Annotated in this window: 54 protein-coding genes and 1 pseudogene (2 of these 55 cut by a window edge); 23 read left to right on the top strand and 32 right to left on the bottom strand. The window is 71.5% G+C overall.

Annotated elements, in window-relative coordinates:
• Positions 1-262: the final stretch of a sigma-70 family RNA polymerase sigma factor gene (locus ABEA82_RS07465; protein ID WP_345660583.1), read on the top strand. Its footprint begins 758 nt before the window's first position; 262 of the gene's 1,020 nt are visible here — the last part of the coding sequence; its start codon lies off the left edge, out of view; it ends in the stop codon at positions 260-262.
• Here ABEA82_RS07465 and ABEA82_RS07470 read toward each other — a convergent pair.
• Positions 146-532 carry an STAS domain-containing protein gene (locus ABEA82_RS07470; RefSeq protein WP_345660584.1) on the bottom strand — a complete coding sequence of 129 codons (387 nt, stop codon included), beginning with the start codon at positions 530-532 and terminating at the stop codon, positions 146-148. The two genes, ABEA82_RS07465 and ABEA82_RS07470, sit on opposite strands and share 117 nt — an antisense overlap.
• Before the next feature lie 140 nt (positions 533-672).
• On the opposite strand from ABEA82_RS07470, the gene ABEA82_RS07475 reads away from it, so the two are divergent.
• Positions 673-1,593, top strand: coding sequence for an AEC family transporter (locus ABEA82_RS07475; RefSeq protein ID WP_345660585.1), 921 nt, complete (start codon positions 673-675; stop codon positions 1,591-1,593).
• Positions 1,594-1,704: 111 nt separating this feature from the next.
• On the opposite strand, the gene ABEA82_RS07480 is transcribed toward ABEA82_RS07475, so the two are convergent.
• The 8 genes from ABEA82_RS07480 to ABEA82_RS07515 all read right to left on the bottom strand — a co-directional run bounded on the left by ABEA82_RS07480 (position 1,705) and on the right by ABEA82_RS07515 (position 12,063).
• Complete coding sequence (locus ABEA82_RS07480; protein WP_345660995.1) at positions 1,705-2,982, bottom strand: thymidine phosphorylase; 1,278 nt, start codon at positions 2,980-2,982, stop codon at positions 1,705-1,707.
• Between the two features lie 83 nt (positions 2,983-3,065).
• A complete protein-coding gene (locus ABEA82_RS07485; protein WP_345660586.1) occupies positions 3,066-3,470 on the bottom strand; it encodes a cytidine deaminase in 405 nt (134 codons plus the stop codon).
• The gene (locus ABEA82_RS07490) at positions 3,467-4,741 is read right to left on the bottom strand and encodes an ABC transporter permease (protein WP_345660587.1); all 1,275 of its coding nucleotides are present in this window, start codon (positions 4,739-4,741) and stop codon (positions 3,467-3,469) included. Before ABEA82_RS07490 ends, ABEA82_RS07485 begins: the two co-directional genes overlap by 4 nt.
• On the bottom strand, positions 4,738-5,862 hold the full coding sequence (locus ABEA82_RS07495) for an ABC transporter permease (protein WP_345660589.1): 1,125 nt from the start codon (positions 5,860-5,862) through the stop codon (positions 4,738-4,740). The genes ABEA82_RS07490 and ABEA82_RS07495 overlap by 4 nt, the downstream gene beginning before the upstream one ends.
• On the bottom strand, positions 5,862-7,433 hold the full coding sequence (locus ABEA82_RS07500; RefSeq protein ID WP_345660590.1) for an ABC transporter ATP-binding protein: 1,572 nt from the start codon (positions 7,431-7,433) through the stop codon (positions 5,862-5,864). The genes ABEA82_RS07495 and ABEA82_RS07500 overlap by 1 nt, the downstream gene beginning before the upstream one ends.
• A gap of 209 nt (positions 7,434-7,642) precedes the next feature.
• Positions 7,643-8,689, bottom strand: a complete 1,047-nt coding sequence (locus ABEA82_RS07505) for a BMP family lipoprotein (RefSeq protein ID WP_345660591.1) — start codon at positions 8,687-8,689, stop codon at positions 7,643-7,645.
• 268 nt (positions 8,690-8,957) lie between these two features.
• Positions 8,958-10,004: a BMP family lipoprotein gene (locus ABEA82_RS07510; RefSeq protein WP_345660593.1), complete on the bottom strand. Its 1,047-nt coding sequence runs from the start codon at positions 10,002-10,004 to the stop codon at positions 8,958-8,960.
• 826 nt (positions 10,005-10,830) lie between these two features.
• The gene (locus tag ABEA82_RS07515) at positions 10,831-12,063 is read right to left on the bottom strand and encodes a M20 family metallopeptidase (RefSeq protein ID WP_345660996.1); all 1,233 of its coding nucleotides are present in this window, start codon (positions 12,061-12,063) and stop codon (positions 10,831-10,833) included.
• Positions 12,064-12,362: 299 nt separating this feature from the next.
• On the opposite strand from ABEA82_RS07515, the gene ABEA82_RS07520 reads away from it, so the two are divergent.
• Positions 12,363-13,055, top strand: a complete 693-nt coding sequence (locus tag ABEA82_RS07520) for a class I SAM-dependent DNA methyltransferase (protein WP_345660594.1) — start codon at positions 12,363-12,365, stop codon at positions 13,053-13,055.
• A gap of 422 nt (positions 13,056-13,477) precedes the next feature.
• On the opposite strand, the pseudogene ABEA82_RS07525 reads toward ABEA82_RS07520, so the two are convergent.
• The 4 genes and pseudogenes from ABEA82_RS07525 to ABEA82_RS07540 all read right to left on the bottom strand — a co-directional run.
• Positions 13,478-14,530: pseudogene (locus ABEA82_RS07525) on the bottom strand (hypothetical protein); the annotation flags it as partial.
• Between the two features lie 46 nt (positions 14,531-14,576).
• Complete coding sequence (locus ABEA82_RS07530; protein ID WP_345660595.1) at positions 14,577-15,515, bottom strand: N-acetylneuraminate synthase family protein; 939 nt, start codon at positions 15,513-15,515, stop codon at positions 14,577-14,579.
• Between the two features lie 13 nt (positions 15,516-15,528).
• A complete protein-coding gene (locus ABEA82_RS07535) occupies positions 15,529-16,842 on the bottom strand; it encodes a cytidylyltransferase domain-containing protein (RefSeq protein ID WP_345660596.1) in 1,314 nt (437 codons plus the stop codon).
• Between the two features lie 35 nt (positions 16,843-16,877).
• Positions 16,878-18,251, bottom strand: coding sequence for a DUF6716 putative glycosyltransferase (locus ABEA82_RS07540; protein ID WP_345660597.1), 1,374 nt, complete (start codon positions 18,249-18,251; stop codon positions 16,878-16,880).
• A gap of 198 nt (positions 18,252-18,449) precedes the next feature.
• On the opposite strand from ABEA82_RS07540, the gene ABEA82_RS07545 reads away from it, so the two are divergent.
• The 4 genes from ABEA82_RS07545 to ABEA82_RS07560 all read left to right on the top strand — a co-directional run bounded on the left by ABEA82_RS07545 (position 18,450) and on the right by ABEA82_RS07560 (position 23,087).
• Positions 18,450-19,436, top strand: coding sequence for a glycosyltransferase family 2 protein (locus tag ABEA82_RS07545; protein ID WP_003992533.1), 987 nt, complete (start codon positions 18,450-18,452; stop codon positions 19,434-19,436).
• A complete protein-coding gene (locus ABEA82_RS07550; protein ID WP_345660598.1) occupies positions 19,436-20,767 on the top strand; it encodes an alpha-2,8-polysialyltransferase family protein in 1,332 nt (443 codons plus the stop codon). Before ABEA82_RS07545 ends, ABEA82_RS07550 begins: the two co-directional genes overlap by 1 nt.
• Positions 20,768-20,947: 180 nt before the next feature.
• Positions 20,948-22,102, top strand: coding sequence for an acyltransferase family protein (locus tag ABEA82_RS07555; RefSeq protein ID WP_425588492.1), 1,155 nt, complete (start codon positions 20,948-20,950; stop codon positions 22,100-22,102).
• Positions 22,103-22,166: 64 nt separating this feature from the next.
• Positions 22,167-23,087 (top strand): class I SAM-dependent methyltransferase, encoded by a 921-nt coding sequence (locus ABEA82_RS07560; RefSeq protein WP_345660599.1) that lies wholly within the window; start codon positions 22,167-22,169, stop codon positions 23,085-23,087.
• Positions 23,088-23,097: 10 nt separating this feature from the next.
• On the opposite strand, the gene ABEA82_RS07565 is transcribed toward ABEA82_RS07560, so the two are convergent.
• On the bottom strand, positions 23,098-23,748 hold the full coding sequence (locus ABEA82_RS07565; RefSeq protein WP_345660600.1) for a TetR/AcrR family transcriptional regulator C-terminal domain-containing protein: 651 nt from the start codon (positions 23,746-23,748) through the stop codon (positions 23,098-23,100).
• Positions 23,749-23,821: 73 nt separating this feature from the next.
• On the opposite strand from ABEA82_RS07565, the gene ABEA82_RS07570 reads away from it, so the two are divergent.
• Complete coding sequence (locus tag ABEA82_RS07570) at positions 23,822-25,240, top strand: FAD-dependent oxidoreductase (RefSeq protein ID WP_345660601.1); 1,419 nt, start codon at positions 23,822-23,824, stop codon at positions 25,238-25,240.
• A 16-nt stretch (positions 25,241-25,256) separates the two neighbouring features.
• Here ABEA82_RS07570 and leuE read toward each other — a convergent pair whose 3' ends face one another.
• Together leuE and ABEA82_RS07580 are read right to left on the bottom strand one after the other, a co-directional pair.
• On the bottom strand, positions 25,257-25,907 hold the full coding sequence (gene leuE / locus ABEA82_RS07575; RefSeq protein WP_345660602.1) for a leucine efflux protein LeuE: 651 nt from the start codon (positions 25,905-25,907) through the stop codon (positions 25,257-25,259).
• Positions 25,908-25,989: 82 nt separating this feature from the next.
• The gene (locus ABEA82_RS07580; RefSeq protein WP_345660603.1) at positions 25,990-27,570 is read right to left on the bottom strand and encodes an acyl-CoA mutase large subunit family protein; all 1,581 of its coding nucleotides are present in this window, start codon (positions 27,568-27,570) and stop codon (positions 25,990-25,992) included.
• Between the two features lie 138 nt (positions 27,571-27,708).
• Here ABEA82_RS07580 and ABEA82_RS07585 point away from each other — a divergent pair, with 138 nt between their 5' ends.
• On the top strand, positions 27,709-28,560 hold the full coding sequence (locus ABEA82_RS07585; RefSeq protein WP_345660604.1) for a L,D-transpeptidase family protein: 852 nt from the start codon (positions 27,709-27,711) through the stop codon (positions 28,558-28,560).
• 203 nt (positions 28,561-28,763) lie between these two features.
• Here the strand turns inward: ABEA82_RS07585 and ABEA82_RS07590 are convergent, their stop codons facing one another.
• The 4 genes from ABEA82_RS07590 to ABEA82_RS07605 all read right to left on the bottom strand — a co-directional run bounded on the left by ABEA82_RS07590 (position 28,764) and on the right by ABEA82_RS07605 (position 32,372).
• Positions 28,764-29,810, bottom strand: coding sequence for a hypothetical protein (locus ABEA82_RS07590; protein ID WP_345660605.1), 1,047 nt, complete (start codon positions 29,808-29,810; stop codon positions 28,764-28,766).
• Positions 29,810-30,484: an RNA polymerase sigma factor gene (locus tag ABEA82_RS07595; RefSeq protein ID WP_345660606.1), complete on the bottom strand. Its 675-nt coding sequence runs from the start codon at positions 30,482-30,484 to the stop codon at positions 29,810-29,812. The genes ABEA82_RS07590 and ABEA82_RS07595 overlap by 1 nt, the downstream gene beginning before the upstream one ends.
• A 346-nt stretch (positions 30,485-30,830) precedes the next feature.
• On the bottom strand, positions 30,831-31,616 hold the full coding sequence (locus tag ABEA82_RS07600; RefSeq protein WP_345660607.1) for a hypothetical protein: 786 nt from the start codon (positions 31,614-31,616) through the stop codon (positions 30,831-30,833).
• Between the two features lie 138 nt (positions 31,617-31,754).
• Positions 31,755-32,372 carry an RNA polymerase sigma factor gene (locus tag ABEA82_RS07605; protein WP_345660608.1) on the bottom strand — a complete coding sequence of 206 codons (618 nt, stop codon included), beginning with the start codon at positions 32,370-32,372 and terminating at the stop codon, positions 31,755-31,757.
• Between the two features lie 231 nt (positions 32,373-32,603).
• On the opposite strand from ABEA82_RS07605, the gene ABEA82_RS07610 reads away from it, so the two are divergent.
• Positions 32,604-33,839: an N-acetylmuramoyl-L-alanine amidase gene (locus ABEA82_RS07610; protein WP_345660609.1), complete on the top strand. Its 1,236-nt coding sequence runs from the start codon at positions 32,604-32,606 to the stop codon at positions 33,837-33,839.
• A 2-nt stretch (positions 33,840-33,841) separates the two neighbouring features.
• Here the strand turns inward: ABEA82_RS07610 and ABEA82_RS07615 are convergent, their stop codons facing one another.
• The 4 genes from ABEA82_RS07615 to ABEA82_RS07630 all read right to left on the bottom strand — a co-directional run bounded on the left by ABEA82_RS07615 (position 33,842) and on the right by ABEA82_RS07630 (position 37,255).
• On the bottom strand, positions 33,842-34,237 hold the full coding sequence (locus ABEA82_RS07615; RefSeq protein ID WP_345660610.1) for a hypothetical protein: 396 nt from the start codon (positions 34,235-34,237) through the stop codon (positions 33,842-33,844).
• A gap of 156 nt (positions 34,238-34,393) precedes the next feature.
• Entirely contained in the window at positions 34,394-34,948 is a 555-nt protein-coding gene (locus tag ABEA82_RS07620) for a hypothetical protein (protein ID WP_345660611.1), read from the bottom strand.
• 108 nt (positions 34,949-35,056) lie between these two features.
• Positions 35,057-35,563, bottom strand: a complete 507-nt coding sequence (locus ABEA82_RS07625) for a hypothetical protein (RefSeq protein WP_345660612.1) — start codon at positions 35,561-35,563, stop codon at positions 35,057-35,059.
• A gap of 96 nt (positions 35,564-35,659) precedes the next feature.
• The gene (locus tag ABEA82_RS07630; RefSeq protein WP_345660998.1) at positions 35,660-37,255 is read right to left on the bottom strand and encodes a beta-N-acetylhexosaminidase; all 1,596 of its coding nucleotides are present in this window, start codon (positions 37,253-37,255) and stop codon (positions 35,660-35,662) included.
• Between the two features lie 290 nt (positions 37,256-37,545).
• Here ABEA82_RS07630 and ABEA82_RS07635 point away from each other — a divergent pair, with 290 nt between their 5' ends.
• The 9 genes from ABEA82_RS07635 to ABEA82_RS07675 all read left to right on the top strand — a co-directional run bounded on the left by ABEA82_RS07635 (position 37,546) and on the right by ABEA82_RS07675 (position 44,341).
• A complete protein-coding gene (locus ABEA82_RS07635; RefSeq protein ID WP_345660613.1) occupies positions 37,546-38,046 on the top strand; it encodes a 2-oxo-4-hydroxy-4-carboxy-5-ureidoimidazoline decarboxylase in 501 nt (166 codons plus the stop codon).
• 210 nt (positions 38,047-38,256) lie between these two features.
• Positions 38,257-38,637 carry a succinate dehydrogenase, cytochrome b556 subunit gene (sdhC, locus tag ABEA82_RS07640; RefSeq protein WP_078540725.1) on the top strand — a complete coding sequence of 127 codons (381 nt, stop codon included), beginning with the start codon at positions 38,257-38,259 and terminating at the stop codon, positions 38,635-38,637.
• Positions 38,638-38,642: 5 nt separating this feature from the next.
• The gene (locus tag ABEA82_RS07645) at positions 38,643-39,125 is read left to right on the top strand and encodes a succinate dehydrogenase hydrophobic membrane anchor subunit (protein ID WP_345660614.1); all 483 of its coding nucleotides are present in this window, start codon (positions 38,643-38,645) and stop codon (positions 39,123-39,125) included.
• 19 nt (positions 39,126-39,144) lie between these two features.
• Positions 39,145-40,899: a succinate dehydrogenase flavoprotein subunit gene (gene sdhA / locus ABEA82_RS07650; protein ID WP_345660615.1), complete on the top strand. Its 1,755-nt coding sequence runs from the start codon at positions 39,145-39,147 to the stop codon at positions 40,897-40,899.
• The gene (locus ABEA82_RS07655) at positions 40,899-41,678 is read left to right on the top strand and encodes a succinate dehydrogenase iron-sulfur subunit (protein WP_345660616.1); all 780 of its coding nucleotides are present in this window, start codon (positions 40,899-40,901) and stop codon (positions 41,676-41,678) included. Before sdhA ends, ABEA82_RS07655 begins: the two co-directional genes overlap by 1 nt.
• Positions 41,679-41,830: 152 nt before the next feature.
• A complete protein-coding gene (locus ABEA82_RS07660; RefSeq protein ID WP_345660617.1) occupies positions 41,831-42,451 on the top strand; it encodes a Uma2 family endonuclease in 621 nt (206 codons plus the stop codon).
• 202 nt (positions 42,452-42,653) lie between these two features.
• Positions 42,654-43,061: a hypothetical protein gene (locus tag ABEA82_RS07665; protein WP_345660618.1), complete on the top strand. Its 408-nt coding sequence runs from the start codon at positions 42,654-42,656 to the stop codon at positions 43,059-43,061.
• Positions 43,062-43,073: 12 nt separating this feature from the next.
• Positions 43,074-43,568 carry a thiol-disulfide oxidoreductase DCC family protein gene (locus ABEA82_RS07670; RefSeq protein WP_345660619.1) on the top strand — a complete coding sequence of 165 codons (495 nt, stop codon included), beginning with the start codon at positions 43,074-43,076 and terminating at the stop codon, positions 43,566-43,568.
• 32 nt (positions 43,569-43,600) lie between these two features.
• Positions 43,601-44,341 (top strand): TetR/AcrR family transcriptional regulator, encoded by a 741-nt coding sequence (locus tag ABEA82_RS07675; RefSeq protein ID WP_345660620.1) that lies wholly within the window; start codon positions 43,601-43,603, stop codon positions 44,339-44,341.
• A 55-nt stretch (positions 44,342-44,396) separates the two neighbouring features.
• Here ABEA82_RS07675 and ABEA82_RS07680 read toward each other — a convergent pair whose 3' ends face one another.
• Together ABEA82_RS07680 and ABEA82_RS07685 are read right to left on the bottom strand one after the other, a co-directional pair.
• Entirely contained in the window at positions 44,397-45,926 is a 1,530-nt protein-coding gene (locus ABEA82_RS07680; RefSeq protein WP_345660621.1) for a metallophosphoesterase, read from the bottom strand.
• Positions 45,927-45,949: 23 nt separating this feature from the next.
• Positions 45,950-46,189 carry an SCO4848 family membrane protein gene (locus ABEA82_RS07685; protein WP_094057676.1) on the bottom strand — a complete coding sequence of 80 codons (240 nt, stop codon included), beginning with the start codon at positions 46,187-46,189 and terminating at the stop codon, positions 45,950-45,952.
• A gap of 91 nt (positions 46,190-46,280) precedes the next feature.
• On the opposite strand from ABEA82_RS07685, the gene ABEA82_RS07690 reads away from it, so the two are divergent.
• Complete coding sequence (locus ABEA82_RS07690; protein WP_345660622.1) at positions 46,281-47,591, top strand: D-alanyl-D-alanine carboxypeptidase family protein; 1,311 nt, start codon at positions 46,281-46,283, stop codon at positions 47,589-47,591.
• On the opposite strand, the gene ABEA82_RS07695 is transcribed toward ABEA82_RS07690, so the two are convergent.
• Genes ABEA82_RS07695 through ABEA82_RS07710 form a run of 4 tightly spaced genes read right to left on the bottom strand, consistent with a single transcriptional unit; the run spans position 47,539 to position 50,378 of the window.
• Complete coding sequence (locus ABEA82_RS07695) at positions 47,539-48,459, bottom strand: YihY/virulence factor BrkB family protein (RefSeq protein ID WP_345660623.1); 921 nt, start codon at positions 48,457-48,459, stop codon at positions 47,539-47,541. The genes ABEA82_RS07690 and ABEA82_RS07695 overlap by 53 nt on opposite strands.
• The gene (locus ABEA82_RS07700; RefSeq protein ID WP_345660624.1) at positions 48,447-48,923 is read right to left on the bottom strand and encodes a GtrA family protein; all 477 of its coding nucleotides are present in this window, start codon (positions 48,921-48,923) and stop codon (positions 48,447-48,449) included. The genes ABEA82_RS07695 and ABEA82_RS07700 overlap by 13 nt, the downstream gene beginning before the upstream one ends.
• Positions 48,920-49,864, bottom strand: coding sequence for a decaprenyl-phosphate phosphoribosyltransferase (locus ABEA82_RS07705; RefSeq protein ID WP_345660625.1), 945 nt, complete (start codon positions 49,862-49,864; stop codon positions 48,920-48,922). Before ABEA82_RS07705 ends, ABEA82_RS07700 begins: the two co-directional genes overlap by 4 nt.
• Positions 49,857-50,378 (bottom strand): phosphatase PAP2 family protein, encoded by a 522-nt coding sequence (locus tag ABEA82_RS07710; protein ID WP_345660626.1) that lies wholly within the window; start codon positions 50,376-50,378, stop codon positions 49,857-49,859. The genes ABEA82_RS07705 and ABEA82_RS07710 overlap by 8 nt, the downstream gene beginning before the upstream one ends.
• Before the next feature lie 133 nt (positions 50,379-50,511).
• Here ABEA82_RS07710 and dprE1 point away from each other — a divergent pair, with 133 nt between their 5' ends.
• Positions 50,512-51,894 carry a decaprenylphosphoryl-beta-D-ribose oxidase gene (gene dprE1, locus ABEA82_RS07715; protein WP_345660627.1) on the top strand — a complete coding sequence of 461 codons (1,383 nt, stop codon included), beginning with the start codon at positions 50,512-50,514 and terminating at the stop codon, positions 51,892-51,894.
• Positions 51,895-51,913: 19 nt separating this feature from the next.
• Complete coding sequence (dprE2, locus tag ABEA82_RS07720) at positions 51,914-52,669, top strand: decaprenylphospho-beta-D-erythro-pentofuranosid-2-ulose 2-reductase (protein WP_345660628.1); 756 nt, start codon at positions 51,914-51,916, stop codon at positions 52,667-52,669.
• Positions 52,670-52,680: 11 nt separating this feature from the next.
• Here the strand turns inward: dprE2 and ABEA82_RS07725 are convergent, their stop codons facing one another.
• Complete coding sequence (locus ABEA82_RS07725) at positions 52,681-53,259, bottom strand: 2'-5' RNA ligase family protein (RefSeq protein WP_345660629.1); 579 nt, start codon at positions 53,257-53,259, stop codon at positions 52,681-52,683.
• 142 nt (positions 53,260-53,401) lie between these two features.
• Positions 53,402-54,415 (bottom strand): tryptophan--tRNA ligase, encoded by a 1,014-nt coding sequence (trpS, locus tag ABEA82_RS07730; RefSeq protein WP_345660630.1) that lies wholly within the window; start codon positions 54,413-54,415, stop codon positions 53,402-53,404.
• 575 nt (positions 54,416-54,990) lie between these two features.
• Here trpS and ABEA82_RS07735 point away from each other — a divergent pair.
• Positions 54,991-55,530: the 5' portion of a hypothetical protein gene (locus ABEA82_RS07735; protein WP_425588493.1), read on the top strand. Its footprint extends 231 nt past the window's final position; only the first 540 of its 771 coding nucleotides appear in the window; it begins with the start codon at positions 54,991-54,993; its stop codon lies off the right edge, out of view.

Genomic DNA, 55,530 nt, shown 5'->3' on the forward strand with positions numbered 1-55,530 from the left:
CTTCATGACCACGCTCGGCGCGCCCTGCGCGGGGTCCCGTCTGGTGCCGGTCCAGGTCAACGGCCTGCCCGGGTTCGCCCAGTACAAGCCGGACCCGGAGGGGGGCGGCGGCTTCACGCCGTGGGCGGTCCAGGTGCTGGAGATCTCAGACGGCCGGATCACCGGGTTCCACTGCTTCCTCGACACCAAGCGCTGGTTCCCGCTCTTCGGCCTGCCCCTCCACCTCGAAGCGGAGACCGACCAGGTCGAGGAGGGCGCGTAGGGCCGGGTCGGGGCCGCGCAGCCGTATCCGGCCCCCGGCCCGGCGGGCGGCCAGCTGGAGCCGGGCCAGCAGGTCGACGGTGGCGAGGCCCGGCGGACCCAGGTCGCCGACATCGCACACCACGACCCGGGCAGGGCTGCCGTGCAGCAGTGCCCGCACCTCGTCGCTGAGCCCTCTCACCTCGTCCCGGGTGGCGGGGCCGGGCAGTACGAGCACGGGCGGTGTCATGGCGTCCACGATCGGTAGACCGCGCGTTCGGCGGTAACTCATCGCGACCGTCCGTACTGTCGGTGCTCGAAAGGATCACATTGACCGGAGGACGATCTTCCCCCGAGTGTTAGCTGCATGCTCCATGCACCTGCTCCTCCTCCCGTACTGACCGATGCGTTCCTCGCCGGTGAGGGGGCGTCGTGCAGGGGGTGCTGAGCGGGTTCGCGGTCATCGCGGTCGTCATCGGGGTCGGCTATCTGATCGGGTGCCGGGGGTATCTGGGCGACGGGGGCCGCGAGGTCCTGACCAAGCTGGCGTTCCACGTGGCGTCCCCCGCGTTGCTCTTCACGACGCTCGCCCAGGCCGACCTGTCGGTGATCTTCTCCAACCGGCTGCTGGTCACGGCGATGAGCACGGCAGCGGCGGCGGGTGTCTTCGTGGCGGTGGGTGCCGTGCGCGGGTGGGGCGTGGGCCGGACGACGATCGGCGCCCTGTGCTCCAGCTACGTCAACTCGGGGAACCTCGGCATCCCGATCGCCGTGTACGTGCTGGGCGACGCGTCGCTGGTCGCGCCGGTGCTGCTGTTCCAGCTGGTCGGGGTGACGCCGGTGGCGCTGACGGTCCTGGACCTGGCGCAGGGCGGGGACAAGCGCCCGCTGTGGCAGCGTCTGCTCACACCGCTGCGCAATCCGATAGCGCTGGGCTCCCTGGCGGGCGTGGCGGTGTCGGCGTCGGGCCTCACGCTGCCGGGTCCCTTGATGGACCCGCTGACCCTGATCGGCAACATGTCGGTCCCGGCGGTCCTGCTGGCCTTCGGCATCTCCCTGCGCGGCAGCACGCTCCCGCTGCGCGGCGCGGAACGGGCCCCGGTGCTCCTCGCCGTGGCCCTGAAGTCCGTGTTCCAGCCCCTGGTCGCCTGGGTCCTGGCGGCGGGCGTCTTCGGCCTGCACGGGGCGTTGCTGCTCGACGTGGTGGTGACGTCGGCACTCCCCGCGGCGCAGAACCTGTTCACGTACGCCAGCAGCTACCGGGTGGGCGAGGTCCTGGCGAGGGAGGCGATTCTGTTGTCGACGGTGCTGGCGGTGCCGGTGCTTGTGGTGGTGGCGGCGTTGTTGGGGTGACTCAGTTCTCGGCGAACTCGCGAGTGTAGTCACGCGTCACCGGTCCCAGCATGCCGAACGGGACCGGTGGCGGTCCACCAGTCCCGTTCACCCGTACGAGGAAACCGCAGCTCAGGCGATGCGTTCCAGCACCACCGGGGACGCCGTGAAGTCCGTGCCCGGGGCGGCGATGCCGTAGGAGCCCTCGACTGCCTGGAGGGCGTAGTCGAAGCGGTCCGGGGTGTCCGTGTGGAGGGTGAGGAGGGGCTGGCCCTCGGTCACCGTGTCGCCCGGCTTGGCATGCATCTCGACGCCCGCGCCCGCCTGGACCGGGTCCTCCTTGCGGGCGCGGCCCGCGCCGAGGCGCCAGGCGGCGACGCCGATGTCGTAGGCGTCGAGGCGGGTGAGGACGCCCGATGACGGGGCCTTGATCACGTGCTGCTCGCGCGCCACCGGCAGGACCGCGTCCGGGTCGCCGCCCTGGGCCTTGATCATGCGGCGCCAGACGTCCATCGCCGAGCCGTCGGCCAGGGCCTTCGCCGGATCGGCGTCCTTCACTCCGGCCGCGTCGAGCATTTCGCGGGCCAGGGCGATCGTCAGCTCGACGACGTCCGCGGGGCCGCCGCCCGCCAGGACCTCCACGGACTCGCGGACCTCCAGTGCGTTGCCCGCGGTGAGGCCGAGCGGGGTCGACATGTCCGTGAGGAGCGCGACCGTCTTCACGCCGTGGTCGGTGCCGAGGCCGACCATGGTGGACGCCAGTTCGCGGGCGTCCTCGATGGTCTTCATGAAGGCGCCCGTGCCCACCTTCACGTCCAGGACCAGGGAGCCCGTACCCTCCGCGATCTTCTTCGACATGATCGAGGAGGCGATCAGCGGGATCGCCTCGACCGTGCCCGTGACGTCGCGGAGTGCGTAGAGCTTCTTGTCCGCGGGGGCGAGGCCGTCGCCCGCCGCGCAGATTACCGCGCCGGTGTCGTCCAGCACCGACAGCATCTCCTCGTTCGAGAGCAGCGCGCGCCAGCCGGGGATCGACTCCAGCTTGTCGAGCGTGCCGCCGGTGTGGCCGAGGCCGCGGCCCGACAGCTGCGGGACGGCGGCGCCGCAGGCGGCGACCAGGGGGGCCAGCGGGAGCGTGATCTTGTCGCCGACGCCGCCCGTGGAGTGCTTGTCGGCCGTCGGGCGGGACAGGGACGAGAACTCCATGCGCTCGCCGGAGGCGATCATCGCGGCCGTCCAGCGGGCGATCTCACGGCGGTTCATGCCGTTGAGCAGGATGGCCATCGCGAGCGCGGACATCTGCTCGTCGGCCACCTCCCCGCGGGTGTACGCGTCGATGACCCAGTCGATCTGCTCGTCGCTGAGCTCGCCGCGATCCCGCTTGGTGCGGATGACGGAGATGGCGTCCATGGCCATGCTTGGGCTTCCTTCCGAGGGTTCCAGAAGCCGTACGGCCCCTCCTTTCCAACTCGGAGGGGCCGTACGGGATATGACTACTTGCTGAGGTGGCCGGGTCCGAAGGCCTGGGGCAGCATCCGGGACAGCGGCACGATGCCCTCCGGGGTCTCCAGCAGGAGCTCCGGGCCGCCGAACTCGTGGAGCAGCTGGCGGCAGCGGCCGCACGGGACCAGCGGGGCGCCGTCGCGGTCGACGCAGGTGAAGTGCGTCAGCCGGCCGCCGCCGGTGTTGTGCAGCTCCGACACCAGGCCGCACTCGGCGCACAGGCCCAGTCCGTACGAGGCGTTCTCGACGTTGCAGCCGGAGATGATCCGCCCGTCGTCGACCAGGGCGGCCACGCCGACCGGGTAGCCGGAGTACGGGGCGTACGCCCGGGACATGGCGTCCCGGGCCACCGCGCGCAGCTGCTCCCAGTCGACGGCCGGGCCGTCGGCGGTCACTTGCCCTGCCCCTTCCGGTACGGCAGTCCGTTCGCCTTCGGCATGCGCAGCCGCTGGGCGGAGAGCGCCAGGACGACGAGGGTGATGACGTACGGCGTGGCGGAGACGACCTGGTTCGGGACCTCGTCGGTGGTCGCGTACCAGGCGAACACCAGGGCGCCGACGACCAGGGTGATCACGGCCTGGAGGTACTTCTTGCGCACCACCAGCCAGATCGCGCCGATGAGCAGCAGGAGCGCGCCGAGCAGCAGCAGGGCGTGCACGTTGGCGGAGCCGCCGCGCAGGTTGAGGCTGTCGGTGTAGCCGAACAGGCCCGCGCCGAGGGCGAGTCCGCCCGGCATCCAGTTGCCGAAGATCATCGCGGCGAGGCCGATGTAGCCGCGGCCGCTGACCTGGCCCTCCAGGTAGAACGGGTTGGCGACGATGGAGAGGAAGACACCGCCGAGGCCGGCCAGCCCGCCGGAGATGATCACGGCGATGTACTTGTACTTGTAGACGTTGACGCCGAGGGACTCGGCGGCGACCGGGTTCTCGCCGCAGGAGCGCAGCCGCAGGCCGAACGCGGTGCGCCAGAGGATCCACCAGGTGGCGGGGATCAGCGCGACGGCGATCAGGGTCAGCCAGGAGACGTTGGTGACCAGGCCGCCCAGCAGACCGGCGACGTCGGAGATCAGGAACCAGCCCTTGGCGTTGAGGTCCGTGAGCGCGTCGGACAGGCCCGGCACCGTGAAGTGGCCGAGCGAGTCCACCGCCGGGGACTGCTTGGCCGAGCCGCCCGTGTGGCCCTCGAAGGCGAGGGGCGCGAGGTAGCGGGTGGCGCCGAGGGCGAGGATGTTGAGGGCCACACCGGAGACGATGTGGTTGACGTTGAAGGTGACGGTGACGAAGGCGTGCAGCAGGCCGCCGATCGCGCCGCCCACGATGCCGACCAGGACACCGGTCCACGGGCCCCACTGGAATCCGGCCCAGGCGCCGAACCAGGTGCCGAGGATCATCATGCCCTCGAGGCCGATGTTGACCACGCCCGCCCGCTCGGCCCACAGGCCGCCGAGACCGGCGAGGCCGATCGGCACGGCGAGCTGGAGCGCGGTGGACATCTGGCTGACGTTGGTGATGCCGTCGGCGCCGGTGACGAGGCGGACGATCGAGGTGAGCGCCAGGCCTCCGGCGATGATCAGCAGCAGGACGGGCCACGACAGTCGGCGGCCGGTGGGCGCCGCGGGCTGCAGCGTGGGCTGGTTGACGTCGGTCGCCGAGATGGCGGTGGTCATCGGCCAGCCACCTCCTTCACGGTGTTGGTGTGGGCGCCGAGGGCGAGACCGGCGGCCAGTTCGGCGCCGACCCGGCGCTGCTGGCGGCGCAGCCCCCACTCGCGGACGGCCTCGTAGGAGACGACGACCGAGAGCACGATCAGGCCCTGCATGATGACCGCGATCTCCTTGTCGTAGCCGTGGAAGTCCAGTTCGGGCGAGGCCTTGTCGAGCCAGGCCCACAGCAGGGCCGCGAAGGCGATGCCCACGGGGCTGTTGCGGCCGAGCAGGGCGATGCCGATGCCGAGGAAGCCGATGCCGGTGGGGAAGTTCAGGCTGTAGGTGTGGGTGTCGCCGAGCAGGATCGGCAGGCCGGCCAGGCCCGCGAGGCCGCCGGAGAGCAGCATGGCGGTCAGCACCATGCGCTTGGGGTCGACGCCGCTGGCCGCGGCGGCGGTCGTCGAGGCGCCGGAGGCGCGCAGGTCGAAGCCGAAGCGGGTGCGGTTGAGGACGACCCAGTAGCCGATGCCGAGCAGGACGGCGAGCAGCACCAGGCCGTAGATCTCGCCGGCCGCGCCCATGCTGATGCCGGGGATCCAGCCGGACTCGTGCATCTCGCCCGTGGTGTTGTTGTTGCCGACCTTGACGCCGAAGACGTCCGGCAGCCACAGGTAGGCGATCACGGAGGTGGCGATCGCGTTGAGCATGATCGTGGCGACGACCTCGCTGACGCCGCGGGTGACCTTGAGGACACCGGCGATGCCGGACCAGAAGGCGCCGGTGAGGACGGCGGTCACGAGCAGCAGCGGGATCTGGAGGACGGCCGGCAGGTTGGCGTGGGCGCCGACGACGGCGGCCATCATGGCGGCGAGCTGGTACTGGCCGTCGACACCGATGTTGAACAGGTTCATCCGGAAGCCGATGGCCACCGCGAGCGCCGCGATGTAGTACATCGAGGCCTGGTTGATGACCAGCACCTGGATGTCCGAGAAGCCGATCTGCTCGAACATCACGGTGAACGGCTCGACGGGGTTCTTGCCCGACGCGACCAGCACGATCGCACTCAGCACGAAGGCCACGGCCAGCGCGATGACCGGTCCGGCCACCGCGAGGAGCACGCGCTCCTTGTCGAACTTCTTCATCAGCGGGCCTCGTCTTCCGGAGACTCGGGGGCGTCGGCCTTCGAGATCTCGGGGGTCTCGTCGTGCTCGAGGTGCCCGGTGGCGGCGCCGGTCATGGCCGAGCCGAGCTCCTCGGGGGTGATGGTGGCCGGGTCGGCGTCCGCGACCAGCCTGCCGTTGTAGATGACGCGCAGGGTGTCGGACAGGCCGATCAGCTCGTCCAGGTCGGCGGAGATCAGCAGCACGGCCAGGCCCTCGCGGCGGGCCTCGCGGATGAGGTCCCAGATGGCGGACTGGGCGCCGACGTCCACGCCCCGGGTGGGGTGTGCGGCGATCAGGAAGCGCGGCTTGTGGCTCATCTCACGGCCGACGATCAGCTTCTGCTGGTTGCCGCCGGAGAGGGAGGCGGCGGTGACGTCGATGCCGGGGGTGCGCACGTCGTAGGCCTCGACGATGCGGCGGGTGTCCTCCTGGGCCGCCTTCGGGTCCAGCCAGACGCCCTTGGCGAGGGGCTTCTCGGTGACGTGGCCGAGGATGCGGTTCTCCCAGAGGGGGGCCTCCAGGAGGAGGCCGTGGCGGTGCCGGTCCTCGGGGATGTAGCCGATGCCCTGCTCACGGCGCCTGCGGGTGGGCCAGGCGGTGATCTCCTCGCCGGCGAGGGCGATGGTGCCGGAGTCGGCGTGCTTGAGGCCGATGAGGGCGTCGACCAGTTCGGTCTGGCCGTTGCCCTCGACGCCGGCGATGCCGAGGACCTCGCCCGCGTGGATGGTGAAGCTGATGTCGTCGAGGAGGGCCTTGCCGCCGGGGGCCGCGAGGCGGAGCTTGTCGACGGTGATGACCGGGCGGTCGGTCACGGTGGACTCGGCCGTCTCGGGGGTGGGGAGTTCGCTGCCGACCATCATCTCGGCGAGCTGGCGCGGGGTGGTCTCGGCGGGGACGGCCGTGCCGACGGTGGTGCCGCGGCGGATGACGGTGATCTCGTCGGCGACGGACAGCACTTCGCCGAGTTTGTGGGAGATGAAGATGACCGACAGGCCCTCGGACCTCAGTTCGCGCAGGTTGGCGAAGAGGGCGTCGACCTCCTGCGGCACGAGCACGGCGGTCGGCTCGTCGAGGATGAGGGTGGTGGCGCCGCGGTAGAGGACCTTGAGGATCTCCACGCGCTGGCGGGCGGCGACGCCGAGCTCCTCGACCAGGAGGTCGGGCTCGACACCGAGACCGTAACGCTCGGAGAGCTCCTTTATCTTGCGGCGGGCCTTGGCGCCGATGCCGTACAGCTTCTCGCTGCCGAGCACCACGTTCTCCAGGACCGTGAGGTTGTCGGCGAGCATGAAGTGCTGGTGGACCATGCCGATGCCGCGGGCGATGGCGTCGGCGGGCGAGGAGAAGCTCACCTGCTCGCCATCGACGGCGATGGTGCCCTCGTCCGGCTTCTGCATGCCGTAGAGGATCTTCATCAGGGTCGACTTGCCGGCGCCGTTCTCGCCGACGAGGGCGTGGACGGTGCCCTTGCGGACGCTGAGGTGGATGTCGTGGTTGGCCACGACGCCGGGGAAACGCTTGGTGATCCCGGCGAGTTCGACGGCGGTCACCGATGTGTCGACCGCCGCTCCGGCCGGAGGGCTGCTGGACGCGTTGATAACGCACTCTCCTGGGGACGGGGGTCGTCTACGCGCGTAGCGCCCCTACGGCATGCAAAGGGGTCGGCGCCCCGCGAGAACGGGGCACGAGGAGCAGCCTCCCCGCACCCCGCCCCGCGGACGCAACCCCGGGGTTACCACCTGCTTCAGGCAGTAGCTCGTCAGCTGCTCTTGACCTTGATCTCGCCGCTGATGATCTTCTCCTTGGCCGTCTTGATGGCTTCCTGGAGCTCGGCGTTGTCCGCGAACTTCGGGTTGGAGTTCGACAGGCTCACCTCGCCGGTCTTCAGATCGCCACGAACGATACCGGTCTCCGGCTTGCCGTCCTTCACGGACTTCGCAAGGCTGTAGACGGCCTGGGCGACGTCCTTCATCGCGGAGGTGAGGATCGAGTCCTTGTACTTCGCGAGGGCTTCCTGCTGGTACTGGTCGGAGTCGACGCCGATCGCCCACACCTTCTTGGCGGCGGCGGCCTCGATGACGCCCTGGCCGGACAGACCGGCGGCCGCGTAGACGACGTCGGCCTTCTTCTCGATCTGGCCCTCGGCGGCCGTCTTGCCCTTGTCGGGGCTGGCGAAGCCGCCCTCCTCGGCGGTCTGCGTCAGGTACTGGGAGAGGACCTTGACCTTCGGTTCGGTGTCCTTGACGCCCTGCGCGAAGCCCGCCTGGAACTTGTGGATCAGCGGGATGTCCACGCCGCCGACGAAGCCGACGACCTTCGACTTGGTGCTCTTGGCGGCGGCGACACCGGCCAGGTAGGAGGCCTGCTCCTCGTTGAAGACCAGGTCGGCCACGTTCTTGGTGTTGATCGTGGCGTCGTCGACGATGCCGAACGTGGTGTCCGGGAACTTCTCCGCGGCGCCCTTGACGGCCGAGGCGTAGGCGTAGCCGACGCCGACCACCGGGTTGTAGCCCTGCTTGGCCAGCGAGACCAGGCGCTGCTCCTTGTCGGCGTCCGTCTCGCCCTCGGTGGGCTCCAGGTCGGCGGTCTTGTAGCCGAACTCCTTCTGCGCCTTCTCCAGACCCGCGTAGGCGGCGTCGTTGAAGGACTGGTCGCCCTTGCCGCCGACGTCGTACGCGATGGCGAGGCCCTTGTCCCCCTTCGATTCGGACGACCCGGAGGTCGAGGTGTTACCACAGGCGGAGAGGGCGAGAGCCAGGGAAGCGGTCGCTGCGCCTGCGACCGTGATCCGGGAAATCCGGCGCATGTGTGAGTGCTCCTGTCGTACAAGCGCCGGATGGACAGCTGGACAGCTTCGGCGCTGGTTTCGCCGCAGATTAACGCGCGTAGACCTGCCTGAAAACCCCTTCTGTCCACCTTGTTATGCGCCCGTGCCCAAGCCAGTACCGCGTCCCGGCCGGGGTGTTGCCGACCGCAAACAGGGGGTGGCGCTGGGTGATCCGGGCCCCGGGAAGCGCGAGACGGGCGGGCACCGTGGGTGCCCGCCCGTCTCACCTGCTGTGCGACCGCTGCCGCTACTCGGTCTTGACCTTGATGGAGCCGTCGGTGATGCCTTCCTTGGCCTTCTTCACGGCGTCCGCGAGGCCCGGGATCTTGGCGTACTCCGGGTTCGACTCGGAGAGGCCGACGCCGTTGACCTTGAGGTCGAAGGTCTGGGTGCCGGTCAGCGGCTTGCCGTCGTGGACCGACTTGGAGAGCGCGTAGACGGCGCCTCCGACGTCCTTGAGGGCGCTGGTGAGGATGGAGTTCTTGTACTTCGCGAGGGCGGCCTGCTTGTACTGGTCGGAGTCGACGCCGATCGCCCAGACCTTCGCCTTGGCGGCGGCCTCGATGACGCCCTGGCCGGACAGACCGGCGGCCGCGTAGACCACGTCGGCCTTCTTCTCGATCTGACCCTCGGCGGCGGCCTTGCCCTTGTCGGGGCTGGCGAAGCCGCCCTCCTCGGCGGTCTGCGTCAGATACTGCGACACGACCTTGACCTTGGGGTCGGTGTCCTGGACGCCCTGCTTGTAGCCGGCCTCGAACTTGTGGATCAGCGGGATGTCCACGCCGCCGACGAAGCCGACGACCTTCGACTTGGTGCTCTTGGCGGCGGCGACACCGGCCAGGTACGAGGCCTGCTCCTCGGCGAAGACGAGGGAGGCGACGTTCTTGCTCTCGACCACGAAGTCCACGATGCCGAAGCTGGTCTTCGGGTACTTGGCGGCGACGGCCTTCATCGCCGGACCGTAGGCGTAGCCGATGCCTATGACGGGGTTGTACCCCTGCTTGGCCAGGGAGGCCAGGCGCTGCTCCTTGTCGGCGTCGGTCTCGCCCTCGGTGGGCTCGATGTCCTTGGTGTCGTAGCCGTACTCGTCCTTGGCCTTCGTCAGACCGGCGTAGGCGGCGTCGTTGAAGGACTGGTCGCCCTTGCCGCCGACGTCGTACGCGATGGCCACGCCGCGGTCGCTCTTGTCGCCGCTGTCGCCACTCTCACCGCTGGTGCTGCCACAGGCCGTGGCGACGAGCCCCAGCGACGCGACCCCCACCGCGACACGGGTCAGTTTGGAAATCCGACGCATCTGAAGTTCCCCATTCTCCAAAGACCCGCAGTGGGTGCTCGGTGCGGCGCACATTAACGCGCGTAGAACCCCTTGGGAACGGGTCACAGGAGTGCCGTTATCCATTCGTGCCGATGGTTGGTTACGCCGGTGTGAACGACGGGCTCGAACGGGGGCGAAGGGGGGTGGTCGGGGCGGGGGCGTCCCGGTTTTGCGGGGAGCGGAGGGGGCGGGGAAAGGACGCCTTTGCGGGAGGACGGGGGGCGGGGGGCGGAGTCAGGAGTTTTGGCCGGGAGCCGGGAGCCGGGGCCAGGGCCGGGGGTAGGCCGGAGCCGGGGGCTCGGAGCCGTGGTCCGGGCGGGGTGGATCCGGGGGGCGGAGCCGGGGTCCGGGCCCGGACCGCGGCGGGGGCGGGAAGCCGGAGCCGCGGGGGCCCGGGCTGAGGGCGGGGGCCGGGACCGGGGCCCGGCGCCGAGAGCCGCGAGCCGCGAGCCGCAGTCGAGGCCAGGGCGGAGGCCGGAGCCGGGGCCTGGGGCAGGGCCCGGAGACTGGGTCTCGGCTCGGACCGGGGCGGGACCCGAGGCCGGAGGCCCGAGGAGCCGGGCCGGGGCCGGGAGCCGAAACACGCGAGCCGCAGTCGCGGCCCAGGGGGCCGGAACCAGGGACTGGGGCAGGGGCCGGAGCCGGGCCGAGGCCCGGACCGGAGGCGGGGGCCGGGCCGGAGCCGGGAGTGGCAGTCGAGGCCCGGGCCGGGGTTGGGGCCTGGAACCGTGGCCGGGGGCCAGGACCGGAGCCGGCGGAAGGGGACCGTGGCCGGGGTCCTGGACGGGAGGCGGGGGGGGGCGTTCTAGCGGAGGCCGTTGACCAGGGCTGCGGCTGTGAAGAGTTCTACTCCTACCGAGATCGCGGACTCGTCCACGTCGAAGTCGCCCTGGTGGAGGTCGCGGACGTGGAGTTCGCCCGGGGTGCGCACGCCCAGGCGGGCCATGGCGCCGGGGACGTGTTCCAGGTACCAGGAGAAGTCCTCGCCGCCGAGGCTCTGCTCGGTGCCCACCACGGAGTCGACGCCGCGCCGGGCGATCATGGCGTCCCGCAGGAGCTCGGTCACGCCGGGCTCGTTGACGACCGGCGGGACTCCCCGCACGTAGTTGATCTCCGACTTGGCGCGGTAGAGGTTGGCGATCTCGTCGATCGCGCCGACCACGACGTCGGGCGCCTGCCGCCACGCCTCGATGTCGAGGCACCGCACGGTGCCGGAGAGTTCGGCGTGCTGCGGGATCACGTTGGGCGCGTGGCCCGACTCGACGCGGCCCCAGGTGATGGCGAGTCCGCTCCGGCTGTCGAAGCGGCGGCCGACCAGGGCGGGTACGTCGGTGACGACACGGGCGGCCGCGGTGACCAGGTCGGTCGTCAGGTGGGGGCGTGCCGTGTGGCCGCCCGGGCCGTTCAGGGCGATCTCCAGCCGGTCGCACGCGGAGGTGATGGGCCCCTCACGGAGCCCGATCTGCCCCGCGTCCACCCGGGGGTCGCAGTGCACGGCGATGATCGCGCCGACCCCTTCCAGCGCCCCGCCCTTGATGGCGTCGGCGGCGCCGCCCGGCAGCACCTCCTCGGCGGGCTGGAAGATCAGCCGGACGGGGCGGGGCAGCAGGCCCTGCTTGTGCAGTTCGGCGAGGACGAGGCCGGCGCCGAGGACGACCGTGGTGTGCACGTCGTGGCCGCAGGCGTGCGCGCGGTCGGGCACGGTCGAGCGGTACGGGCAGTCGGCCTTGGTGTCGGGGATGGGCAGGCCGTCGATGTCGGCCCGCAGCGCGAGCATGCTGGGACCCCCGTCCCACTGCTCACCCGCTACGCCGATGTCACAGACGAGTCCGGTCCCGACGGGGAGTACGCGGGGCTTGAGGCCCGCCCTCTCCAGCCGCTCCTTGATCGCGGCTGTGGTACGGAACTCCTGGTTGCCCAGCTCCGGGTGCATGTGCATGTCGCGTCGGAACGCGATCAGCTCGGCCCGCAGAGCGTCGGGCAGCGCACCGGGAAGCACGGCTCCCCCGGGAAGATCGACCTCGGACTCCAGTGACATCAATTGCTTCACCCTCTGAAGGGTAGGGCGCCAGGGCGGTCAGCTGACCCTCGATCAACAAAACTTCAACCCGTTAGGGGAAGAGAATATGACCGCCGGGCGCATAGCTATCAACTGAGATGGGTAAGCTGCCTGCCTTTTGGGCCGCGCTGGTCACCACACCCCCCGGAGTGTGACATCGGCCACACCTCAGTCATCGCTCCGGTATTCATCCATCCTCCTCCACGGATACCACGCCCCGCGCGGGGAAACGCGGGGTTGTCCGCCTGCCGGGCGCGCGCCACCGATAGTGTGCGCGCGTGCGCGCCGACTCCCCCGAGTTCCTTCACGCAACCCAGGCCTCGTACGACGCCATCGCCGAGGCCTACGCCGCCGAGTTCCCCGACAGTCTGGCGGGCAGACCTCTGGAGCGGGCCCTTCTCACGGCCTTCGTGGATCTGGTCCGGGCCGCCGGGGCGCCGAAGCAGGCCCCGGTCGCCGACATCGGCAGCGGCCCCGGGCATGTGGCCGCGCGGCTGCACGCGTTCGGGCTGCCGGTGTTCGGGGTGGACGTCTCTCCCCGCATGGTGGCCCTGGCCCGCCGGGAGCACCCGGAGCTGCGGTTCCACGTCGGGTCGATGACGGCCCTGGACCTGCCGGACGAGACGCTCGGCGGCATCGTCGCGCTCTATTCGATCATCCATGTGCCGGACGACCAGCTGCCCGCGGTCTTCGCCGAGTTCCACCGAGTGCTGGTGCCGGGCGCGCCCGTGCTGCTGGGCTTCCAGTCCGGTGACGAGGACGGTCATGAGCGGCTCACGGAGCGCTTCGGGCAGGAGATCTCGCTCGACTACTACTGGCGCACCCCGGACACCGTCGCGTCCCACTTCACGCGGGCCGGACTGGAGCTGCACGCCTGTGTGCTGCGCGAGGCCGTGGACGGGGAGAAGCGTCCTCGCACCTTCCTGCTGGCCCGCAGGCCGGCCGTGGTCGCCGGATCGGACGGGCGCTAGCCCGCGGCCACCACGCCCGCGGCACCCGCCGGGCCGGCCATGCTCGCCGTACCGGCGGACCCGGGCGTACCGGCCGACCCTGCCCCTGGCGTACCGGCTGACCCTGGCGAACCAGCCGGCCCTGCCCCTGACGTACCAGCTGACCCTGGCGAACCGGCCGACCCTGGCGAACTGGCCGACCCTGGCGAACTGGCCGATCCTGGCGAGCCCGCCGCCCCGGTCGCGCCTGTCGTGCCCGTGATCTTCCCCGGGCCCGCCGGGCCACCCGGAGCCGTCGGGCCCGCCGGATCAACCGAAGACGGAGAGGCCGGAGATGCCGAAGGGGTCTGAGAGGCCGGAGAGGCCGGAGAGGCCGGAGAGGCCAAAGAGGCCGGAGAGGCCGGAGAGGCCGAAGAGGCCGGAGTCGCAGGCGGCCCCGAGTCCACCCTGGGCAAGCGATGCACGTCCCGTGCCGTCCCCGTGACCCCGGACAGGAAGCCCTGGGCCCGGGGGGAGGCGTGTTCGGTCAGCCATGCCGGGTCGATGTCGCAGACGGCGACGCGGACCTCCGTGCCGGACAGGGCCAGCGGCAGGGTGTGGACGACCGTGGACGGGAAGCTGAGGATCGTCCGGCCGATGGGGCCGCGGCGGGCGATCAGTTCGAGGGGGAGTTCGGGGCGGACGATCTCCAAGCCCGTCTCGACCGCGAGGCGGTGCAGCTTCGTCGGGCTCTCGCGGCGGTGCGCGAAGTAGCGGGTGGCACCGTGGGCCGCGGCCAGGGCGCGGACGGCCTCCAGGTAGTGGTCGTCGTCCACGACACCCGTCTCCACCAGGGACGTGCCGACCATGTCGGCGCCCTTGGTGATGCGGGGCGGGCCGAAGCGGGACCGGGTCCAGGCGAAGTCGTTTGCGGTGACGGTGACACCGGCCGGGGTCTCCTCCACCGGCATGGACGAGAAGACCTCGACCCGGCGTTCGCCCCCGGGGGTCAGCCGGCGGCGGGCCGAGGAGGAGACCGGCGCGAAGATCAGGTCGCGGGGGCCCGGGCGGCCGCCTTTGCGGTGCCAGCGCACCAGCCGCTCGCCCCGGGCCAGCTGGCCGACGAACTCCATCGTGGCCGTGCCGTCGTCGACGACGACCAGGTCACGGGCGCGGGTGATCGTCAGCAGCAACTGCACGTAACGGGAGAACGGGTCCCCCAGCACCACCCGGCGCGCCCTGCGGAGCAGGCCCGTGAGGCCGCCGATGGTCTGGAAGGGCGCCATGGGGCCGCCGCGCGCCTCCTCCCAGCGCACCTCGTGCCCCTCGTCGCGGGCCAGGTCGGACATCCGCCGCAGCTGACCGCGCGTCATCGGGTCGACGGGTGACAGCACCACGAGGGTGAGCCCCACGCCGGGCGCATGCGCGTGCGCCCACTCCAGCACGTTCAGCAGCTGTACCGGACTCTCGACGAACGCGAGAGTGTGGGGGCCGGCGTTCCCGGCGCGGGGGCTCATCGACGTACGACCGTCCCGTCGTAAGGGGGTGTGGGGAGGGGTGCTCTCAGACGCCGACCGGCTCGCCCGCCGCGTCGGCGATCTCCGCCTCGGCGACCACACCGGTGACGCGGCGCAGCTTCTTCATCGGGGCCAGCTCGGACTCGTAGACCTTCTTCACGCCGTCGCCGAGGGAGGCCTCGATCGTGCGGATGTCACGGACGAGGCGGGTGAGGCCCTGCGGCTCGACGGAGGCGGCCTGGTCCGAGCCCCACATGGCGCGGTCCAGGGTGATGTGACGCTCGACGAAGGTGGCGCCGAGGGCGACCGCGGCGAGGGTGGTCTGCAGACCCGTCTCGTGGCCGGAGTAGCCGATCGGGACGTTCGGGTACTCCTGCTGGAGGGTGTTGATGACGCGCAGGTTGAGCTCCTCGGCCTTGGCCGGGTAGGTCGACGTGGCGTGGCACATCAGGATGTTGTCGGAGCCGAGGACCTCGACCGCGTGGCGGATCTGCTTCGGGGTCGACATGCCGGTGGAGAGGATCACCGCGCGGCCGGTGGCACGCAGGGCGCGCAGCAGCTCGTCGTCGGTGAGGGAGGCGGAGGCGACCTTGTGGGCGGGGACGTCGAACTTCTCCAGGAAGGCGACGGCCTCGGTGTCCCACGGGGAGGCGAACCAGTCGATGTTCTTCGACTTGCAGTAGTCGTCGATCGCGCGGTACTCGTCCTCGCCGAACTCCACGCGGTGGCGGTAGTCGATGTAGGTCATCCGGCCCCAGGGGGTGTCGCGCTCGATGTCCCACTGGTCGCGCGGGGTGCAGATCTCCGGGGTGCGCTTCTGGAACTTGACGGCGTCGCAGCCGGCCTCGGCGGCGGCGTCGATCAGCTTGAAGGCGTTCTCGAGGTCGCCGTTGTGGTTGATGCCGATCTCACCGCAGACGTAGACCGGACGGTCCGGGCCGACCTCGCGCGAACCGAACGTGCGGATACGGGAGTTGGTGCTCATGGCAGAGATGTCCTTACTTGGTGAGGGAATCGAGAGAGGGGCCGAGGATCCAGCTGGCGATCTCTCGGATCGCGCCGTCGCCACCGGGGACGGTGGTGACCGCGCGTGCGGCGCCGCGCACGACGTCGTGGGCGCTCGCGACCGCCACGGGCCAGCCGACGAGGGCGAAGCACGGGAGGTCATTGACGTCGTTGCCGACGTAGAGCACGCGCTCCGGCGCGATGCCCTGCTCCTCGCACCACTGCTTCAGCGCGAGGTCCTTGCGGTCGATGCCGTGCAGCACCGGGAGCTTGAGCTTCCGGGCCCGGGCGGCGACCACAGGGTTCTGTTCCGTGGACAGGATCAGCATGCTGAGGCCGCTCCTGCGGAGGGCCGCGATGCCGAGTCCGTCCCCGCGGTGCACGGAGACGAACTCCCGTCCGTCGGAGTCGACGAGCACCCGGTCGTCGGTCTGGGTGCCGTCGAAGTCGAGGACGACCGCGTCGATGTCGTCGGCGGTCGGGAGGGCGGCGACGGGGGTCCCCCCTGCTCGAGCGAAGTCGAGAGCTTGGGGGAGGTCCGCGTCGAAGAGCGGCGCGAGGGCCCGGGCGCGGGCCAGGTCGTGCGGATCGTCGATCTCCAGGACCCGGGCGGGGTCGGTGCGCACGAGTTCCGTGCGGCCGAAGAAGCGGTGCTGGTGCTTGCGGAAGCCGAGCGCGTCCATGCCGTAGACGGCGCCGGTCTCCAGGAAGTCCTGGGGGCGGTCCTGGCGGCGCGGGCGGAAGGACTTGTCGTGGTTGACGCCGTAGCCGCCGCCGACGGCCGCGTCGGACTCCGCGACGCTCCCGGCCGTGACTGCGTCCTCGGCGTACTCCGCGTCGCGCCACACGAAGCCGTGGAACGGGGCCACGGTCAGCGCGGTGTCGGCGCCGTTCTCCGCGATGGACTCGACGACCCCGTCCACGTCCTCGCGGATGATGAAGGGGCTGGTGCACTGCACCAGCAGCACCACGTCCACCTGCGCTGCGTGCAGGGCCTCGTGGGCGTCCATGGCGTGCAGCACCGCGGCCTCGGAGGTCGCGGTGTCCCCGGCGATGGCGGCGGGGCGCAGCACGATCTCCGCGCCCGCCTCGCGGGCGGCGGCGGCGATGGCCTGGTCGTCGGTGGAGACGACGACGTCGGTGACCAGCCGGGAGGCGAGGCACTCGCGCACCGCGCGGGACACCAGTGGGACGCCGCCGACGGGCAGGAGGTTCTTCGCGGGCACGCCCTTGGAGCCGCCGCGCGCGGGGATCACCGCGAGCACGCGGCGCACCGAGGCGCCTCGGCCCGCTTCCGGTTGGGACATGGGGACTACTCCTTGAGCAGGGGTCTCGGGGCGGCTCACAGCTCGCCCATCCGCCGGATGACGGGCGCCACGCGCTGCACGCCGTGCCGGTAGGCGCCGCGCGCCGCCCGGCGCACGATCTGCCGGACCGGACCGGGGTCCTTGTCGGCGGCGGGCGCGCCGGGCAGCGGGGTGCCGTCCGGGCCGAGGTGGTGGCGGGCGAGGATCCCGGGCAGATAGCCGGGGGCGGTGACGGGTGTGTAGTACGGGGCCAGCGGCGGCAGTCCGCCGGGCCGGCCGAGCAGCTCGGCGATGCGCTCGCGCGCGGCGTCGAAGGCGGACTCGTAGGAGCCTCCCCCAGACTCCGTCCGGGAGGTGCCCCCAGCGACCACGCCCTGCCGGGCCACCCACTCCGCGTCGGGCACCGGCCGGTGTCCGGCGTCGAGCTGGTCCCAGGAGGCGAGGCAGCCGGAGCCGACGAAGTGGTGGTTGCCGAGCGCCTCACGCACGCCGAGGTCGGTCAGGACGACGGTCGGGACGCGGCGGTGCAGCGACTCCAGGGCGGCTGTGGAACTGACCGTCACCAGCAGGTCGGTGTGGTCGAGGACCTCGCCCATGTTCCCGTACACCAGGCGGAAGTTGGCCGGCGGGTCGAGGCGCTGCACCAGCTTCTGGTAGGGGAGTTCCTCGATGTGGGTGGTGTGTTCGCCCGGCTTGGAGCGCAGCTTCAGCAGCACCTCGCGCTCGGGGTGCCGGCGGGCGTGCTGGACCAGCCGGTTCAGCAGGTACGTACGGTCCTTGCGGTTCTCCGGCACGGAGGGCTGGGCGGCGAAGACGACCGTGTAGGGGGTGTGTTCGCCTTCGTAGGCCGCGCCGCCGAGGAAGGGCAGGGCCACTTCGGTGACCGACGAGGCGTCGGCGCCCACCCCGTCGTAGACGGCCCGGAAACGCTCCGCGTCCTGGCGGGAGTTGGCGAGGACCAGGTCCGCGCCGTGCCGCAGCAGCAGGCCGTCGGCGAGCTTCTCGTAGACGACACCGACGTAGCCGGTGACCACGACCGGGCGTGACGTCCGGTTCTCCCAGGCCCGCTTGAGGCCGTGCAGCATCGCCTGCACACCGCCGCCGACCAGGGCGAGGACCAGGATGTCGTACGACTCCTCTTCCATGGCGCGCAGGAACTCGACGGCGGTGACCTCCCGCAGCGAGTCGGCACGCACCCCGACCTCCTCCAGCTGGCGCGGGGTGGGCGTCGCCCGGCCGCGCAGCAGGAATCCGTCGAGGGCAGGACCCACTTGCGCGTCCTCGCGCGGTCCGGTTTCCATGGAAGGTCCCGGGGCGATGCGGTGCGCGGTGAGCGCACCCCATTTCCATCGGGTGTCGGAGTCCGCGAGGACGGCGATTCGCGGGCGCTTCGGTGTACTTGCTGGCACGTCGAAGACGCTAGGAAGCAATTCCTAGGTATGGCGGAACCGTGACTCAACGAAAAGTTAACAACAGCCCACCGAGAGCCGAACTGGCCTGCTGGAAGGCGGGAAGTACACGGGGTGCACCGTTCTGACACATTGAGTTCACCCAGTGTATGTTCACCGGAAAGTTCCGGAGCCGGACGGGCTCCTAACGTTTTGCGGGTGCCTAAGCTTTCCGTGATCGTGCCGTTCTACAACGTGCAGCAATACGCCCCGGACACCCTCAGAAGCCTTCGGTTGAACGCCGACCGCGATTTCGAGTTCATCCTGGTCGACGACCATTCGAAGGACGAAACCCCGGCCATTCTCGAACGAGCGGCCGAGGACCTTTCGGATGTCGCGCGCGTGCGATACATCCGACACGAGCAGAACGGCGGGCTGGCGACGGCCCGCAACACCGGCCTGGACGCGGCGCAGGGCGAGTACCTGACGTTCCTGGACGGTGACGACTGGCTGGCCCCCGGCTATCTCGCCGAACTGGTGTCCGCGATGGACGAGTTGGGCTGCGACTTCGTCCGCACCGACCATGTGCAGGCGACCGCCCGGGCCCGTTCCGTGAGCCGGGTACCGGTCGGCCGGCGCTGGGAGGCGTTCAGCCCGCGGGACGCGATCCTGCCCGCCCACCGCTCGACGTCCGTCGACTACGCCTACGCGTGGGCCGGTGCCTACCACCGCCGCCTGCTCGACCAGGGCGTGCTGCACTTCACCGACGGACTGCGCACGGCCGAGGACCGGCCGTGGATCTGGAAGCTGCACCGCGAGGCGGAGTCGTTCGCCGTGGTGAGCCTGCTGGGCGTGTTCTACCGGCGCGGGGTGGCCTCGTCCCTGACCCAGATCGGCGACGTCCGCCAGCTCGACTTCATCCGGGCCTTCGACCAGGTGATCGAGGAAACGGCCGCGGACCGCGAGGCGGACCGGCTGCTGCCCAAGGCGGTGCGGACGTACTGCGCGATCATCGCCCACCACCTTTCCAACGAAGACAGGTTCGAACCGGCCGTGGCCAGGCAGCTGCGGTCGATGAGCGCGGCGGCCATCAGGCGCATGCCTCAGGACGCGCTCGGTGACGCACTGGAGGCTATGGACATGGACCGCTCGGCCAAGCTGCGGCGGCTGCGGCGCAGGGTCACCACGGCGGGGGCGGCCGCCTGATGCCCGGGACCACACAGATCTTCTGCGCCTCGACGCTGTACGGCGTCGCCACCCTGGCCGCGGCGATCGACTCGGACCTCTTCGAGGAGCCGGACCGCCGGGTGCTGCTGGTGTTCAACAACTCCGCGAACCCGGAGACGACCCCGGCTCTCGACGAGATGCCGGGCTTCGCGCCGCTGCGCGAGCACTTCGACGAGGTGCTGTCCTGGAACGAAGCGATCCGCCCCTTCCACCCCGGTGCCTGGACGCCGCGCTCCGACGACATCCCGCTGTTCGAGCGCTATCTGCGGATGCTGTGGGGTCTCGGCGACGACCGGGTGAGCCTGGTCCTTGAGTCCATCCAGGTCGCGCCCGCGCTCACGGTGGCCCAGCTGTTCACCGACGCCCCCGTCGACGTCTACGCCGACGGGCTGATGAGCTACGGCCCCACGCGCAACAAGCTCGACCCGCTGGTGGGCACGCGCGTGCGGCGGCTGCTGCACCTCGATCTGGTGCCGGGGCTCACGCCGATGCTGCTGACCGAGTTCGACGTGCCGGCACACCTGGTGCCGTCGCCCGCGTTCCTGAAGGTGCTGGGCGAGGTCGCCGAGGCCGTCCCCGAGCTGCCCGACCTCCCCGGTGACGCGGCGCTGCTGCTCGGCCAGTACCTGTCGGCGCTGAACATCCTCTCCCCCGAGGAGGAAGAGGACCTGCACGTGCGGATGATGCGGGGCGCCGTCGCCCGCGGCCACCGCACGGTCGTCTTCAAACCGCACCCGACCGCTCCGGCCCGCTACAGCCGCGCCCTGGAGTCCGAGGCCGAGAAGCTCGGTGTGGACCTCACCGTGCTGGACACGCCCGTGCTCGCCGAGGTGCTGTTCGACCGGGCCCGCCCGGCGCTGGTCGTGGGCTGCTTCTCGACGGCGCTGTTCACGGCCTCGGCGTTCTACGACCTGCCCGTGGCGCGCATCGGCACCGACCTGCTGCTGGAGCGGCTGACGCCCTACCAGAACAGCAACCGGATCCCCACCACCCTGGCGGACGCGCTGCTGCCCGATCTGGAACGGGACGGTGACGGTGACGTCCTGCCGGCCGAACGGCTGTCCGACCTGGTCACCGCCGTCGGGTTCACCATGCAGCCGCAGATCTATCCGGACCTGCGTCCGCAGGCGGAGCGGTTCCTCTCCCGGCACCTCGGTCCGCGCACCCGGCGCTACTTCAAGAAGCGCCGTCTCACCGCGCTCGGCCTGCCCGGTGGTATTCCGCAGCGGCTGGCCTTCCTGCCCCGCAACTCCACGGCACGCAGGGTGGTGCGCCGGGCGCGGGCGCTGCGCAAGGCGGTACGGCGCTGAAGCCGGCCCGCCCCGGCGGCGGGCTTCGGCGACATCCAGGTGAACCCGTGGGGACCGTCAGGCGAAGCCTGTCCCCGTCGAACGTTTTAGCGTCAATCTCCGTCCTAGGGTGACTGCCGGCGCCCTGCCCGCCCACAGGCGGCTCAGGTAGAGGACATACGAGCTACAGAGGTTTTCAGCGTGACCGAGACGGTCGTCAGCACCCGCAAGCCCCGGCCCGGTGTCGCCGTGCTGGTCGAACCACCGGGCGCCACGACCGTCCCACGGCGCCGGCAGAGCTCCGGCGGCCGGCTGCGCGCCCTGGACGGGCTGCGGCTGGTGGCCGCGCTGATGGTGGCGGCGTACCACTACGGCGGCCGGGACGGCGAGGTCGCCGAGGCCTGGGGGACCTCGCCCAAGGTCCAGTTCCCGACCCTGCACGAGTACTTCGCCTACGGCTGCCTCGGCGTCCAGGTCTTCTTCGTGATCAGTGGGTTCGTGATCTGCATGAGCGGCTGGGGCCGGCCGCTGAAGTCGTTCTTCGCTTCCCGCGCCTCGCGGCTGCTGCCCGCCTACTGGGTGGCGGTCGTGCTCGTGACGGCGGTGTTCGCGCTGCCGGTGGTCGCCTACAAGGCGGTCTCGCCGAGCGATGCGCTGGTGAACCTGACCATGCTCCAGATGCCGCTGGGCGTGGACCGGGTGCTCGGGGTGTGCTGGACGCTCTGGGCGGAGATCCGCTTCTACGCGCTGTTCGCGCTGTGCGTGGTGCTCCCCGGGGCGAACCGGCGCCGGGTGATCATGTTCTGCGGGGTCTGGATGCTGGCCGCGGTGATGGCCGAGAACGCGAACATGCCGCTGCTCGACATCGTGGTGATGCCCGAGTACGCCCCGTTCTTCATCGGCGGCGTCGGCCTCTACCTCGTCCACCTGGACCGGCGGGACGCCTACGGCTGGGGCATCGTCGCCGTGAGCTGGCTGATAGGGCAGCACTTCGCGGTGCAGAGCCTGTGGCACGCGCCCAGCGCGGACGGTTTCTCGTACCGCTCCTCGCTGGGCATCGTCGCCGTCGTGAGCTTCGGGTTCGTCGCGGTCGCGGCGATCGCGCTGGGCTGGCTGCGGTGGGCGAACTGGCGCTGGCTGACGGTGGCGGGGGCGCTGACGTATCCGTTCTACCTCGTCCACGAGCACCTCGGCTGGGTGGTGATCCACGCGCTGCACCGTGGTCTGGACCTGCCGTCCGGGGTGAGTTTCGCCCTGACCGCGGCCTCAATGCTGCTGCTGGCGTGGTTGCTGAACCACTATGTGGAGAAGCCGCTGACGCCACGGCTGCGGGCGATGCTGACGAAAGCCCGCTGAGGCTGTTCATGCGACGTTCAACCAGCCGTCGGTTCCGGCAACGCTGAGGGAGAAGGCTCGTCCCATGACCAACGCACAAGCGACCGACAAGCACCCCGGCGAGCTCACGGACGTCCCGGGCTGGTTCCCCGCGCTGGACCAGATGCTCTTCACCTGGTTCCTGGAGCGGCAGCGGAGCCAGGGGATCCAGGGCGATCTGCTGGAACTCGGCGTCTACATGGGCAAGAGCGCGATCCTGCTGGGCCACCACCTCCAGGCCGGTGAGAAGTTCACGGTCTGCGACCTGTTCGAGGGTGACGCCCCGGACGGCGCCAACCAGGCGGAGTCGCAGAAGTCCTACGCCTCGCTCACCCGGCAGACCTTCGAGCGGAACTACCTGTCCTTCCACGACACCCTGCCGACGGTGATCGCGGCCCCCAGCTCCGTGGTGCCCGAGAAGGTGGCCCCGAACTCCTGCCGCTTCATCCACGTGGACGCCTCGCACCTGTACGAGCACGTGCACGGCGACATCGGCGCGGCCCACGACATCCTGCTGCCCGAGGGCATCGTGGTCCTCGACGACTTCCGTTCCGAGCACACGCCGGGTGTCTCGGTCGCCGCCTGGGAGGCGGTCCTCAACCGCGGGCTGCGGCCGATCTGCCTCAGCACGCAGAAGCTGTACGGCACCTGGGGCGATCCCGAGCCGCTCCAGGAGGAGCTGCTCGACGTGCTCCGGCAGCGCTCGGACTGCGGGCTGAGCGTGCAGGAGGCGGCGGGGCACCGGCTGGTCCGGGCCCGGTCCAGGGGCATGAAGCCGCCGCCCTTCCCGACCTCCCGGCACTACCTGGCGCCGGCGCCGGCGAGCGTCCCGGCCGCCCGAGTCACCGAGTCCCGCGCGGCGCGCCCCGCCCGGCCCGCCCCGTCCCGGGCCCGCCGCCTCGCCAAGGACCTGCTGCCGCCCGTGGTCACCCGGGCCGTACGGCGGGCCCGCGCGAAGCACTCCTGACCCAGGGGTGTCATGAGACCCCGTATCGCGCCCCGATCCCCTCGACGACGAGGGTCAGCCCCTCCTCGAAGTGCCGTTCGTAGTCCTCGAAGATCTCCGCGCCCGCCTGGGCCGACAGCGGGAAGTCGGCCATCAGGCGGGCGCGTTCGTGTACGTCGTAGCCCTCGCGGCGCTCGCCGGGCAGGGGCCGCACGCCCTGTTCCTCGGTGACGAAGCCGAGCGTGTAGAGGTAGGCCGTGGTGAGCGCGCGGACCGCCTGGGGCAGGGTGAAGCCGGCGGCCGTGAACAGCCGCAGGTTGTCCTCCATCTGCCCGGCGTGCTCGATGCCGGTGAACCGTGAGCCGCTGAACACCTTCGCGCCGTCCCGGTAGCCGAGCAGGGCCGCGCGCAGCCCCCGGTTGGCCTTCAGCAGCCGTTCCCGCCAGGTGTCGGCGGGGTCGAGGTCCGCCCCTGCCACCATCCGGCGGTACATCTCCGTCGCCATCTCGTCCAGCAGCGCCTGCTTGTCCTTGAAGTGCCAGTAGAGGGCGGGCGCCTTGACGTCCAGTTCCCGGGCGATGGCGCGCAGGGTCAGGCCGTCCAGGCCCACCTCGTTCAGCAGCCGCAGCGCGGTGTCCGCGACCCGTCGGCGGTCCAGGGGCTCGCGTCGTTCCGTACTCACGCTTGACAACTTAACACCGTTAAGGCGACTCTCGTGAACGACAGCACTTAACAACGTTAAGGAGCGGGTGTTCATGGACACGGACGTGCTGGTGGTGGGCGCGGGCCCGACCGGGCTGGCGCTCGGTATCGATCTCGCCCGGCGGGGCGTGGCCGCGCTGGTCGTGGAGCGGGCGCAGGCGTTGTTCCCCGGCTCGCGCGGCAAGGGCATCCAGCCGCGCACCATGGAGGTCTTCGACGACCTGGGTGTGCTGGACGCGATCCGCGCGGCGGGCGGCTCCTATCCGGTCGGGATGATCTGGCAGGACGGCAGGCGGGCGGGCGAGCACCGGATGTTCGACCCGGCCGAGGCGAGCGAGGACGCGCCGTACAGCGAGCCGTGGATGGTGCCGCAGTGGCGTACGCAGGAGATCCTGCGGGCGCGGCTGGAGGAGCTGGGAGGGAAGGTGGCCTTCGGCCGGGAGGCCGTCGGCCTGACGCAGGACGCGGACGGGGTCCGCGTGGACTTCCGCGGGGAGTCCGGCTCCGGGGAGCACCTCACCGCCCGGTACGCCGTCGCGGCGGACGGCGGCCGCTCGACCGTGCGCGGACTGCTCGGCATCGGCATGACGGGCGAGACCCTCGACCCCCACCCGACGCTCGTGGCGGACGTCCGGATCAGCGGCCTGGACCGGGACAACTGGCACATCTTCCCGCCGGCCGGGGACGGCGACGGCTTCCTCGCGATCTGCCCGCTGGCCGGTACAGAGGACTTCCAGCTGGTGGCGCGGTTCCCGGACGGGACGGCCCCGGACCTGTCCCTGGACGGCATACGGAAGGTCGTCGCCGCCCGGTCACACCTCGCGGCGGAGGCCGTGACCGAGCTGCGCTGGGCCTCGGACTTCCGCCCCCGGGCGGCCCTGGCGGACCGCTTCCGCTCCGGTCGGGTCTTCCTCGCCGGCGACGCCGCGCACGTGCACTCCCCGGCAGGCGGCCAGGGCCTCAACACCAGCGTCCAGGACGCCTACAACCTGGGCTGGAAACTGGGCGCGGTGCTCCGCCACGGCGCGGACACCGCTCTCCTCGACTCCTACGAGGAGGAGCGGCGGCCCGTCGCCGCCGACATGCTGGGGCTGTCGACCAGCGTGCACCGCGGCGAGACCCCACGCGGCCAGGCGACCCGCCAACTCGGCCTCGGCTACCGGAAGTCGTCGCTCACCCACGAGACCCGGCCCGACCCGGGCCCGCTCCGGGCCGGTGACCGCGCGCCCGACGGCACCGTGGACGGCGTCCGGCTCTTCGACGCCTTCCGGGGACCCCACTGGACGCTGCTGGCGCTGGGCGGTGCGCAGCCTCCGGACGAGGTCACGGCTCTGGTCCACGTCGTACGGGGCCCGGCGCCCCGGACATACGGCCCCGGCCTGTTCCTCGTCCGGCCCGACGGCTACGTGGGCTGGGCGGGCGACTCGCCCGCGGGTCTCCCGGAGTACCTCGCCCGCTTCGGCCGGTGCTAGGCCGGGTGTCCGGCGCCTACGCGCTCGCCAGGGACAGCTTCACCGCGAAGCCCAGGAACAGCGCGCCCGCCGCCGAGGTGGCACCCGCCGACAGCCGCTTGCGGCGGCGGAAGGCGGCGGCCAGCCGGGTGCCGCCGAATATCAGCGCGCTCAGGTAGAGCACGCTGGCGAGCTGCGCGAAGGCACCCAGGACGACGAAGGACACGGCGGGATAGGCGTACCCCGGGTCGACGAACTGCACGAAGAAGGCGACGAAGAACAGGATCGCCTTCGGGTTGAACAAGCTGACGACGAAGGCCCGGCGGAAGGGCCGCTCCTCGGCGGGTGCGGGAGCCTCCACCGTCTCGGCGGACCGCTCACCACGGGTGCGCCACATGCCCCACGCGGCCCGCAGCATGCCTATGGCCAGCCAGGTCAGATAGCCGGCACCCGCGTACTTCACGATCCCGAACAGCACGGCGTTCGCCTGCAACAGCGAGGCGACACCGGCGGCGGACAGCGTCATCAGCACCGTGTCCCCGCACCAGACGCCCCCCGCCGCGGTGTACCCGGCACGCACGCCACGGCGGGCGGCCACGGACAGCACGTACAGCGAGTTGGGACCGGGCAGCAGGATGATGAGGACGAGGCCCGCCAGGTAAGTGGGCAGATCGATGACACCGAACATGGAAAGGAGTGTCGCACGAGGGTGTGACACTCCCCCCGGCCCCGGCCCCGGCCCCGGTCCCGGCCCCGGTCCCGGTCGCCGGTCAGAAGACGTCCGACGGAACGTACGCGCCCCAGACCTCGCGCAGCGCGTCGCAGACCTCGCCGACGGTGGCGCGGGCGCGCAGGGCGTCCTTCATGGGGTAGAGGACGTTGTCGTCGCCTTCGGCGGCCTTCTTCAGGGCCGCCAGGGCCGCGTCCACGGCCGGCTGGTCGCGCTCGGCGCGGAGTTTGGCCAGGCGTTCGGCCTGCCGGGCCTCGATGGCCGGGTCGACCCGCAGCGGCTCGTAGGGCTCTTCCTCGTCGAGCTGGAAGCGGTTGACGCCGACCACGACCCGCTGCCCGGAATCGGTCTCCTGGGCGATGCGGTAGGCGTTGCGCTCGATCTCGCCCTTCTGGAAACCCTGCTCGATGGCGGCCACGGCACCGCCGAGCTCCTCGACCTTGGCCATCAGTTCCACGGCCGCGGCCTCGACGTCGTCGGTCATCTTCTCGATGACGTAGGAGCCGGCGAAGGGGTCCACGGTGGCGGTGACGTCCGTTTCGTGGGCCAGGACCTGCTGGGTGCGCAGGGCCAGGCGGGCACTCTTGTCGGTGGGCAGGGCGATGGCCTCGTCGAAGGAGTTGGTGTGCAGCGACTGGGTGCCGCCCAGCACCGCCGCCAGCCCCTGCACCGCCACACGGACCAGGTTCACCTCGGGCTGCTGAGCCGTCAGCTGCACCCCGGCCGTCTGCGTGTGGAAGCGCAGCATCAGCGACTTGGGATTCCGCGCGCCGAACTCCTGGCGCATCACCCGCGCCCAGATCCGCCGCGCCGCACGGAACTTGGCGACCTCCTCCAGGAGTGTCGTCCGGGCGACGAAGAAGAACGACAGCCGCGGGGCGAAGTCGTCCACGTCCATCCCGGCGGCGACGGCCGTGCGCACGTACTCGATGCCGTCGGCGAGGGTGAAGGCGATCTCCTGCGCGGGGGACGCGCCCGCCTCGGCCATGTGGTAGCCCGAGATCGAGATCGTGTTCCACCTCGGGATCTCGGCCCGGCAGTACTTGAAGATGTCCGCGGTCAGCCGCAGCGACGGCTTCGGCGGGAAGATGTACGTGCCGCGGGCGATGTACTCCTTCAGCACGTCGTTCTGGATCGTGCCCGTCAGCTTGTCCGCGGGGACGCCCTGTTCCTCGGCGACCAGCTGGTACAGGAGCAGCAGCAGCGCGGCCGGGGCGTTGATCGTCATCGACGTGGAGACCTGCTCCAGCGGGATCCCGCCGAACAGCACCCGCATGTCCTCCACCGAGTCGATGGCCACGCCGACCTTGCCGACCTCGCCGTGCGCGATCGGCGCATCGGAGTCATGGCCCATCTGGGTGGGCAGGTCGAACGCGACCGACAACCCGGTCGTGCCGTGCGCGATCAGCTGCCGGTAACGGGCATTGGACTCCGCCGCCGTACCGAACCCCGCGTACTGCCGCATCGTCCACGGCCGCCCCGTGTACATCGACCGGTACACGCCACGGGTGTACGGATACGACCCCGGCTCCCCCAGCTTCTCCGCGGCGTCCCAGCCCTCGAGAGCCTCCGGCCCGTAGACCGGCTCGATCGGCAACCCTGACTCCGACTCGTGCGCCATGGCGTGATGCCTCCCCGTGGAAGTGACCTCGCTCACCACCATGCCCCCTGGTTCGCGACGGGTCACGTCCGGGGAACATCTCAGGTGACATCCGGGCACACCGGTGAGACGGCGGGGGGTCGTGTGCGTACCAGGGGCATGGGGAGAGCAGCGATCGCGGTGACAGTCGCCGGGGCGGCCGTACTGGCCGGCTGTACCGTGCAGCCCGCTGACGGCGACGGGAAGCGCCGCTCGCCGGTGCACATCGAGATGCCCGGCGACAGCCCGGCCCCGGCCCGCAGCCCCGCCGGGGGCGGCGGACCGGGCACCGCTCCCGCACCGCCCACCGACGACAAGCCGAGCGCCGCCCCCGCCCCGGCCCGTGTGCTGTGGTCCCGGGGCGACACCGGCCGTGACGTCCGTGAACTCCAGGCCCGGCTGCGCCAGGTCGCCTGGCTCTTCGACGGGCCGACCGGGACGTACGACGACGCCACGGAGCGGGCGGTCAGCGGCTTCCAGGGCAAGCGCGGACTGCCGCGCACCGGGCGGACGGACACCGTCACCTGGCAGCGGCTGCTGGGCATGACGCGCGAGCCGGGCCGGTGGGACCTGTACCTGATGGGCGGGCAGCCGGCCGATCCGCCGGACGCGCGCTGCCGGACCGGCCGGGTGCTGTGCATCGACAAGACCAGCAGGACACTGCGCTGGATGGTCGACGGGCGGACCGTGTCGACGGTGGCGGTGCGCTTCGGCTCGCAGTACACGCCGACCCGGGAAGGTGTCTTCTCCGTCTACTGGAAGTCGCGCGACCACGTGTCGACGCTCTACGACTCGCCCATGCCCTACGCGATGTTCTTCAGCGGCGGCCAGGCCGTGCACTACTCCGCCGACTTCGCGGCCCGGGGCTACGCGGGCGCCTCGCACGGCTGCGTCAACGTACGGGACGAGCGGGCGATCTCGGAGCTGTTCGCGCAGGTCCGCAACGGCGACAAGGTCGTCGTGTCCTGGTGAGGGAGGCGGGAGGGAGATTGGGGCGCGGGCGGGACCGGGGGAACGTGTCCCGCCCGCGCTCAGGTGCACGAGCCGTAGGTACGGGGGGAACCCCGGCTCTGTGCGACGGCCGATGACCAGTCGGCTCACTCATTACTGCGCCGGGGCGGCCGAAAACGTCACACCCTCGGCCAGAAGATTTTCCCGAAGTGCGAAACCGCAGGTCAGAGGTGCTTCCCAGACCGTGCGGAGTGGCCGCGGTCCGCGTGGCCGTCACCGGCGCCCTGCCGCTCGGTCCGCTGCTCGGCCTTCCGCTGGGCCTTGCGCTCGGCCTTGTCCTGCTCGCTGTCCTGCTTCGCGCCCTTGCCCTGCTCGGCGCCCTTGCCGTTGTTCGCGCCCTTGCCGTTGTTCGCGCCCTTGCCGCGGTCGGCGTCGTCGTGACCGCGCCGGGTGGCGGAGCCGTGGGAGCCGGCCAGGACACCCTTGCAGTACTTCCACACCCGGGGGCCGCCCGCCGCGTCCCGCAGGGCGCGCCGGTGCTCGCCGTTCAGCCGCTTGCCTTCGCGCAGGTCACGGCAGGCGGCGGCGACCTTCCCACGGCCCTCGCCGGGGCGGTCTCCCTTGTCACCGGAGCCGGGCTTCGGAGCCGCCTCGTCGCGGTCCCCGGTCCGGCCCGAGCCACCGGCGCCGCCCGTCGAGGTGCCGCGCGGCGCGGCGCCGGGCGTGGACCCGCCCTGCACGGCGTCGCTCGGGGAGGTCGAGATCAGCGGGCGCTCGGGCGGAGTGACACCGGCCGAGACGGAGGCGCCGGGGGCGGGCTCGTCACCGCCGAACGGTGCTTTCAGGACTCCGGTTCCGGCCGCGACGGCGACTCCGCCGACCATGCCGACGGCCAGCACGGCGGCCAGTGCGAGGCGCGCGGGACGTGCCCACCGGGGCCGCCGGACACCGCCGGAGCCGCTGCCCCGTGAGGTTCCGATCCGGACCAGCCCGGCGTCGACGATGTCGCGGCCCGTCCGCTCGCCGGTGCCCGCACGGGCCCCCTCGGCGTCGGCGCGTTCCGCGCGCGCCTTGCGGAAGGCGGCCGTCGCGGCGGCCTCACCGGGGAGTTCCTCGCTGGTCAGCGGTGGTGACGCGGACAGCGCGTCGAGTGTCCTGGCGAGGCGTTCGACCCGTTCAGGGGCTGCGCCGTCGACAGCTTCGAGTGGCTCTCCGCTCAGCAAGCGCTCCGCTGTTTCGCGGTCCAGCCACCTGTACTGCTCGTCGGCCATCACACATCCTTCTGCGTCCGCGCGACGCTTTGCGTCACACGTGCGGACGTCATGGCACTACCACGTGGTTCTCTCGGGGGCGGCAGGGCGTCGAGCACCCCGGCCGATTCCGGATCGGCCTCCGGATCGCCGCCGAGCAGTTCCGCGAGCCGCTTCAGGCCCCGGTGCGCCGCCGTCCGGACGGCGCCCGGGCGCTTGCCGAGCGTCTCGGCCGCGGTCTTCGCGTCGAGCCCCACGACCACGCGCAGCACGACCGCCTCGGCCTGGTCCTGCGGCAGCCGGGAGATGAGGGAGAAGGCGCCGTCGGTGGCGAGCGCCTCGATGGCCTCGCCCGCGGTGTCCGACTCGGCGGGCCGGCCGGTCAGTTCGGTCTCGTCGCCGCCGATCGCGGGCCGCCGCCCGCGCATGCGTATGTGGTCCAGCGCACGGTTGCGGGCGATACGGGCGGCCCAGCCGCGGAAGCGGTCCGCGTCGCCGGTGAACCGCTCCAGGTCACGGGCTATCTGAAGCCACGCCTCGGACGTCACGTCCTCGGCGTCGGGGTCGCCGACCAGCGTCCGTACGTATCCGAGCAGCCGCGGGTGCACGGTGCGGTACACAGTCCGGAACGCGGTTTCATCTCCGTCCTGTGCCGCACGCACCGCGGCGGTCAGCTCCGCGTCGTCCCCCAGCACCGCACCCCTTTTGCGCCGGCGCCGCTTTCGCGGACCGGGTTCTCGCCGTCGTGGTTCCTCAATGAAATGGTTGCGGCCTTCCGAGGCCGCTGGTGGTTGCGGTGGTCTTGCCGCCTCCGCTGTTGGCGCGAATGGCACGTTACGACCTGAAACCACTCCCCGTCCATGTCCGCCGGAGATGCAACTAAGCCGTGACACGCCGGGGTGTGACAGAAAACGCACACCGGACGCTGTAGGGAGTACGGGCCGCCGCGCGGTCCGTGCCGCGCGACGGCCGGGGCCTCTCCTGTGGGGGGTGGCGGCCTCGGCCGTTGCCAAGGCGGTGTCTCCGGATTCGCCGGATCCCTTACTGAGAACGGCCGTTGGGCCGAGCGGGCGCACTGTCGTCCCGGCCCTTGCCCGTGCCGGTGTTCTCGCCGGCGCCCTTGTTCCCGGAACCACCGCTCTTCTCGGAACCGCCGCTGTTCCCGGCACCGCCGCTCTGCTCGGGCTTGGGCTCGGGCGTCGACCGCTCCAGCCGCGCGGCGCAGTACCGCGTGACGTTCCTCTCACCGCCCGCGGCGTCGACGAGACGCTGCCAGGCCGTCGCGTCCATGGCCCGGCCGCGGCCCTCGACCCGCTCGTAGGCGCGGCAGTGGGCCTCGGTGTCCCGGGCGGTGGCCGGGCGGTCGGGACGGGCGGGGGCGGAGCCGGTGGCGGTGCCGGAAGGGCGGCCGGGGTCGCCGGTGCGGGGAGGCGTCCGGGCCGGGTCGCTCGGGGTGCCGCTCGTGGCGGGCGGGTGCCCGCGGTCGTCGTCCGGGCCGTCCGCCGGGGATCCCGCCGCGCCGATCGCCGCCACGGCGACACCGCCCAGGGTGAGGCTCGCGAACAGCACGCCGAGCGTCGTCCTCAGCGACCGCCCCAGGTACCGCCGCCGCTCCCGGGGCCGCCAGTCGTCCCGGAGGCGGGTGCGCGTCCGGTGGGCCCCGGCGTCCCGGGCGGCGCGGAACGCGGCCACGGCCCGCCGCTCCGCCTCGGCGTCGACACCGTCCCGGATGAGGGAGGCGGCGATGAACGCCTCGACCTCGGAGTCGAGAAGGGCATGACGGGAGGCGCGGCCGGCAAGCCCGCCGTCGCTCTGCCGCTCACCCATGTGCGTGTCCGTCCCTGCTCGATCCACTCGTCCCACTCGGCCTGTCCGGCCTCACCAGTACGTCCCGTTCGTCCGCCCTGTTCACCGCGCCGGGCCCCAACGCCCCCCGCCGGTCCGGCCGGCGAAGCTGAAATTTGTTCACGTCGACTCACCCAGCGTCCGGGGCCCCTCATCCGTCACACTCTCCGCCCCGAGCTGCCCGGCGAGACGTTTCAGCCCCCGGTACGCGGCCGTGCGTACCGCGCCCGGCCGCTTGCCCAGGACGCGTGCGGCGGCGGGGCCGTCGAGGCCGACCACGACGCGCAGCAGTACGGCCTCGGCCTGGTCGCGCGGCAAGCCTCGGACCAGCTTCAGGGCGTGTTCGGTCGACATGGCCTCCAACGCCTGCTCGTCCGTGCTCTGCGGCCCGGGCAGCTCCAGGACGTCCTGTTCCAGCGCGGACGACCGGGGCCGCACCCGCTGCCGGCGCAGGTGGTCCATCGCCCGGTGCCGGGCGATGGTCGCCGTCCAGCCGCGGAAACCGGCCCCGTCGCCCCTGAACCGTCCGAGGTCCCGGGCGATCTCCAGCCAGGCGTCGGACGCCACGTCCTCCGCGTCGTCGCCGACGATCCCGCGCAGGTAGCCGAGCAGTCCGGGCTGCACGATCCGGTAGGCGACCGCGAAGGCCGCCTCGTCACCCTGCTGGGCCCGCGCGACGGCCGCGCCCAGTTCCCCGTCGTGCGCCCGCACGCGCGGGGGTTCCGCTCCCTGACCCAAATACCGTCCTCGTCCGTACCGAGTGCGCGCCCTCCTCTGCGACGCCCCCCATGCCCATCAGCGCCGGTTCGCCCGGAAGTGTCACAGCGCGTCAGACGCCCGCCGTCCGCCACCGTTCGGGTCATACCGAGCCGCCGTCCTCGGGAGCGCGGGCCCGGAGAGGTTTTGCCCAAGTGCCGTACCGGGGAGCTCTGCACGCGATGCAACCGCCCGACGAAAGGCGAGCGCCGTATGCCGTCCCTCCTCCTGCGCACCGCCGTCGCCACCGCCCTGGCCCTCGGTGCCCTCGGCCTGACCCAGCCCGCCCGGGCCTCCTCCCCGGACGACGACGTGCACACCGTCCGGGTGCCGGACGGTGATCCGCACGAGCGGTCCCTCGCCCCGCGCACCACCGAGCCGTTCAGCATGGTCGGGATCACCTGGGACGATCCCGACGCCGCCCTGGACGGCACCGCCCATGTGCGCACCCGCTCCCGGGAGAGCGGCGAGTGGAGCGCGTGGCGCGCGCTGGACAGCGGCGTGCGGACGCCGGAGACCGGCCCAGACCGCGACCGGGCCGGGGTGCGCGGCGGCACCCAGCCGCTGTGGACGGGGCCCGCGGACGGCATCCAGGTGCGCGTGTCGGGCTCCGGGCTGCCCGCGGGGCTGCGCGTCGAGCTGGTCGATCCCGACGGCGGGTCGGACGCCGTGCACACCGCGGTCGTCGAGCCGGACGTCCCCGGGCCGGCCCCCGGAGCGCCGTCGCTCGCCCGCCCCGCCGTGACGTCGCGCTCCGCGTGGGGCGCCGACGAGTCCCTGGTGAAGGACCCGCCGACCTACACCACCGCCACCAAGGCGATGTTCGTCCACCACACGGCGGGAGCCAACGACTACAGCTGCTCCGAGTCGGCGTCGGTGGTGCGCGGGGTGTTCCTCTACCACGTGCGCAGCAACGGCTGGAACGACATCGGCTACCACTTCCTCGTCGACAAGTGCGGCAAGATCTTCGAGGGCCGCGCGGGCGGCATCGACCGGCCGGTCCTCGGCGCGCACACCTATGGCTTCAACACCGCGACCAGCAGCGTCTCGGTGCTCGGCGACTACACCAAGGCGACCGTGAACTCCGCCGTACGCGCGGCGGTCGCCAAGGTCGCGGCCTGGAAGCTCGGGCTGTACGGCATCGACCCGACGGGGACGGTGGTGCTGACGGCCGGGGCCGACAACGGCAAGTACACGTCGGGCCAGAAGGTGACGCTGCATCGCATCTCGGGGCACCGCGACGGCTATCCGACCGACTGCCCCGGACAGAACCTCTACGCCGACCTGCCCGAGATCCGCACCCTCGCCGCGGGCGCCGGCACCCTCGCCGCTCCGGTCCCGGAGGCGGCCGGGCCCGGGTTCGAGGGCCTGCCGGAAACAGCCGAGCCGGCCTTCGAGGGCCTGCCCGAATCGGCCGGACACGCCTTCGAGGGTTTGTTCGGGCGCTGATGCTACGGCCGGGGCGCGGTGCTCATCACGTCCCGGCACAGCAGCCGCAGCGAGCCGTGCCCGGCGTAGCAGCGGCGGGCCTCGTCGATCGGGTCCCAGAGACGTCCGTCGGGGGTGCGGATCCAGTGGTCGCCGCCCGTCGCCCACCACTCGGCGCCGGTCTGACGTGCCATCACCTCACCCGCATAGGCCCCGAAGCCGCGCAGGACCTCCTGCACGGCGGCGTGCGGCGCCCCTTCCCGCCGTATCCCCTCGATCATCCGGTCGATGCTCCACAGACTCTGGGCCGAGTAGTCGAGGTGCAGCCGTGCTCCCTCGCGCATCGTCGCCACCGTGTCCGCCGCCCAACGCAGCGGCTTCGCCGCGGCCGAGGGCCTGGTTTCCGCTTGAGTCGTCACACCCCGGAAAGCGCTGTGGCGAAGCGTTTCGTCACCCGGAATCGGCGGCTTTCCCGAAGCGACGCAGGACCGCCCCACGGCGGCCTCACGACTGTCACAGGACTCTCCCAGGAACGGGGTTTAGGCCGGTCAGAGCCCTCGCCGCCCGCCCGGTCCTCACCCGTGCTGCCGCGTCCGGCGGGAGACGACCGCGCGGAGTACGCGCCGCCCCTCGACCGACACCTCCAGCGCCCGCCGAAGCCCGGCCTGGCCGTGTCCGGCCAGGACCTCCAGGACGGTGATCTGGCGGCGCAGTTCGGCGGCGACGAGCGGTGACATGCCGTCCGTACGGCCCTCGCGGCGGGCGTCCACCGACGAGGCGTCGTCCTGGAGGGTGTCGAGGAGGCGGTGGATCTGGAGGGAGGCGACGGAGCAGGCGTCGGCCCACACCCGTACACCGGCGGCGGACCGCTCGGCGGGAGCGGCCTCGAGCATCCGCTGGGCGAGCACGGCCGCCTCGTCCTCGCCGCCGGCGGTGTCCAGCTTCCCGCGCGCCTGCTCCAGGCCGTCACCCCAGTCGCCGGCTCCGGCGTCGTCGGTGAGGCTCGCCCACAGCGGCCGCAGGATCTCGTCGTCGCCGCCCAGCAGGGGCACACACCGATCCAAACAAGCCAGGCCGCTCGCGGCCAGCCCGCGTTCGTCGGCCTGTGCGATCAACTCCACCAGGCTCATCCACGCCTCCCTCCGCGGGCCTTCTCCAGGGCCCTGCCAGGCCGCTCCCAGCCCTCACCCCTCACGGAACCCGCACTTCCCCTTACTGCGTGCAACTGCCCCGGAGTGTCACAGGGGCACCACGCCGAGTCTGTCGAGGAAGTGGAACAACAGGTTTTCGGCCAGGGGGTCGGGGTCTGAAGTGAGTACGGCCAGTAGGGCGTCGGCGTTCACTTCGTGCCCGGCCTCCGCGGCCCAGCGGACGGCGCGCTCGGCGGCGTCGCGAGGTGGAAGGAAGTAGTCCTCCAGCGTCAGGCCCTCCCGGCCGGCCCCCAGGTACCCGGCCATCGCGGTCCGGGCGAGGCAGGTCGTCCACGCCCCGCTCTCCGGCGCGGCGGCCTCCAGCGCCACGCACTCGCTGTTCATGACGTACCCGAAGAGCGCCGGCGCGCCGGTCTGGCGGGCCAGGGCGTTCATGTTCCCGACGTCGCCGTCGCGGCTCGGGTACTCCCAGACCTGCCAGCCGCCGGGTGCCGAGGCGCGGAGCGTCATCCCCTCCGCCGCCCCGGCCAGGGCGTCCAGCTCCACCAGCGGCCGTTCCTCCCGGCCCACGACGAAATATCCCCAGTAGCCCATACTGCGGTTCCCCCCGGCATATTCGATTCGGCTCGCGTCAGAAGACCACCACAGCCGCACGGCGGTTCGCAGCCTTACGGGCCAATTCGAGCGGAGTCAGCCGAGCCTGTCCGCCAGTGCCCGGAACTGCGCCCAGGACAGGCCGGGCTCGCCCGGGTCCCACAGCTTCTGGACGGTCGCCCGCAGCGGCATCCGGATCCCGGCCGCGACCTGGTCCTGCGTCTGCGCGTCCGGCTGGTCGCCCCAGACGGCGAAGGTCCCGCCGAGGATCTGGTCGTCGTAGCGGGCCGGCACCTGCGCGGTGTCGCGCAGCATCCGCGGCGTCCACTGCTCGTAGATCCGCTGCCCGGTCGGGTAGACGAAGGTCTGCGGCTCGCCGAGCACGTAGTACAGGAACTCGTCGTTGTAGTTGATCACCTTCCGGCCCGTGCTCAGGTACTCCACCGGCGCCCGGGCGCCGATCTCCTTGCCGGTCCAGTAGGCGACCTGGATGTCCTTGTCGGCCGCGACGGACGTGTCACGGAAGAAGCCGTCGTTCCACGCGCGCGGGGTGCGCTGGTTGTCGCGGACGGTGGCGGCCCGGTCGTTCAGCCAGCCGGTGGTGAGGTCGGCGACCGTGGCACCGGCGCCGTACTTCTGCTGCGCGGCGGCGGCCAGCTCGGGGAACGAGGCCTCCGGGTCGGAGCGGACCAGGGCCTGGTACTCGTCGCCGCCGAGGTGCCAGGGCCGGCCGGGGAAGAGGTCCGCGTACTCGTTCAGCAGGTCGTCGACGATCTTGGCGCTCTCCGCCTTGGAGATGTCGATGGCACCCTGCACCGCCGACCCCTGCGCGGTGCGCAGCTGGAGGTCGGGGTGGGCGTCGATGACCGCGCCGAGGTGCCCGGGCGAGTCGATCTCGGGCACGACGGTGATGTGCCGGCTCTCCGCGAGGTCGACGATCTTCCGCACCTGCGCCTTGGTCAGATGCTCCTGGGACACGATCTCCGGATGCGAGTCGGACTCGATCCGGAACCCCTGGTCGTCGGAGAAGTGCAGACCGAGCTGGTTGTACTTCAGGTCGCCCAGTTCGCGGATCCGGTCCTCGATCCAGCCGGCCGTGTAGTTCTTGCGCGCGATGTCCAGCATGAACCCGCGCTCCTCCTTGGCCGGCTGGTCCCGCACCACGCCCTCGGGCGCCGTGCCGCCGTCGTCCACCTCCTGCTTGAGCGTGCGGGTGCCGTAGAAGACGCCCGCGTCGGCGGGCCCGTTGATCTCCACCCGCCCGTCGCGCACGGTCATGACGTACGACTCCGGGTTCGCCTTCTTGTCGCCGTCCAGCGCCAGCCGTACGTCCCCGGCCTGCCGGTCGTTCTTCTCACCCTGGTACGACAGCCCCAGCTCACCGGCGATGAGCCGCCCCTCGTCGGCGAGCGCCGGGTCGTCCACGACCACGCGGTCGCCGCTCTCGGGACGCCAGCCCGGGCCGCGGGCGGGGGTGTGGTCGCGCACGGCGGGGATCGTCTGCGGCGCCTTGGACAGGGCGTACGAGCGGCTCGGGCTGGGACTCTCCGACGGCGAGGTGCCCCGCGGGGCGGCCGCGGTCCCGCCCTGGGACGGTCTGGCCTCCGGTTCCGCGGACCCGCCGTCGCCGCCCGAGGCCGCCCAGAGCCCGAGACTCACCCCGGCCACGACCACGACCAGGGCTACGGCCATGGCCACGACCAGCACTGGCCGCTGTTTCACCTGCTTCGCCGAACTCCGGCGCCTGTGCTGACTCACCCAGCCAACCTAAAACCCCGGGCCGCCCGGCGCGCGTCCACCACGCGTGCCGAAACTCTCCCTCGCGGGTGAAATTCGTGCATCCTTCGGACACGTCACGGTCGCACTCGATAGCGTGACGTCACATCTCTCACAACTTGCCCTGCCGACACACGTGACGCCCACGAGGACCCACGCTGCCCGCGCACCATGTCCCAGATCTCCCCGGCCGACTCGCCATACCGGTGGAGCACTTCAACGCCGCCTCCGAGGAGGACCTGGAGCAGGCCCTCCTCTCCTGCCTGCGCAGCCTCAGCTGGGCCCGGCGCGTTGCGGGCCACCGCCCCTATCCGGACCTGGACTCCCTGCTGGCCGCCGCCGACGAGGCGGCCTACGACCTGTCCTGGCCCGACCTCACGGAAGCCCTGGCGGCCGAGCCCCTGCCGACGCTCCCGCCGGACACCTACTCAGCTGCCCACACCGCCCTCAGCGCGGCCCATGCCGCATACGAGGCCCGCTTCGGGCACGTGTTCGTCATCTGTCTGGACGGTCTGTCCCCGTCGGAGACCCTGGACCGCCTCCTCGCGGCCATCCGGTCACGATTGACCAACGATCCCGAGGAGGAGCGAGCGGTCGTGGCGGACGAACTCCGGCGCCTCGCGAGGGGACGTCTGCTGCACGCCCTCAGGGGCGCGGGGCAGCGGTCGGCATGCGGCTGGCGCCGCGTGGGCGCGATCGACCACTGACGCCCGCACCCGCCACACCCCGTGCCCCGTGGGCCTCACTAGCCCACCTGCACCTCTTTGCGTGCCAGTTTGATCACACCCTGGGACCCGGGCTCAGCCCGGCGGCAGCGCCTCGCTACGATGCTGGGGGCCGGTGGACCGTACCCGGCCGGGCCCGACCGACACACCAAGCCGGCGCGGCCCCAATCCCCGCTCCCGGAGGAAACTTCCGTGCCGGCTGGAACGCTGTACCGCGGCCGGGAAGGAATGTGGTCCTGGGTGGCTCATCGAGTCACCGGCGTCCTCATTTTCTTCTTCCTGTTCGTTCACGTGCTGGACACCGCTCTCGTCCGCGTGTCCCCTGAGGCCTACGACAACGTCGTGGCCACGTACAAGACGCCGATCGTCGCGCTGCTGGAGTACGGCCTCGTCGCCGCCATCCTCTTCCACGCGCTCAACGGTCTGCGCGTCATCGCCGTCGACTTCTGGATCAAGGGCGCGCGCTACCAGAAGCAGATGCTCTGGACCGTCGTCGCCGTGTGGATCGTGCTGATGCTCGGGGCGATCTACCCCGTCCTCGGCCACGCCGCTCGTGAACTGTTCGGGAGCTGACGCCAATGTCCACGACTGACAAGACCGCCGCGGGCGTCGGCCCCGTCGAGGGTGGCCCCGTCTACACCGTCGACAACCCCGCGCCTTTCATCGAGGCCCCGCGCAAGCGGACCAAGAAGACCCCGAAGAGCACCCGGGGCAACTTCGAGCTGGCCGCCTGGCTGTTCATGCGCCTGTCCGGCGTCGTGCTGGTCGTCCTGGTCCTCGGCCACCTGCTGATCCAGCTCGTGCTGGACGGCGGCGTGTCGAAGATCGGTTTCGCCTTCGTGGCGGGCCGCTGGGCCTCGCCGTTCTGGCAGGTCTGGGATCTGCTGATGCTGTGGCTCGCGATGCTGCACGGCGCCAACGGCCTGCGCACGGTCATCAACGACTACGCGGAGCGCGCGAACACCCGGCTGTGGCTCAAGGGCCTGCTCTACACCGCCACGGTGTTCACCATCCTGCTGGGCACGCTGGTGATCTTCACCTTCGACCCGAACATCCGCTAGGCACGGGGTTGCGAGAATCATGAAGATCCACAAGTACGACACCGTCATCGTCGGCGCCGGTGGCGCGGGCATGCGCGCGGCCATCGAGTCCACGAAGCGCAGCCGCACCGCCGTGCTGACCAAGCTGTACCCCACCCGTTCCCACACGGGCGCCGCGCAGGGCGGCATGGCCGCCGCGCTGGCCAACGTGGAGGAGGACAACTGGGAGTGGCACACCTTCGACACGGTCAAGGGCGGTGACTACCTGGTCGACCAGGACGCCGCCGAGATCCTGGCGAAGGAGGCCATCGACTCGGTCCTCGACCTGGAGAAGATGGGCCTGCCGTTCAACCGCACCCCGAACGGCACCATCGACCAGCGCCGCTTCGGCGGTCACAGCCGGAACCACGGCGAGGCCCCGGTCCGCCGCTCCTGCTACGCCGCCGACCGCACCGGCCACATGATCCTCCAGACGCTGTACCAGAACTGCGTCAAGGAGGGCGTGGAGTTCTTCAACGAGTTCTACGTCCTGGACCAGCTGATCACCGAGGTCGACGGCGTCAAGAAGTCGGCGGGCGTCGTGGCGTACGAACTCGCCACCGGCGAGATCCACGTCTTCCAGGCGAAGTCCGTGATCTACGCGTCCGGCGGCTGCGGCAAGTTCTTCAAGGTGACGTCCAACGCGCACACGCTGACGGGTGACGGCCAGGCGGCGGTCTACCGCCGCGGTCTGCCGCTGGAGGACATGGAGTTCTTCCAGTTCCACCCGACCGGCATCTGGCGCATGGGCATCCTGCTGACGGAGGGCGCCCGCGGTGAGGGCGGCATCCTCCGCAACAAGGACGGCGAGCGCTTCATGGAGAAGTACGCGCCGGTCATGAAGGACCTCGCGTCCCGTGACGTGGTCTCGCGCTCCATCTACACGGAGATCCGCGAAGGCCGTGGCTGTGGCCCCGAGGGCGACCACGTCTACCTGGACCTCACGCACCTCCCGCCGGAGCAGCTGGACGCGAAGCTCCCGGACATCACGGAGTTCGCGCGCACCTACCTCGGCATCGAGCCCTACACGGACCCGATCCCGATCCAGCCCACCGCGCACTACGCCATGGGCGGCATCCCGACGAACGTCGAGGGTGAGGTCCTGGCGGACAACACCACCGTCGTCCCGGGCCTGTACGCGGCCGGCGAGGTCGCCTGCGTGTCCGTGCACGGCGCGAACCGCCTCGGCACGAACTCGCTGCTGGACATCAACGTCTTCGGCAAGCGCGCCGGTATCGCGGCCGCGGAGTACGCGCAGAAGGCGGAGTTCGTGGAGCTGCCGGAGAACCCGGCGGAGCTCGTGATCGAGCAGGTGGAGCGGCTGCGCGACGCCACCGGCACCGAGCGTGTGACGGTGCTGCGGCGCGAGCTGCAGGAGACCATGGACGCCAACGTCATGGTGTTCCGGACCGAGCAGACGATCAAGACCGCGGTCGAGAAGATCGCGGAGCTGCGCGAGCGGTACAAGAACGTGTCGATCCAGGACAAGGGCAAGCGGTTCAACACGGACCTGCTGGAGGCCATCGAGCTGGGCAACCTGCTCGACCTCGCCGAGGTCATGGCCGTCTCCGCGCTCGCCCGCAAGGAGTCCCGCGGCGGTCACTACCGCGAGGACTACCCGAACCGCGACGACGTCAACTTCATGCGGCACACCATGGCGTACCGCGAGGTCGGCGCCGACGGCTCCGAAACCGTCCGTCTCGACTACAAGCCGGTCGTCCAGACCCGCTACCAGCCGATGGAGCGTAAGTACTGATGGCTACCCCCGTTCTGGACAAGGAAGACGCGGCCGGCCGGCCCGAGCCCGGTTTCGCTGATTCCCCCTACATCACGGTCACCTTCCGCATCCGCCGCTTCAACCCCGAGGTCGCGGCCGAAGCGGTGTGGGAAGACTTCCAGGTGGAGATCGACCCGAAGGAGCGCGTCCTCGACGCCCTCCACAAGATCAAGTGGGAGCTCGACGGAACGCTGACGTTCCGCCGTTCGTGCGCCCACGGCATCTGCGGCTCCGACGCGATGCGGATCAACGGCAAGAACCGTCTTGCCTGCAAGACCCTGATCAAGGACATCAACCCCGAGAAGCCGATCACGGTCGAGGCCATCAAGGGCCTCACGGTCCTGAAGGACCTCGTGGTCGACATGGAGCCGTTCTTCCAGGCGTACCGGGACGTCATGCCCTTCCTCATCACGAAGGACACGAACGAGCCCACGCGCGAGCGCCTGCAGTCCGCCGAGGACCGCGAGCGCTTCGACGACACGACGAAGTGCATCCTCTGCGCGGCCTGCACCACGTCGTGCCCGGTCTTCTGGAACGACGGCCAGTACTTCGGCCCGGCGGCCATCGTCAACGCGCACCGCTTCATCTTCGACTCGCGTGACGAGGCGGGCGAGCAGCGCCTGGAGGTCCTCAACGACCGCGACGGCGTGTGGCGCTGCCGCACGACCTTCAACTGCACGGACGCGTGCCCGCGCGGTATCGAGGTCACGAAGGCGATCGCCGAGGTGAAGCGGGCGCTGATCACGCGCCGGTACTGAGCCTCGCAGGTTGCTGATGAGGGCCCCGTTTCCGCTGGAGACGGGGCCCTCTGGCATATGCCACACCATCGGGTGAAGACGCTCGGAACGGACCCGTGGGCCCGGCCCGGCCTACGATGATGCTCTCGACACCAGCCCCCAGGAGGCACCTGATGTCCGCAGCTTCCGTCGAGCAGCCCTTCCACGACGAAGAGCCGGTCACCCTGACGACCATCGCCGACGAGATCATGGAGCGCCATCCGGGCTACCGCGTCGAGATCATCGGAGGCCATCTCCTCGTGACCCCGTCCCCGGATGCACCTCACGCCCGTGCCCTCACCGGCCTCATGATCCCGTTCATCGCCGCAGGCCTGCACGGCGGAGAGACCGAGACCCTTCAGAACGTCGGGCTGTGGCTCCCCACCGGCGCCGAGGACTACGCCATCCCCGACCTCGTAGTGGTGGACGCCGATATCGACGCCCACTTCGTCGAGAACAACGCCTACGACCCGGCCTGTTTCCGCCTCGTTCTGGAGGTCACCTCCGGCAACTGGAAGGACGACCTCAAGACCAAGGTCGCCGCCTACGCCGAGGCCAAGGTGCCTGTCTACGTCGTCGTCGACCGTAAGCACCAGCGCCTTCACGTTCTCACCGACCCCGCGGAAAACGGGTACGAGAACCACCGTCCCCACGCCCCCGGCGAGATCGTCACCCTCCCCGACTCCATCGGCGCCAAGGTCACACTGGACGTCGCCGAGATCCTGAAGGCAGGACAGCCGAAACAGGCTGAGTGACCCGGTTCTGGACCGAACGCGCCACGCGGCCCCCTCTCCGAGAAATACAGGAGAGGGGGCCGCGCCAGTTTCTGCGACCTCAAAAGCCGGGTCACCGCGACGGCGTGACCTACACCCCACACCCCCGAGTTGAACGTGTTCAAAAGGAGGTCTACAGTCTTCCTCGACAGCGTTTTGAACGTGTTCAAGAAGGGTGGGGGCTATGGACCGCACGGTCATCGCCTACGTCATCTACCTGCTGGTCAGCGTCGCGTTGACCGTCTGGGTGGCCCGCACGCTGAGCCGGAACGGGAGAGTGTTCCTCGCCGATGTGCTGCACGGCAACGAGAAGCTCGCCGACGCCGTGAACCACCTCCTGGTGGTCGGGTTCTACCTCGTCAATCTCGGGTTCGTCGCGCTGTACCTGAGCAGCGACGCGACCATCACCGACACGCGCGGCGTCTTCGAGGCCCTGTCGACCAAGCTCGGCGTCGTCCTGCTGGTGCTCGGTGTGATGCACCTGGCCAACGTCTACGTGCTCAACCGGATCCGGCGGCGGGGCACGATGGAGCGGGAGCAGGTGCCGCCGGTGCCGCCGCAGGGCTGGGTGGCCCCGACGGCGCAGGTCTGAGCGGAGGCCCGCATGAACGCCATCGCACCGGTCCGCCGGCTCACCGTCCTGTACGACGCCGAGTGCTCCCTGTGCGCGTTCCTGCGCGACTGGCTCCTGCGGCAGCCCCAGTTGGTGCCGCTGGAGCCGGTCCCGGCCGGCTCGGAGGAGGCCCGGCGGCGCTTCCCAGGACTCGACCACGGCGCGACCCTCGAAGAGATCACCGTCGTCGGCGACGGCGGGCAGGTCTACCGGGGGCCCGCCGCCTGGGTCGTCACCCTGTGGGCGCTGCGCGAGCACCGGCCGCTCGCCCACCGGCTGAGCACCCCGTCCGGTGCCTGGCTCGCCAGGGGCGCGGTGCTCGCCGCCGCCAAGTGGCGCGGGGCGCAGTGGAACGAGGGCCGGCGGGGCGGGGGCCAGTGGGGCGGGCGGGTGTACCGGCGCGCGGACGGGTGGGCGTACGACCCGGACGGCGGCTGGACCCACACCGCGCCGGGCTGCGCCGACGGCACCTGCGCCCCTCGGTAGCGGCACCGGTACCGGAGATAGGCTCTCTTCCCGTGTCCGCGAAGAACGACGGCCCCGGCGCCACCCCCACCAAGTCCGAGCAGACCCGCGCCCTGATCCTGGAGACGGCCATGCGGCTGTTCCAGGAGCACGGCTACGACAAGACGACGATGCGGGCCATCGCCAAGGAGGCCGGGGTCTCCGTCGGCAACGCGTACTACTACTTCGCGGGCAAGGAGCACCTGATCCAGGGCTTCTACGACCGGATCGCCGCCGAGCACCAGGTGGCGGTCCGGGAGGTGCTGGACCGGGAGACCGACCTGGAGGCCCGGCTCGCGGGGGTGTTGCGGGCCTGGCTGGACATCGCCAAGCCGTACCACGAGTTCGCGGTGCAGTTCTTCAAGAACGCCGCCGACCCGGACAGCCCGCTCAGCCCCTTCTCCCCCGAGTCGGAGCACGCGCGCGAGGAGGCCATCAGCGTCCACCGGGAGGTGCTGGCCGGGGCGACGAAGACCAAGGTGCCCGAGGAACTGCGGGACATCCTGCCCGAGTTGATGTGGCTGTCCCAGATGGGGCTCGTCCTGTACTGGATCTTCGACCGTACCGAGGGGCGGGAACGCAGTTACCGGCTCGCCGAGCGCGGCGCCCGGCTCACCGCGCGCGGTGTCGCCCTGGCCCGCTTCCGGGTGCTGCGGCCGCTCGTGCGCGAGGTGCACGAGCTGTTCACGGACTTCCTGCCGGGGATGACGAACGCGATCCCGGATCCGGCGTCCCCGCGCCGCACGGGTTCCTGAGACACGGCGTCGGATCCGGTGAGGCTCGGGCCGGTTTCACAGCGTTCTCACAGGGTCAGGCCTGCTTCGACGCCAGCTCGATCACCGTGATGTCAGACGGGGCGCCCACGCGGGTGGGTGGGCCCCAGGCGCCCGCGCCGCGCGAGACGTAGAGCTGGGTGTCGCCGTAGCGGTCCAGGCCCGCGAGGGTGGGGTTGGCGCCGGAGGCGATGAGGTTGCCGGGCCAGAGCTGGCCGCCGTGGGTGTGGCCGGAGAGCTGGAGGTCGACGCCGTGCTCGACGGCCTCGTGGATCTGCACGGGCTGGTGGGCGAGCAGGACGCACGCGCGTGCGGTGTCCCGGTCGCCGAGTGCCCGGGCGAAGTCGGGGCCCTGGTTCTCCTCCTCGCCGGCCACGTCGTTGACTCCGGCCAGGTCGAAGTACGGCATCTCCCTGCGGGCGTTCTCCAGGGGGTGCAGGCCGAGGCGCCGGACCTCCTCGACCCACTGTTCGGCGCCGGAGAAGTACTCGTGGTTGCCGGTGACGAAGTAGGAGCCGTGACGGGCTCTCAACTGGGCGAGGGGCGCCGCCGCCGGGCCCAGGTCCTTCACGCTGCCGTCGACCAGGTCGCCGACGACCGCGATCAGGTCGGGCTGGGTCGCGTTGATCGTGTCGACGACCTTCTGCGCGAAGCCCCGGCCGAGGACCGGGCCGAGGTGGATGTCACTGACCACGGCGATGCGATACCCGTGCGCGGCGCGCGGCAGCTTGGCCAGCGGCACCGTGACCCGCTTCACCTGAGGTCCGCGCAGCACGCCGTAGGTGCCGTACCCGACGGTCCCGACCGCAGCGGCGGCGGCCGCACCGGCGACGACCCGGGAGACGAAGAGGCGGCGGGAGGGGCCGGTGGGGGTGTCACCGGCGGCGGCTTCGCCGGGCGCCGCGGTGGCGGGGTCCGTCCGCGTGGACGCCGGCGCCGCGGTGGCGGGCGCCCCTGATGCCACGGCACCGCCGTCCGCCTCCGGAACGGCAGTCGCCGCGGAGGCGGAGGCGGCAGAGGGTGCACCGGCAGCGTGCTCCGCCTGCCGGCCGGCCGGGCTCGCGGATACGGTCGCTGTGCTGGTGGGGTCTGCCTGCGCAGCAGGCGCGGAAGCCACGCCTGGGGCCGTCGTCACGCCGCCGCCGTCCGTCGGACCTGCCGCCGCCACCGGGGCCGGCGCACCGGCAGCGCCGTCCCCTGGTGCGCCGGGGGCCGTCGTCGGTGCGGTCGGCCTCGGTCCGCCCGCCCGCCGTTCCAGGAACCGGCGCAGCAGCGGCCGTACGATCTCGCCCGCCACCACCGCCAGCAGCAGGTACATCGACAGGGCCAGCCACAGGAAGCCCGGCCAGGCCAGGACCTGCTGGAGCCAGAAGGGCGCGCCGGAGCGTTCGGCGACCAGGGCCGCGATCGCGAGGACCCAGCCGCCCGCGATCAGGACCGCGCCCGCGCGGCGGGCGAGGCCCGGGCCGCGGGTCGTGTCGCGGAACAGGCGGCGCCACACGTACCAGTTGGCCGTCACGACGACGGCCAGGACCAGTGTTGCGACGAGTACGAAGACGATGGCCACGGTGTCGTGTCTCCCGATTGCCGTTATGACGTCCGGCGCAGTGCGCGCAGACCACGCAACCCGATGGCCCCGACGACCGTCCCCAATACGAAGGACACGACGGCGAGCAGCAGGTGCACCCAGAAGTAGGCCGTGGGACGACCGTCGTCGAAGGCGAGCCCGCTGCCGTCCTTGACAAGGTTCTTGACGAAAGTGATCCAGATGACCCAGCTCCACACCCCGAAGGCGAGCAGGAACCAGGAGACGGGGCGGCTGAGCTTCATGCACCCAGTATCGCCACCGCGTGTCCGGTTCCGTGCCCGGGGTGGTGGCGGAGACGGGACTTCCCCCCGAACGGCATGTACGTTTCCGATCGTGCCCGCTCCGAAGAAGACCACCAGGCGATCCCTGCTGGTCACCTCCGCCGTCCTGTCGTCCCTCGCCCTGGCCTCGCCCGCCGCCGTCGCCGCCCCGAAGCCCTCGGGCAGCCCGTCGGCGAGTCCGTCGGCGAGCCCCTCGGTCACTCCCCCGGCGTCGATGTCGACCGTGGGCGGCGCGCGGCTCGGCCGACCGGGCACACAGGTGAGTCTGGCGAGCGGTGTGCCGGTGCTGCCGAAGGACGTGAGCGCCCGCTCCTGGATCGTCGCCGACGCCGAGACCGGTGATGTGCTGGCCGCGCACAACGCGCACTGGCGGCTGGCCCCGGCGAGCACGCTGAAGATGCTGTTCGCCGACACGCTGCTGCCGAAGTTCCCGGGGACCGAGAAGCACAAGGTCGTCCCCTCCGACCTGGCCGGTATCGGCGCGGGCTCCAGCATGGTCGGGATAAAGGAGGACGAGACGTACACCGTCCACGACCTCTGGCTCGGTGTCTTCCTGCGCTCCGGCAACGACGCCGTGCACGTGCTGTCCGCCATGAACAAGGGCGTCGAGAACACCGTCAAGGAGATGAACGAGCACGCCGAGGAGCTCCAGGCCCTCGACACGCATGTCGTCAGCCCGGACGGCTACGACGCCGAGGGACAGGTGTCGTCGGCGTACGACCTGACGCTGTTCGCCCGTTCGGGGCTGCAGAAGAAGGACTTCCGGGAGTACTGCTCGACGGTCAGCGCGAAGTTCCCGGGAGAGACGAAGAAGGGCAAGAAGGGCAAGCCGGTCCGCGAGTCCTTCGAGATCCAGAACACCAACCGGCTGCTGGCCGGTGACGCCGACCTGCCCGTCTACCAGGGCATCGCGGGCGTCAAGAACGGCAACACCACCAACGCGGGCGCCACCTTCACCGGCGTCGCCGAGCGCGACGGCAAGGTGCTGCTGGTGACGGTGATGAACCCGGAGAAGCCCGAGCACAACGAGGTCTACAAGGAGACCGCCCGGCTGTTCGACTGGGGCTTCAAGGCGGCCGGGAAGGTGCAGCCGGTCGGCGAGCTGGTGCCCCCGAAGAGCGCCCAGGCCGGTGACCGGCCCGGCGCGAACCCGTCCGGCGAGGCCGGTGGCTCCGGGGACGGTGGCACGGCCGGGACCGGTTCGAAGCCGGTGGCCAGCGCCTCGGCCGGGAAGGGCTCCAGCGGTGCCGGGACGGCGCTCGGCATCGCCGGGGGTGTGCTGGTGCTGCTCGCGGGCGGCGCGTTCCTGGTCAACCGCCGTTGGCCGCTGCCGGATCTGGTGCGCCGCCGGACTCGCCCGTGACGGCCGGGATCTCGTCGTCCTCCTTGCGCTGCGTCGCCGTCCAGGCGGCGCAGAACAGCACCAGCTTCGAGGTGAAGTTGATCCACAGCAGCAGCGCGACGGGCACGCCGAACGCGCCGTACATGCTCTTCCCGGCGACTCCCTGGAGATAGCCGCTGAGCAGCAGCTTCAGCAGTTCGAAGCCGACCGCGCCGGTGAGCGCCGCCACGAACAGGCGGTGGCGGGTCGGCTCGACGCCGGGCAGCAGCGTCAGGACGTAGAGCAGCAGCAGGAAGTTCGCGAGCACGGCGATCAGGAACGCGGCGATCCGCAGCAGGACCCCGCCCCAGCCGCCCTCGTCGACGCCGAGCTGCCGGATGATCCAGCCGATCATCGCGGAGGCGACGGCGGACGCGCCGATGGTGATGAGGAGCGCGCCGCCGAGGCCGACCAGGACACCCGCGTCCTTGACGTAGCGCAGGGCCGGGTTCTCCTCCTCGTCGGGCAGCTCCCACACGGCGCGCAGGCACTCGCGCATCGAACCGGCCCAGCTGATGCCGGTGAACAGCAGCAGGGCGCCCGCGATGAGGCCGACGGTGCCGGCGTTGTCCACCAGAGTGCCGATGTCCAGCTGGTCGGAGATGCCGGGCACCTGATCGGCGAGCTTGTCCTGAAGCTTTTCCTGCTGCTCCGTGCTGAGGGTGGCGGCGGCGATGGCGGCGGACACCGTCAGCAGCGGGAACAGCGCGACGAAGCTCGTGAAGGTCATCGCGGCGGCCAGCCGCGTCCACTTCACGCGGTCCAGCCGCTCGTACGACCGCCACGCGTGAGTGATCATCAACCGCGCTATCCACGGCCCGACGACCGGGAGCTTTTTCAGCCAGTCCATGATCCGACTCTGCCCTCCGCCCGGAACACCCATGTACGGGTACCCCAGAACCGCAGGACCGTGGCGATCGCCATGCCGACGACCGCGCCGGAGACGGTGTCCGCTCGCTGCGAGGTGAGTCCGAGGCCGTAGTGGCTGACGGCGAGGCAGAGCAGTTGGACGGCGGCTCCGGCGAGGTTGACCGCGAAGAACACGGCGTACGGGCGCAGGCCACGGGCCGCCGGTGCGCTCCGGTAGGTGCCGAGGGCGTTGCCCGCGTAGGCGACCGAGCAGGCGGCCACGAAGGACAGGGTCTTGGCGGTGAGCGGGTCGAGTCCGGCGGGGCCGCGCAGGCAGGTGAACAGGGCCAGGTCGACGGCGTAGGCGAGGAGACCGGCGAGGGCGAAGCCGGCCAGTTCCCGGCGCGACGGGAGCGCGGTGCGGCCGGCCCGGGCCGTCCGGTTGTCCCGGGCGCGTGTTTTCACCAATTGGCCACCGCCAGGCCGTACATCGCCACCCACACCAGGCCGATGACGGCGAGCGCCCGGTCGCGCAGGACGACGTCCTCGGGTTCGCCGGCCGTACCGCGGTCGGCGAAGACGGCGTAGCGCAGGACGGCGAGGATGAAGGCGACCATGGACAGCTGCCGCCAGGGCAGCACGCTGGTGTGCGGGACGCCGCCCTCCTCCATGGCCCACAGGCAGTAGCCGAGGACGGCGACGCCGGCGGCGAGCTGCCAGACGAAGCGGAGGTAGCCGGTGGTGTACTCGGTGAGCAACGCGCGTGTGGCACCCGCCTCTCCGGCCATCTGCACGGCTTCGGAGTAGCGCTTGGCGGAGACCATGAACAGCGCGCCGAAGCCGGTCGTGATCAGGAACCAGCGCGACAGCGGGATGCCGAGGGCGAGTCCGCCGACCATCGCCCGCATCAGGAAGCCGGTCGTGACGACGGCGAGGTCGACGACGAGGACGTGCTTGAGGCTGACGCAGTAGGCCAGTTGCATGCCCACGTACGCCGTCAGCAGCGCGGCGACGGCCGGGGAGCACAGCCAGGCCGCGGCGGCGGGCGCGAGCACGGCGAGGGCGCCGCCGACGGCGTAGGCGACGGGCACGGGGACCTGTCCGGCGGCGACCGGGCGGTGCCGCTTGGTGGGGTGGGCGCGGTCGGCGTCGGCGTCGCGGGCGTCGTTGACGAGGTAGACGGCGGCGGCGCAGGCGGTGAAGAGGGCGAAGACGAGGGCGAGTTGGTGGAGGGCGTGCCGTGAGAAGAGCTCACCGGCGGCGGCCGGGGCGGCGACCACGAGGACGTTCTTGATCCACTGCTTGGGGCGGGCGGTCCTGAGGAGACCGGCCAGGAGACCGCCCCCGCGGGGTGGCGCGGGTCGCTCCTCGGGGGTGCGCTGCCGCAGGAGGGCCGTCTCAGTCATGGTCTGCGCCTCCCCTCATCCAGCGGGCGCCGAGCCGGGCCGTGAGCGCGCCGAGGGCCGCTCCGGCCGCGACGTCCGAGGGGTAGTGGACGCCGGCCACCAGCCGTGAGACGCACACCGCGGCGGCGAGCGGCGGGACCGCGCGGGCCCCGAGGGCGCCGAAGGCGACGGCGGCGGCCGCGGCGGAGCTGGCGTGCGAGCTGGGGAAGGAGTGCCGGCCGGCGGTGCGCACCAGGGGTTCGACGTGGGCGGGGCGCGGTCGGCGCACGACCCGTTTCACGGCCATGCTGACGACGTGCGCCCCGGCGGTGAGCGCGGTGCCGCGCAGCCAGGCGCCGCGTCTGGCGCCGTCCACGGCTGCTCCCGCGAGCCCGGCCGCGAGCCAGAGTGCCGCGTGCTCCCCCGCCCAGGACAGGGCACGCGCGGCGCCGGCCACGCGTGGGTCGGTGCCGCACGCCCTGAGCGCCGAAACGATCCGGTGGTCCATGTCGTGCAGGTCGTCGAGGTCGTCCATGTGGACTCACTGTTCATGCCCAACCGGCCTGAACTCCGGCAATATTGGGCGACATCCCATTAATCACCCATTTCGGGGAGGGATGCCATGTTCTCTAACTGATCGCTCACACCTGGGCGATACGGTCACGGACATGTCTGCCGACACCGACTCCCTTCCCGACGTCCCGGGCCTGGACCACACCACCGTGACCGGCTGGGGCCGCACCGCTCCGACGGCGGCCCGGCTGATCCGACCGAGGACGTACGAGGAGGCCGCGGCGGCGGTCCGGGAGTGCGGGGCCCGGGGCGGGATCCCCCGGGGTCTGGGCCGGGCGTACGGGGACGCGGCGCAGAACGCGGGCGGGTCCGTGCTCGACATGACGGGCCTGGACCGCGTCCACGCGATCGACGCCGACGGCGGGATCGTGCTGTGCGACGCGGGGGTCTCCCTGCACCGGCTGATGGAGGTGCTGCTGCCGCTCGGCTGGTTCGTCCCGGTCACCCCCGGCACGCGCTACGTCACCGTCGGCGGGGCGATCGGCGCCGACATCCACGGCAAGAACCACCACGTCTCGGGGTCGTTCTCGCGGCACGTGCTGTCCTTCGAACTGCTCACCGCCGACGGCGAGATCCGCACGGTGGTCCCCGGCACACCCCTGTTCGAGGCCACCGCGGGCGGTATGGGACTCACCGGGGTGATCCTCACCGCGACGATCCGGCTCCAGCCGGTCGAGACGTCGCTGATGTCGGTCGACACCGAACGGGCAACGGACCTGGACGACCTGATGGCCCGGCTGTCGGCCACCGACCACCGCTACCGCTACTCGGTGGCCTGGATCGACCTGCTGGCCCGCGGCGCCTCGACCGGCCGTGCGGTCCTCACCCGCGGCGACCACGCGCCCCTGGACGCGCTGCCCGCACGCAGGCGCGGCAACCCGCTCTCCTTCCGCACCTCCCGCCTCCCGGCCGCCCCCGCCCTCCTGCCCGAGGGCCTGCTCAGCCGGACGACCGTGGGCCTCTTCAACGAGCTCTGGTACCGCAAGGCACCCCGGGCGCGCTCCGGCCAACTCCAGCGGATCTCCGCCTTCTTCCACCCCCTGGACGGCGTGCCCCACTGGAACCGCGTCTACGGCCGGGGCGGCTTCGTGCAGTACCAGTTCCTCGTCGGCCACGGCCGGGAGGACGCCCTGCGCCGTGTCGTGCGCCGCATCTCCGAACGCCGCTGCCCGTCCTTCCTGGCCGTCCTCAAGCGCTTCGGGGAGTCCGACCCGGGCTGGCTGTCCTTCCCCGTGCCGGGCTGGACGCTGGCCCTGGACATCCCGGCGGGCCTGCCCGGACTCGGCGTGTTCCTCGACGAACTCGACGGGGAGGTCGCCGCCGCGGGCGGACGCGTCTACCTCGCCAAGGACGCCCGGCTCCGCCCGGAACTGCTCGCGGCGATGTACCCGCGCCTCGACGACTTCCGCGCCCTGCGCACCGAACTGGACCCGCACGGGGTGTTCGTGTCCGACCTGGCCCGCCGCCTCCACCTCTAGGCAACCTCAAGGAGCTGTCATGAAGGACGCCTTCGGCCTCCCTCAGTCCCTGCTCGTCCTCGGCGGTACGTCGGAGATCGCGCTGGCGACCGCGCGCCGGCTGATCGCCCGCCGCACCCGGACGGTCTGGCTGGCGGGCCGTCCGTCGCCCGCGCTGGAGGAGGCCGCCGGGCAGCTGCGCGGGCTGGGCGCCGATGTGCACACCGTCGCCTTCGACGCGCTCGACCCCGCCGCCCACGAGGCCGTGCTCGGCAAGGTCTTCGCGGAGGGCGACGTCGACATGGTGCTGCTCGCGTTCGGGCTCCTCGGCGACCAGGCGCGCGACGAACGGGAGCCGGAGGCGGCGGTGCGGGTCGCGCAGACCAACTACACCGGCGCGGTCTCGGCCGGACTGGTGTGCGCCCGTGCGCTCCAGTCCCAGGGGCACGGCTCCCTGGTCGTCATGTCCTCCGTCGCGGGTGAGCGGGCCCGCCGGGCGAACTTCATCTACGGCTCCAGCAAGGCCGGTCTCGACGCCTTCGCGCAGGGCCTGGGCGACGCACTGCACGGTACGGGCGTGCACGTCATGGTCGTACGCCCCGGTTTCGTCCGTACGCGCATGACCGCCGGCCTGCCCGAGGCCCCACTGGCGACCACGCCCGAGGCGGTCGCGGCGGCCGTGGAACTGGGCCTGCGCCGCCGCTCGGAGACGGTGTGGGTGCCGGGGACGCTGCGCGTGGTCATGGCGGCCCTGCGGCACCTGCCGCGCTCGCTGTTCCGGCGGCTGCCGGTCTGACCACGGGCGGATCAGCGCATGGGGACCGAGCCGTGTTCCACGCAGCCCGCCTGGGGCGGGACGACCGAGCCGCCGAAGGGGTACTCGCGGAGCTTGCGCCAGACGCCGTCGGCGCCCTGTTCGTAGAGACCGAAGCCGGTGCAGGGCCACTCGGCCTCGTAGTCGGTGAGTTCCTCGAAGGCGCGGTCCATGGCCGCCTCGTCGATGCCGTGCGCGACGGTGACGTGCGGGTGGTACGGGAACGCCAGTTCGCGTGCGACCGGCCCGGCGGGGTCGCGGACCTGTTCCTGGAGCATGGTGCAGGCCTCCGCGCCGGCGACGACCCGGACGAAGACGACCGGCGACAGGGGCCGGAACGTCCCCGTGCCGGACAGCCGCATCGGGAACGGCCGGCCGGCCGCGGCGACCTCCGTCAGGTGCGCCTCGACGGCGGGCAGGGCGGACGCGTCGATCTCCGTCGGCGGCAGCAGGGTGACGTGCGTGGGGATGCCGTGAGCCGCGGCGTCGCCGAAGCCCGCGCGCAGCTGCTGGAGCTGGCTGCCGTGAGGCTCCGGGACCGCGATCGAGACACCGATCGTTACGGTCCCCACGTCGTCTCCTGTCGTTTCAGTTAGCGGGCCGCTGATACGACCACCCGGATATCGACTGTACGACCACGACCCGGTTACGGGCAGGCGCAACCGAAGTGATGTACAGCGCTGTCCGGTGGTACGGCTGTGCGCGGGGGCGGGTTCAGTGCTTGGCGGGCAGAAAGCCCACCCTGTCGTACGCCTGGGAGAGGGTCTCCGCGGCGACGGCGCGTGCCTTCTCGGCGCCCTTGGCCAGGATCGAGTCGAGCGTCTCCGGGTCGTCCAGGTACTGCTGGGTGCGCTCCCGGAACGGCGTGACGAAGTCGACCATGATCTCGGCGAGGTCCGTCTTGAGCGCGCCGTAGCCCTTGCCCGCGTACTTCTCCTCCAGCTCGGCGATGCCCTCCCCGGTGAGGGTCGAGTAGATGCCGAGGAGGTTGCTGATGCCCGGCTTCTCCGCGGCGTCGAAGCGGATCACGGTGTCCGTGTCCGTGACGGCGCTCTTGACCTTCTTCGCGGTGGCCTTCGGCTCGTCGAGGAGGTTGATGAGGCCCTTCGGCGTGGACGCCGACTTGCTCATCTTGATCGACGGGTCCTGGAGGTCGTAGATCTTCGCCGTCTCCTTGAGGATGTACGGCTTCGGGACGGTGAAGGTCGGGCCGAAACGGCCGTTGAAGCGCTCGGCGAGGTCGCGGGTGAGCTCGACGTGCTGGCGCTGGTCCTCGCCGACCGGGACCTCGTTGGCCTGGTAGAGCAGGATGTCCGCGACCTGGAGGATCGGGTACGTGAACAGGCCGACGGAGGCGCGCTCGGCGCCCTGCTTGGCGGCCTTGTCCTTGAACTGGGTCATACGGCTCGCCTCGCCGAAGCCGGTGAGGCAGTTCATGACCCAGGCGAGCTGGGCGTGCTCGGGGACGTGGCTCTGGACGAAGAGCGTGCAGCGGTCCGGGTCCAGGCCCGCGGCGAGCAGCTGCGCGGCGGCCAGACGGGTGTTCGCGCGCAGGTCCTTCGGGTCCTGCGGGATGGTGATCGCGTGCAGGTCGACGACCATGTAGAACGCGTCGTGCGTCTCCTGCAGCGCCACCCACTGGCGGACGGCGCCGAGGTAGTTGCCGAGGTGGAACGAGCCTGCGGTGGGCTGGATTCCGGAGAGCACGCGGGGTCGGTCAGAGGCCATGTTCACCATTCTCTCAGGTCCCGGGGACCGGTCCGGAACCGGCCGGAAACAGCTGGGGTCCCGTTCGGCCCCGGCGGTGTAACAAGGGTGAGGCACGGGAGGGCTGCCCCCGGACGGGCTCGGGGCGGGGCCGATGGGAGGGGACCGATGCGGGGTGGACGGAAAGCCGGATCGGGACCGGGTGGGGGGAGCGCGGCGTCGGGACCGGGTGGAGGGAGCACGGCGTCGGGACCCGGGCGGGGGCAGCACGACATCGGGACCGGGCGGCGGCAGCACGACATCGGGACCGGGCGGCGGCAGCACGGCGTCGGGGCCGGGTGGAGAGAGCGCGGTGCCCGGGCGGGTCGGAGAGGAGCGCGGCGCGCGGTTCGCGGTGCGGTGGACATGAGGTGGGGGTGCCGGGCGGGCCGAGGACCGCGGCGAGGGTGCGGCGCTGCCGCACCGGGCCGTCCTCCGGCGGGCCCGTGGCCGGCCTCGGGCGCGTGGGCCGGTCGGCGGGGCCCCGGTCGAGCCGCTGGTCCGCGTACGCGGTCGGCCGCCCGGTGAGTCCCCGTCGCGGCTGGGCCGCCCGGCACGTGAGGCGTGTGCTGGTGGTCGCGGTGGCGCTGGTGGCCGCCCTGGCCGGGAGTGCGGCGGTGACGACCGCCGCGGCTCTGGCCGGGGGCGCGGCTCTGACCACCGCCGTGGGCTTCCCGGCGCGGGGGCGGGACGTTCCCGACGTGGCGATGGTCGTCGCGGGCGGCACGGGGCGGACCGCGTCCGTGCGCTCGGGCCAGCGTGACTTCGCCCGGCTGTGGCAGCTGTTGCAGCCCACGCACACGGAGACGGAGCGGGTGCCGGCGGACTGGGCGGAGGGGGACTTCCCGCGGGTGCGGCTCACGGTGCTCTGGGGGCTGTCCGGGGTCGGCGGCCGGCCGAGTACGAACCGGCCGCCGGGCGGGGACGTGGCCGTCGAGCGTCAGGACCAGCTGTTCGTGGCCGGGGACGGCACGCCCTGGGTGCGTTCGGATCCCAGTCCCACCGTGGAGGACGACGACATCCGCTGGCACCGGGCGCCGCGCTCGGTCTTCGAGCGGCTGGATCTGGCACGGCTGCTCGGCGACGGCGCCGTGGCG

The sequence above is a fragment of the Streptomyces venetus genome (assembly GCF_039540295.1).
Classification (GTDB): Bacteria; Actinomycetota; Actinomycetes; order Streptomycetales; family Streptomycetaceae; genus Streptomyces; species Streptomyces venetus.

Bases quoted from the DNA above. Each gene is read 5' to 3' on its own strand.
- ABEA82_RS07470 (WP_345660584.1), bottom strand. From the start codon at position 532: ATGAGTTACCGCCGAACGCGCGGTCTACCGATCGTGGACGCCATGACA.
- ABEA82_RS07480 (WP_345660995.1), bottom strand. From the start codon at position 2,982: ATGGACGCCATCTCCGTCATCCGCACCAAGCGGGATCGCGGCGAGCTC.
- ABEA82_RS07490 (WP_345660587.1), bottom strand. From the start codon at position 4,741: ATGACCACCGCCATCTCGGCGACCGACGTCAACCAGCCCACGCTGCAG.
- ABEA82_RS07495 (WP_345660589.1), bottom strand. From the start codon at position 5,862: ATGAAGAAGTTCGACAAGGAGCGCGTGCTCCTCGCGGTGGCCGGACCG.
- ABEA82_RS07505 (WP_345660591.1), bottom strand. From the start codon at position 8,689: ATGCGCCGGATTTCCCGGATCACGGTCGCAGGCGCAGCGACCGCTTCC.
- ABEA82_RS07510 (WP_345660593.1), bottom strand. From the start codon at position 10,004: ATGCGTCGGATTTCCAAACTGACCCGTGTCGCGGTGGGGGTCGCGTCG.
- ABEA82_RS07515 (WP_345660996.1), bottom strand. From the start codon at position 12,063: ATGTCACTGGAGTCCGAGGTCGATCTTCCCGGGGGAGCCGTGCTTCCC.
- ABEA82_RS07530 (WP_345660595.1), bottom strand. From the start codon at position 15,515: ATGAGCACCAACTCCCGTATCCGCACGTTCGGTTCGCGCGAGGTCGGC.
- ABEA82_RS07535 (WP_345660596.1), bottom strand. From the start codon at position 16,842: ATGTCCCAACCGGAAGCGGGCCGAGGCGCCTCGGTGCGCCGCGTGCTC.
- ABEA82_RS07550 (WP_345660598.1), top strand. From the start codon at position 19,436: ATGCCCGGGACCACACAGATCTTCTGCGCCTCGACGCTGTACGGCGTC.
- ABEA82_RS07560 (WP_345660599.1), top strand. From the start codon at position 22,167: ATGACCAACGCACAAGCGACCGACAAGCACCCCGGCGAGCTCACGGAC.
- ABEA82_RS07570 (WP_345660601.1), top strand. From the start codon at position 23,822: ATGGACACGGACGTGCTGGTGGTGGGCGCGGGCCCGACCGGGCTGGCG.
- leuE (WP_345660602.1), bottom strand. From the start codon at position 25,907: ATGTTCGGTGTCATCGATCTGCCCACTTACCTGGCGGGCCTCGTCCTC.
- ABEA82_RS07580 (WP_345660603.1), bottom strand. From the start codon at position 27,570: ATGGCGCACGAGTCGGAGTCAGGGTTGCCGATCGAGCCGGTCTACGGG.
- ABEA82_RS07585 (WP_345660604.1), top strand. From the start codon at position 27,709: ATGGGGAGAGCAGCGATCGCGGTGACAGTCGCCGGGGCGGCCGTACTG.
- ABEA82_RS07590 (WP_345660605.1), bottom strand. From the start codon at position 29,810: ATGGCCGACGAGCAGTACAGGTGGCTGGACCGCGAAACAGCGGAGCGC.
- ABEA82_RS07600 (WP_345660607.1), bottom strand. From the start codon at position 31,616: ATGGGTGAGCGGCAGAGCGACGGCGGGCTTGCCGGCCGCGCCTCCCGT.
- ABEA82_RS07610 (WP_345660609.1), top strand. From the start codon at position 32,604: ATGCCGTCCCTCCTCCTGCGCACCGCCGTCGCCACCGCCCTGGCCCTC.
- ABEA82_RS07620 (WP_345660611.1), bottom strand. From the start codon at position 34,948: ATGAGCCTGGTGGAGTTGATCGCACAGGCCGACGAACGCGGGCTGGCC.
- ABEA82_RS07625 (WP_345660612.1), bottom strand. From the start codon at position 35,563: ATGGGCTACTGGGGATATTTCGTCGTGGGCCGGGAGGAACGGCCGCTG.
- ABEA82_RS07630 (WP_345660998.1), bottom strand. From the start codon at position 37,255: ATGGCCGTAGCCCTGGTCGTGGTCGTGGCCGGGGTGAGTCTCGGGCTC.
- ABEA82_RS07645 (WP_345660614.1), top strand. From the start codon at position 38,643: ATGTCCACGACTGACAAGACCGCCGCGGGCGTCGGCCCCGTCGAGGGT.
- sdhA (WP_345660615.1), top strand. From the start codon at position 39,145: ATGAAGATCCACAAGTACGACACCGTCATCGTCGGCGCCGGTGGCGCG.
- ABEA82_RS07655 (WP_345660616.1), top strand. From the start codon at position 40,899: ATGGCTACCCCCGTTCTGGACAAGGAAGACGCGGCCGGCCGGCCCGAG.
- ABEA82_RS07660 (WP_345660617.1), top strand. From the start codon at position 41,831: ATGTCCGCAGCTTCCGTCGAGCAGCCCTTCCACGACGAAGAGCCGGTC.
- ABEA82_RS07665 (WP_345660618.1), top strand. From the start codon at position 42,654: ATGGACCGCACGGTCATCGCCTACGTCATCTACCTGCTGGTCAGCGTC.
- ABEA82_RS07670 (WP_345660619.1), top strand. From the start codon at position 43,074: ATGAACGCCATCGCACCGGTCCGCCGGCTCACCGTCCTGTACGACGCC.
- ABEA82_RS07685 (WP_094057676.1), bottom strand. From the start codon at position 46,189: ATGAAGCTCAGCCGCCCCGTCTCCTGGTTCCTGCTCGCCTTCGGGGTG.
- ABEA82_RS07695 (WP_345660623.1), bottom strand. From the start codon at position 48,459: ATGGACTGGCTGAAAAAGCTCCCGGTCGTCGGGCCGTGGATAGCGCGG.
- ABEA82_RS07705 (WP_345660625.1), bottom strand. From the start codon at position 49,864: ATGACTGAGACGGCCCTCCTGCGGCAGCGCACCCCCGAGGAGCGACCC.
- ABEA82_RS07710 (WP_345660626.1), bottom strand. From the start codon at position 50,378: ATGGACGACCTCGACGACCTGCACGACATGGACCACCGGATCGTTTCG.
- dprE1 (WP_345660627.1), top strand. From the start codon at position 50,512: ATGTCTGCCGACACCGACTCCCTTCCCGACGTCCCGGGCCTGGACCAC.
- dprE2 (WP_345660628.1), top strand. From the start codon at position 51,914: ATGAAGGACGCCTTCGGCCTCCCTCAGTCCCTGCTCGTCCTCGGCGGT.
- trpS (WP_345660630.1), bottom strand. From the start codon at position 54,415: ATGGCCTCTGACCGACCCCGCGTGCTCTCCGGAATCCAGCCCACCGCA.